Origin of the sequence: Photobacterium rosenbergii, assembly GCF_033022775.1 — a bacterium.
Taxonomy (GTDB): domain Bacteria; phylum Pseudomonadota; class Gammaproteobacteria; order Enterobacterales; family Vibrionaceae; genus Photobacterium; species Photobacterium rosenbergii_A.
On the sequence record NZ_JAWJZI010000002.1, the window covers coordinates 309,762 to 367,432 of the forward strand.

50 protein-coding genes and 3 tRNA genes are annotated in these 57,671 nt (G+C 47.4%); 26 read left to right on the forward strand and 27 right to left on the reverse strand.

Annotated features, from left to right (window positions below; genetic code table 11):
- The 7 genes from R2X38_RS05590 to R2X38_RS05620 all read right to left on the reverse strand — a co-directional run bounded on the left by R2X38_RS05590 (position 1) and on the right by R2X38_RS05620 (position 4,337).
- A tRNA-Val gene (locus R2X38_RS05590) sits at positions 1 to 74 on the reverse strand.
- A 26-nt stretch (positions 75 to 100) separates the two neighbouring features.
- A tRNA-Val gene (locus tag R2X38_RS05595) sits at positions 101 to 177 on the reverse strand.
- Between the two features lie 29 nt (positions 178 to 206).
- A tRNA-Val gene (locus R2X38_RS05600) sits at positions 207 to 283 on the reverse strand.
- 281 nt (positions 284 to 564) lie between these two features.
- On the reverse strand, positions 565 to 1,353 hold the full coding sequence (locus R2X38_RS05605) for a ParA family protein (RefSeq protein WP_317521188.1): 789 nt from the start codon (positions 1,351 to 1,353) through the stop codon (positions 565 to 567).
- An 81-nt stretch (positions 1,354 to 1,434) separates the two neighbouring features.
- Positions 1,435 to 1,695, reverse strand: coding sequence for a DUF5062 family protein (locus R2X38_RS05610; protein ID WP_317521189.1), 261 nt, complete (start codon positions 1,693 to 1,695; stop codon positions 1,435 to 1,437).
- A gap of 127 nt (positions 1,696 to 1,822) precedes the next feature.
- A complete protein-coding gene (locus tag R2X38_RS05615; protein WP_317521190.1) occupies positions 1,823 to 2,866 on the reverse strand; it encodes a DUF3080 domain-containing protein in 1,044 nt (347 codons plus the stop codon).
- A 100-nt stretch (positions 2,867 to 2,966) separates the two neighbouring features.
- On the reverse strand, positions 2,967 to 4,337 hold the full coding sequence (locus tag R2X38_RS05620; protein ID WP_317521191.1) for an MATE family efflux transporter: 1,371 nt from the start codon (positions 4,335 to 4,337) through the stop codon (positions 2,967 to 2,969).
- Between the two features lie 182 nt (positions 4,338 to 4,519).
- On the opposite strand from R2X38_RS05620, the gene R2X38_RS05625 reads away from it, so the two are divergent.
- Positions 4,520 to 5,134, forward strand: a complete 615-nt coding sequence (locus R2X38_RS05625; RefSeq protein ID WP_317521192.1) for a riboflavin synthase subunit alpha — start codon at positions 4,520 to 4,522, stop codon at positions 5,132 to 5,134.
- Positions 5,135 to 5,249: 115 nt separating this feature from the next.
- Here the strand turns inward: R2X38_RS05625 and R2X38_RS05630 are convergent, their stop codons facing one another.
- The 3 genes from R2X38_RS05630 to R2X38_RS05640 all read right to left on the reverse strand — a co-directional run bounded on the left by R2X38_RS05630 (position 5,250) and on the right by R2X38_RS05640 (position 7,902).
- Complete coding sequence (locus R2X38_RS05630) at positions 5,250 to 5,453, reverse strand: CPXCG motif-containing cysteine-rich protein (RefSeq protein ID WP_317521193.1); 204 nt, start codon at positions 5,451 to 5,453, stop codon at positions 5,250 to 5,252.
- 458 nt (positions 5,454 to 5,911) lie between these two features.
- Positions 5,912 to 6,775: a fructosamine kinase family protein gene (locus R2X38_RS05635; protein ID WP_317521194.1), complete on the reverse strand. Its 864-nt coding sequence runs from the start codon at positions 6,773 to 6,775 to the stop codon at positions 5,912 to 5,914.
- A gap of 230 nt (positions 6,776 to 7,005) precedes the next feature.
- Positions 7,006 to 7,902 carry a LysR family transcriptional regulator gene (locus R2X38_RS05640; protein ID WP_317521195.1) on the reverse strand — a complete coding sequence of 299 codons (897 nt, stop codon included), beginning with the start codon at positions 7,900 to 7,902 and terminating at the stop codon, positions 7,006 to 7,008.
- 156 nt (positions 7,903 to 8,058) lie between these two features.
- Between R2X38_RS05640 and R2X38_RS05645 the strand changes: the two genes are divergently transcribed.
- From R2X38_RS05645 to R2X38_RS05670, 6 genes are all read left to right on the forward strand, one after another.
- The gene (locus tag R2X38_RS05645) at positions 8,059 to 8,451 is read left to right on the forward strand and encodes a RidA family protein (RefSeq protein WP_411184682.1); all 393 of its coding nucleotides are present in this window, start codon (positions 8,059 to 8,061) and stop codon (positions 8,449 to 8,451) included.
- A gap of 4 nt (positions 8,452 to 8,455) precedes the next feature.
- Positions 8,456 to 9,916: an aldehyde dehydrogenase family protein gene (locus R2X38_RS05650; RefSeq protein WP_411184684.1), complete on the forward strand. Its 1,461-nt coding sequence runs from the start codon at positions 8,456 to 8,458 to the stop codon at positions 9,914 to 9,916.
- A gap of 10 nt (positions 9,917 to 9,926) precedes the next feature.
- A complete protein-coding gene (locus R2X38_RS05655; protein WP_317521198.1) occupies positions 9,927 to 10,919 on the forward strand; it encodes a membrane dipeptidase in 993 nt (330 codons plus the stop codon).
- 94 nt (positions 10,920 to 11,013) lie between these two features.
- Positions 11,014 to 12,606 carry a BCCT family transporter gene (locus R2X38_RS05660; RefSeq protein WP_317521199.1) on the forward strand — a complete coding sequence of 531 codons (1,593 nt, stop codon included), beginning with the start codon at positions 11,014 to 11,016 and terminating at the stop codon, positions 12,604 to 12,606.
- Between the two features lie 105 nt (positions 12,607 to 12,711).
- Positions 12,712 to 14,427, forward strand: coding sequence for a hypothetical protein (locus tag R2X38_RS05665; protein WP_317521200.1), 1,716 nt, complete (start codon positions 12,712 to 12,714; stop codon positions 14,425 to 14,427).
- Complete coding sequence (locus tag R2X38_RS05670) at positions 14,424 to 15,158, forward strand: DUF3726 domain-containing protein (protein ID WP_317521201.1); 735 nt, start codon at positions 14,424 to 14,426, stop codon at positions 15,156 to 15,158. Before R2X38_RS05665 ends, R2X38_RS05670 begins: the two co-directional genes overlap by 4 nt.
- 109 nt (positions 15,159 to 15,267) lie before the next feature.
- Here R2X38_RS05670 and hutH read toward each other — a convergent pair whose 3' ends face one another.
- The 5 genes from hutH to hutC form a co-directional block, all read right to left on the reverse strand.
- Complete coding sequence (gene hutH, locus R2X38_RS05675) at positions 15,268 to 16,800, reverse strand: histidine ammonia-lyase (RefSeq protein ID WP_317521202.1); 1,533 nt, start codon at positions 16,798 to 16,800, stop codon at positions 15,268 to 15,270.
- A 293-nt stretch (positions 16,801 to 17,093) separates the two neighbouring features.
- Complete coding sequence (hutU, locus tag R2X38_RS05680; protein ID WP_317521203.1) at positions 17,094 to 18,782, reverse strand: urocanate hydratase; 1,689 nt, start codon at positions 18,780 to 18,782, stop codon at positions 17,094 to 17,096.
- Between the two features lie 55 nt (positions 18,783 to 18,837).
- Positions 18,838 to 19,863 carry a formimidoylglutamase gene (gene hutG / locus R2X38_RS05685; RefSeq protein WP_317521204.1) on the reverse strand — a complete coding sequence of 342 codons (1,026 nt, stop codon included), beginning with the start codon at positions 19,861 to 19,863 and terminating at the stop codon, positions 18,838 to 18,840.
- 10 nt (positions 19,864 to 19,873) lie between these two features.
- Positions 19,874 to 21,106: an imidazolonepropionase gene (hutI, locus tag R2X38_RS05690; protein WP_317521205.1), complete on the reverse strand. Its 1,233-nt coding sequence runs from the start codon at positions 21,104 to 21,106 to the stop codon at positions 19,874 to 19,876.
- 412 nt (positions 21,107 to 21,518) lie between these two features.
- Complete coding sequence (gene hutC, locus R2X38_RS05695; protein ID WP_317521206.1) at positions 21,519 to 22,229, reverse strand: histidine utilization repressor; 711 nt, start codon at positions 22,227 to 22,229, stop codon at positions 21,519 to 21,521.
- Positions 22,230 to 22,535: 306 nt separating this feature from the next.
- Between hutC and thrS the strand changes: the two genes are divergently transcribed.
- The 4 genes from thrS to rplT all read left to right on the forward strand — a co-directional run bounded on the left by thrS (position 22,536) and on the right by rplT (position 25,708).
- Positions 22,536 to 24,467: a threonine--tRNA ligase gene (thrS, locus tag R2X38_RS05700; protein ID WP_317521207.1), complete on the forward strand. Its 1,932-nt coding sequence runs from the start codon at positions 22,536 to 22,538 to the stop codon at positions 24,465 to 24,467.
- Between the two features lie 3 nt (positions 24,468 to 24,470).
- On the forward strand, positions 24,471 to 25,022 hold the full coding sequence (infC, locus tag R2X38_RS05705; RefSeq protein WP_082060595.1) for a translation initiation factor IF-3: 552 nt from the start codon (positions 24,471 to 24,473) through the stop codon (positions 25,020 to 25,022).
- A gap of 96 nt (positions 25,023 to 25,118) precedes the next feature.
- Positions 25,119 to 25,313, forward strand: coding sequence for a 50S ribosomal protein L35 (gene rpmI / locus R2X38_RS05710; protein WP_007469870.1), 195 nt, complete (start codon positions 25,119 to 25,121; stop codon positions 25,311 to 25,313).
- Between the two features lie 41 nt (positions 25,314 to 25,354).
- Positions 25,355 to 25,708, forward strand: coding sequence for a 50S ribosomal protein L20 (gene rplT, locus R2X38_RS05715; RefSeq protein ID WP_007469869.1), 354 nt, complete (start codon positions 25,355 to 25,357; stop codon positions 25,706 to 25,708).
- 87 nt (positions 25,709 to 25,795) lie between these two features.
- Here rplT and R2X38_RS05720 read toward each other — a convergent pair whose 3' ends face one another.
- Positions 25,796 to 26,245 (reverse strand): hypothetical protein, encoded by a 450-nt coding sequence (locus R2X38_RS05720; protein ID WP_317521210.1) that lies wholly within the window; start codon positions 26,243 to 26,245, stop codon positions 25,796 to 25,798.
- Between the two features lie 2 nt (positions 26,246 to 26,247).
- Positions 26,248 to 26,505, reverse strand: a complete 258-nt coding sequence (locus tag R2X38_RS05725; RefSeq protein WP_317521211.1) for a YiaA/YiaB family inner membrane protein — start codon at positions 26,503 to 26,505, stop codon at positions 26,248 to 26,250.
- A gap of 217 nt (positions 26,506 to 26,722) precedes the next feature.
- Here R2X38_RS05725 and pcp point away from each other — a divergent pair, with 217 nt between their 5' ends.
- From pcp to R2X38_RS05765, 8 genes are all read left to right on the forward strand, one after another.
- Positions 26,723 to 27,409 (forward strand): pyroglutamyl-peptidase I, encoded by a 687-nt coding sequence (gene pcp, locus R2X38_RS05730; RefSeq protein ID WP_317521212.1) that lies wholly within the window; start codon positions 26,723 to 26,725, stop codon positions 27,407 to 27,409.
- A gap of 152 nt (positions 27,410 to 27,561) precedes the next feature.
- Positions 27,562 to 28,545 carry a phenylalanine--tRNA ligase subunit alpha gene (pheS, locus tag R2X38_RS05735; RefSeq protein WP_107297789.1) on the forward strand — a complete coding sequence of 328 codons (984 nt, stop codon included), beginning with the start codon at positions 27,562 to 27,564 and terminating at the stop codon, positions 28,543 to 28,545.
- 18 nt (positions 28,546 to 28,563) lie between these two features.
- Positions 28,564 to 30,969: a phenylalanine--tRNA ligase subunit beta gene (gene pheT, locus R2X38_RS05740; RefSeq protein WP_317521214.1), complete on the forward strand. Its 2,406-nt coding sequence runs from the start codon at positions 28,564 to 28,566 to the stop codon at positions 30,967 to 30,969.
- Positions 30,970 to 31,563: 594 nt separating this feature from the next.
- On the forward strand, positions 31,564 to 31,860 hold the full coding sequence (gene ihfA / locus R2X38_RS05745) for an integration host factor subunit alpha (RefSeq protein WP_039462335.1): 297 nt from the start codon (positions 31,564 to 31,566) through the stop codon (positions 31,858 to 31,860).
- A gap of 188 nt (positions 31,861 to 32,048) precedes the next feature.
- The gene (gene astE / locus R2X38_RS05750; protein WP_317521215.1) at positions 32,049 to 33,110 is read left to right on the forward strand and encodes a succinylglutamate desuccinylase; all 1,062 of its coding nucleotides are present in this window, start codon (positions 32,049 to 32,051) and stop codon (positions 33,108 to 33,110) included.
- Between the two features lie 81 nt (positions 33,111 to 33,191).
- Positions 33,192 to 34,184 (forward strand): vitamin B12 ABC transporter permease BtuC, encoded by a 993-nt coding sequence (gene btuC / locus R2X38_RS05755; RefSeq protein ID WP_317521216.1) that lies wholly within the window; start codon positions 33,192 to 33,194, stop codon positions 34,182 to 34,184.
- 37 nt (positions 34,185 to 34,221) lie between these two features.
- Complete coding sequence (gene btuD / locus R2X38_RS05760; RefSeq protein WP_317521684.1) at positions 34,222 to 34,983, forward strand: vitamin B12 ABC transporter ATP-binding protein BtuD; 762 nt, start codon at positions 34,222 to 34,224, stop codon at positions 34,981 to 34,983.
- Between the two features lie 42 nt (positions 34,984 to 35,025).
- Entirely contained in the window at positions 35,026 to 36,837 is a 1,812-nt protein-coding gene (locus tag R2X38_RS05765) for a M3 family oligoendopeptidase (RefSeq protein ID WP_317521217.1), read from the forward strand.
- 124 nt (positions 36,838 to 36,961) lie between these two features.
- On the opposite strand, the gene R2X38_RS05770 is transcribed toward R2X38_RS05765, so the two are convergent.
- Positions 36,962 to 37,615, reverse strand: a complete 654-nt coding sequence (locus R2X38_RS05770) for an outer membrane beta-barrel protein (RefSeq protein WP_317521219.1) — start codon at positions 37,613 to 37,615, stop codon at positions 36,962 to 36,964.
- A gap of 348 nt (positions 37,616 to 37,963) precedes the next feature.
- Between R2X38_RS05770 and R2X38_RS05775 the strand changes: the two genes are divergently transcribed.
- From R2X38_RS05775 to R2X38_RS05795, 5 genes are all read left to right on the forward strand, one after another.
- Entirely contained in the window at positions 37,964 to 39,487 is a 1,524-nt protein-coding gene (locus tag R2X38_RS05775; protein ID WP_317521220.1) for a DUF1800 domain-containing protein, read from the forward strand.
- A 3-nt stretch (positions 39,488 to 39,490) separates the two neighbouring features.
- Complete coding sequence (locus R2X38_RS05780; protein WP_317521221.1) at positions 39,491 to 40,801, forward strand: DUF1501 domain-containing protein; 1,311 nt, start codon at positions 39,491 to 39,493, stop codon at positions 40,799 to 40,801.
- A gap of 305 nt (positions 40,802 to 41,106) precedes the next feature.
- A complete protein-coding gene (locus R2X38_RS05785; RefSeq protein ID WP_317521223.1) occupies positions 41,107 to 42,654 on the forward strand; it encodes a DUF1800 domain-containing protein in 1,548 nt (515 codons plus the stop codon).
- A gap of 12 nt (positions 42,655 to 42,666) precedes the next feature.
- Positions 42,667 to 43,977, forward strand: coding sequence for a DUF1501 domain-containing protein (locus tag R2X38_RS05790; protein WP_317521224.1), 1,311 nt, complete (start codon positions 42,667 to 42,669; stop codon positions 43,975 to 43,977).
- Positions 43,978 to 44,118: 141 nt separating this feature from the next.
- On the forward strand, positions 44,119 to 45,066 hold the full coding sequence (locus R2X38_RS05795; protein ID WP_317521225.1) for a LysR family transcriptional regulator: 948 nt from the start codon (positions 44,119 to 44,121) through the stop codon (positions 45,064 to 45,066).
- Between the two features lie 105 nt (positions 45,067 to 45,171).
- Here R2X38_RS05795 and R2X38_RS05800 read toward each other — a convergent pair whose 3' ends face one another.
- The 4 genes from R2X38_RS05800 to R2X38_RS05815 form a co-directional block, all read right to left on the reverse strand.
- The gene (locus tag R2X38_RS05800) at positions 45,172 to 46,179 is read right to left on the reverse strand and encodes a zinc-binding alcohol dehydrogenase family protein (protein ID WP_317521226.1); all 1,008 of its coding nucleotides are present in this window, start codon (positions 46,177 to 46,179) and stop codon (positions 45,172 to 45,174) included.
- A gap of 143 nt (positions 46,180 to 46,322) precedes the next feature.
- Positions 46,323 to 47,729, reverse strand: a complete 1,407-nt coding sequence (locus R2X38_RS05805) for a YfcC family protein (RefSeq protein ID WP_317521227.1) — start codon at positions 47,727 to 47,729, stop codon at positions 46,323 to 46,325.
- A gap of 52 nt (positions 47,730 to 47,781) precedes the next feature.
- Positions 47,782 to 48,891, reverse strand: coding sequence for an NAD/NADP-dependent octopine/nopaline dehydrogenase family protein (locus tag R2X38_RS05810; RefSeq protein WP_317521228.1), 1,110 nt, complete (start codon positions 48,889 to 48,891; stop codon positions 47,782 to 47,784).
- 203 nt (positions 48,892 to 49,094) lie between these two features.
- Positions 49,095 to 50,018 (reverse strand): LysR family transcriptional regulator, encoded by a 924-nt coding sequence (locus R2X38_RS05815; RefSeq protein ID WP_317521229.1) that lies wholly within the window; start codon positions 50,016 to 50,018, stop codon positions 49,095 to 49,097.
- 210 nt (positions 50,019 to 50,228) lie between these two features.
- On the opposite strand from R2X38_RS05815, the gene rlmC reads away from it, so the two are divergent.
- On the forward strand, positions 50,229 to 51,368 hold the full coding sequence (gene rlmC, locus R2X38_RS05820; protein ID WP_317521230.1) for a 23S rRNA (uracil(747)-C(5))-methyltransferase RlmC: 1,140 nt from the start codon (positions 50,229 to 50,231) through the stop codon (positions 51,366 to 51,368).
- A gap of 47 nt (positions 51,369 to 51,415) precedes the next feature.
- On the forward strand, positions 51,416 to 51,805 hold the full coding sequence (locus tag R2X38_RS05825) for a DUF4345 domain-containing protein (protein ID WP_317521231.1): 390 nt from the start codon (positions 51,416 to 51,418) through the stop codon (positions 51,803 to 51,805).
- Positions 51,806 to 51,922: 117 nt separating this feature from the next.
- On the opposite strand, the gene R2X38_RS05830 is transcribed toward R2X38_RS05825, so the two are convergent.
- From R2X38_RS05830 to R2X38_RS05850, 5 genes are all read right to left on the reverse strand, one after another.
- Positions 51,923 to 52,837: a DUF2971 domain-containing protein gene (locus tag R2X38_RS05830; protein ID WP_317521232.1), complete on the reverse strand. Its 915-nt coding sequence runs from the start codon at positions 52,835 to 52,837 to the stop codon at positions 51,923 to 51,925.
- 301 nt (positions 52,838 to 53,138) lie between these two features.
- Positions 53,139 to 55,310, reverse strand: a complete 2,172-nt coding sequence (gene katG / locus R2X38_RS05835) for a catalase/peroxidase HPI (RefSeq protein ID WP_317521233.1) — start codon at positions 55,308 to 55,310, stop codon at positions 53,139 to 53,141.
- Positions 55,311 to 55,426: 116 nt separating this feature from the next.
- Positions 55,427 to 55,897 carry a Dps family protein gene (locus tag R2X38_RS05840; protein WP_317521234.1) on the reverse strand — a complete coding sequence of 157 codons (471 nt, stop codon included), beginning with the start codon at positions 55,895 to 55,897 and terminating at the stop codon, positions 55,427 to 55,429.
- A gap of 178 nt (positions 55,898 to 56,075) precedes the next feature.
- Positions 56,076 to 56,951 carry a hypothetical protein gene (locus tag R2X38_RS05845; protein WP_317521235.1) on the reverse strand — a complete coding sequence of 292 codons (876 nt, stop codon included), beginning with the start codon at positions 56,949 to 56,951 and terminating at the stop codon, positions 56,076 to 56,078.
- A 188-nt stretch (positions 56,952 to 57,139) separates the two neighbouring features.
- On the reverse strand, positions 57,140 to 57,577 hold the full coding sequence (locus R2X38_RS05850; protein WP_317521236.1) for an ATP-dependent zinc protease: 438 nt from the start codon (positions 57,575 to 57,577) through the stop codon (positions 57,140 to 57,142).
- Positions 57,578 to 57,671: the final 94 nt, after the last annotated feature.

Below are 57,671 nucleotides of genomic sequence, written 5' to 3' on the forward strand. Positions count from 1 at the left end.
TACGACCGAGTGGACTCGAACCACCGACCCCCACCATGTCAAGGTGGTGCTCTAACCAGCTGAGCTACGGTCGTACTGTCATTATCATGTTTAGTGATAATGGTGCGTCTGAGTGGACTCGAACCACCGACCCCTACCATGTCAAGGTAGTACTCTAACCAGCTGAGCTACAGACGCAAATTGTGTTCTAGTTTTAAGCTAGAAATTGGTACGACCGAGTGGACTCGAACCACCGACCCCCACCATGTCAAGGTGGTGCTCTAACCAGCTGAGCTACGGTCGTACTGCGTTCCCGTGGGAACGAGGAGCATATTAGCGAGTGATGATCCCTCGTGCAAGTGTTTGAGTTGGCTTTTTTTAGTTATGGTGACTGTTTGCTTATGCTTTGAGCGCGGCGGATTATTTCTCGCCGCCGAGGTGGGTAAAATTGTGATTTCAATCACTTTTATTCGTCGTTGTATTTACTGGCTTGGCATTTGCACACCAGATAAACCAATACCAGCAGTCATTTTTGATGACTGCTGGTATTAACTAAAGGTGAAAAAGCTATTGGGTTACTGTGCTCTAACTGACTTCTGCGCTTTCAGTTTGCTCAAGAGTTGCAAATAAATCGTTGAATGACTGGGTAAGCTTATGCGAAGGCAGTAAGTGGATCAGCGGCTGCTGGTGGTAGTGTGACTCCTTCATCTTGATAGAAAGCGGTAGATAAGGCTCAAGGATAGGTAAGCCAATATCTTTCAGATCTGCAATGATCTGCGCTGGGAACTTGGCCTGGGCGTTGAACATATTGACGATAACCCCTTCCACTTCGAGCTTGGGGTTATGATCATCACGGAGTTCAGCCACATTGTTGAGCAATGTCATCAACGCCTGCTGTGAGAAGCTGTCGCAATCAAACGGAATTAACAGTTTGTTGGCACCGATAAGTGCGGCTTTGCTGAAGAAATTTAAGTTGGGTGGGGTATCGATATAAATCCGATCATATTCCTTGTCTAATTCATCAAGGGCATCGCGTAACTTGTAGATTTTGTAGCGGCGTTCTAGCTCCGACTCGATTTTTTCAAGCTTCGGGCTGGAGGGAATAATATCGAGGTTTTCAAATGGTGTGGCCTGCGGGTAAGACTTGATTGGCGTAGACACCGAAAACCACCCGACAGTTTGGTTTAGCAGCTCAGCAATATTCTTGTTGTTGTCAGTGTTGATATCAAAGCCAAGGTAATGGCTGCTGTTACCTTGGACATCCAAGTCGATAAGAAGGGTTTTATAGCCTTTAGCGGCACTGATGGCGGCAAGGTTGGCTGTAATACTGGACTTACCGACCCCACCTTTTTGATTGAAAACAACACGACGCATAATGCTTGAACCTACCTTGGTAACTATGTGTAAATGTCTAGAAAGAATAGGCTACCATTAGCCTAATATGAGCTGCAATGCTTATTGTAATAACTCGTGGTCGGGTGGAAGAAGCCGTGAAATCCACAAGATCAGTTTGTGTTTCATGTTCGGGCCATCTTCTTTGTCTTCAGGGAGTGGGGTGATTTGCCTGAACTGAACCAATAAACGGTAAATGCACTCCACTTTGTCTTTTGATGAGACGGACTTGTCTAAATCATCAAACCCTTGTTTTTGGGCAAAAGCCATTCCCAGTTCGAGCGCTTTTTTCAGCAACTTTGCATCGTTCTTGTTTTTCTTCATGTTTGGCTCCGCCTAATGTTGTTAGTTTCATCTTAGAGCCTGTTGCCACGCATTTATAGCAACATGGCGCATTTCTTTGCGCTGAGTCTTTGAAATTGTTGGCAGTGCAGCAGTAACCGTTAGCGAGTTAGTGGATACCCACTTTGATATTGCAGCGTTTGAAGGTTCTTTGCCAAAAGCTGACGTGTTTTAGGGTCGCCTGCCTGAACTGGTCGTGTAGCTCTCCGCTTATGTACTTCTCGTAGTAAGGTGTAATGGCTTGGTTTTTGGCATGATCAGGGTTTAGCAGTTCGCTCAGAGCCGGGGAAATTTGCTGGTACTGGGAATCCAGTTCGGCAAGATATGGCTGCAGCTTGTTAACAAAGAATTTGTAGAAAACATTGCTTAGGTACTCGGCTTGTTGCTGATTTCGATTAGGACCGCAAATGAGCGCCGATTCACTCTTTTCTAGCATGTTGGTAATGCTATCCAACCATAAGGTGGAAAGTTGGATTGAAAAAATAAGCTGCCCGAAATAGTGGTGGGCATGTAGCTGCTCTTGGTGTTTGATAAGTCTATCGGCTTGTTTTTCTTCAATACTGGTTCCGGCCTGGATGTGCTGTTGGATATAGGCAAGGTGGTTAAATGCATTTAGGCTTTCATCGAAACCATAAAATAGACCTAGTTCAAAGGGTTGATGATGTATAGTCAACTGTTGCCGCCACTCTTTTTCAGTCGTGAACATATTCCACAGGTGATGGGCAAGTTGGGCTTGCTTTTGCTGTTTGAAACCAGCAAGCATAGGCAGTACTTCGGAATCATCCGGTAATGTTTCCTGGCAATGATTAAGGCCATTTAACAGAATGAGTTCGTATCGGAGTTGCCGTGTTTTGTCCTGCACCTTCCCAAGGATTGAGTTGCGCTCGGCAATTAGGTTAAACAGGCCGCACTTTCTCAGTTCATAAGCATCAAGCAAATCGATGCGGATATCTTCAACCGGAAGTAGGAGGTCTCTTGGCTCAGGGAAAGCTTCTAACTCATCGTCATTGATTGTCGCAGGAGAGGTATCAAGGACATTGGCTAGCCTATCGTTATAGGTATTGAAACTGCGTTTAGCGCTATTGGGCTCACACCCCGTAAGAGCCAGAAGGATAACAAGTGTATTTAATAAAATATGGGGCTTTGTATACATGCTTCAGAACTAGTCACTGGTAGTATGGTAAGTATACGCAGCAAAACAAAAAGGCGACCATTGGCCGCCTTTAATTATTGAACTTGCAAGGAAATCTAGCTTAGCGCAAAGACATCTGTAGTTGCGCGTCTTCGTCTTGCTTCTGTACCCAGAACAACCTAGAAGCCAACATAAGCGCTGCAGCAGTTAGGCCGATAATGTTTCCGATCCAGAAGCCATGTGGGCCCATTGGGTCTACTATCCAATCTGTCATGCCGAGTATATAGCCAATCGGCAGGCCGAGGATCCAGTAGGCAATAAAGGTACGGATGAAGATCGCCCGCATGTCCTTATAGCCTCTCAATGCACCGGCCGCCACTACCTGGATGGCATCGGTACACTGGTAGATGGCTGCCAAGAACAATAGCTGTCCTGCAATCATGATTACTTCACGGTTATTGGTGTACATCTCGGCAATTGGCTCGCGGAGTACAACAGTCATTACCGCAGTCATTGCAGCTGTCACAAAGGCCACAATCAAACCGCAACGGCTAGCAATTTTGGCTTCGTTGAAGTCCTGTCGACCAAGAAGGTGGCCAACTCGAATACTTAAGGCTGCACCTAAGCTCATCGGGATCATAAAGATCAGCGAAGAGAAGTTACTGGCGACCTGGTGGGCGGCCACTATGGTCGAGCCTAATGGTGAAATCAGCAATGCAATGGCGGCAAATAGTGAGACTTCAAAGAAGATTGAAGCGGCAACTGGAAAGCCAAGGCGGAACAGGCGGGTGACCGCTTTGATCTGCGGCTTCTGCCAGTGGTCGAAAATACCAACGCTACGCAGTTTTTTATTGTAGCGAATGTAAACCAGCATCGAGAAGAACATCAGCCAGTAGACAATCGCCGTCGCGACACCACAGCCGACTCCCCCCAGAGCGGGTGCACCAAACTTACCGTAAACAAAGATCCAGTTAAGTGGGATGTTACAGGCCAGGCCAATAAACCCGATCACCATAGCCGGCACAGTCATTGAAACGCCTTCAGTGAAGCTTTTCAGGGTTTGGAAGAACAGGAACCCTGGAACGGCAAACAATACCGCATACAGGTAGCCCGTGGTTTTCTCTGCCAAAGCCTCTTCGACATCCATCATGTCAATCAGGGCACCAGCGTTATAGAGTACCAAGATGATAGGCACAGAGATTAATGCGGCGAGCAGGAAACCGTGCTGGACTTCAAAAGGGATTTTATTGCGTTTGCCAGAGCCGTTAAGGGTAGCAACAATAGGTACAAGGGCGATAAGCAGACCAACACCAAACAGGATCGCAGGCAGCCAGATACTGGCAGCAACCGATACGGCTGCCATATCAGTGGCACTGACGCCACCGGCCATGACGGTATCGACAAATCCCATGGACGTTTGAGCAACAGAAGCAACCAGTACAGGGATAGCCAATTTTAGGAGGTGGCGTGTTTCACGCCGATAGTTGTGCACGAAAGCGCTCCTGATTGAAGAATAAATAACGCGGGAATTATAACGATTAGCTAAAGCGACACAATTGACTTTGAGCCAAAAGAGAGAAATTCATAATCTTTGCTAAGTATCATTTGGCTTGCTTTTTACCAAGCAAGTTTACTGTTAACATGCTGAAAGTTAGCTTATCCGCAGGAGTTGTTATGTTTACTGGAATTGTTCAGGGCACCGCAGAAGTTATTGCGATTGAGAAGAAAGAAGCGTTTCAAACCCATGTTGTTCGTTTGTCCGGCGAGATGCGGGAAGGGCTGGAAGTTGGTGCCTCTGTGGCGCATAACGGCTGCTGTTTAACAGTGACCAAGCTAGAAGGCGATAATGTCTCATTCGACTTAATGCAAGAAACCTTAGCAGTCACTAACCTTGGAGAGCTTAATGTTGGCGGTAAGGTGAACATTGAGCGTGCGGCCAAGTTTGGTGATGAAATAGGTGGCCATTCCATGTCGGGTCATATCAATGCTGTAACGCAGATTGTTGATATCGTAGTCTCGCCAAACAATACGACGATTTGGTTTGAAATTCCTAAGTCATACAATAAATATATATTACGGAAGGGATATATTGGCTTGGATGGTTGTTCTTTGACTATTGGTACGGTTGAAGAAGAGCGTTTTTGTGTTCACCTTATTCCAGAAACTCTGCAGAGAACATTATTTTGCGTCAAGGAAGTGGGCGCTAACGTCAATATTGAAATTGATCCGCAAACTCAAGCAATTGTCGATACCGTAGAAAGGGTATTGTCAGAAAAGGGCCTTGCATAAATCAATAAGGCTAATAACACTAATAGTAAAGTGCTTGAAATAATGAAAACCCCTACATAGCAGTAGGGGTTTTTGCTTATTGATATTAGTGATTAATTGTCACCAACATGAAAGATTAGAATATTTGCTCATCATCAGCATCCACAAACAAATTGATGGTTTTATGCTGCTCATCAACTTGCATATTTAGGTGGATAGCATGGCAACAAGCAGGACAGTCATCATAAAACTCTTGGCTACCTGCGCTGGCATCAAGGGTAATGGGGATGTTGTGGCCGCAATGTGGACATACCACTGTTTGCTCTGTGAAATTCTTCATAGTGTACTCCTTGCAAACTTATGACAAGAATTAGCATCCAAGTTGCAATAATTCTCAAGAACACGACTGGTTCAGTTCAATGATTTAACTTTAGCGTTAAGCGTTCGTTTTCGCCTCAAATTAACTATAAAGTTTGAAGTGATAGAAAAAACCGAAAAAGAAGTAAAAGTCAGGAGGTAGAACACGGAAAAAGGCTGGACGTATAAATTTTTGTTTATATATATAAAATAAAACTTAGGTCAGAATTGGAACATTTATTGTGTGAATGCATGGGAGTAAAGAAGGTGCAAAGAATATAATGGTTCTATGTGCACCTTTTAGAAATAGTAGGGTACTCAATAAATGCAATAAATTGCTTATTTACTTCGAGTAACGAGTTAAGTTTGCGATCGGCAATGGCGCAGCGGGGGGCATTGGCGTAAGCATTATTACACCAATGACGAACCGTTAAAATAGACTTATTTGAGCCCGAGTTTTTCCATCATTTGTTCAGCTTGGGTGATGTAGCTGCCGCCAAATAAGTTGCAGTGATTAAGAACATGATAGAGGTTGTAGAGATCTTTGCGTTCCTCGTAACCATCATCCAGTGGCCAGACAGACTGGTAACCTTCATAGAAACTAGGTGGGAAACCACCAAACAGTTCGGTCATGGCGATATCACACTCGCGATCGCCCCAGTAACTGGCAGGATCAAAAATGATCGGCCCGGTGACGGTAAGGGCCGTATTGCCATGCCAAAGATCACCATGAAGCAAAGATGGCTTAGGCTGGTGGTGGACCAGAAGGTCGATAACCTTACCAGTGATCGTGTCAATGTTGCCAAAGTCGATCCCTTTTTCTGAGCAGAGCTGCAATTGCCACGCAATACGCTGCTCGGCAAAGAAGCGGCACCACTTCCTACGCCACTGGTTGGGCTGCGGGGTTCGGCCTACATAGTTGTCGAGATCAAAGCCGTATTCGCCCTGTTCGCCCCAGGCATGCATTCGCGCTAACTGTTCACCAAGAGTATAAGCCGATTGGTTATCGATCACTTTGGTCGGCAGGTAATTGAGCACGATGAAAGCACGGTCTTTGGTTGTGCCAAGATGGATAAACTGAGGCACCTGAATGCAGTCAGTTTCGTTGAGCATTCTCAGGCTTTCGGCTTCAGTTTCGAACATCACAAGCCGTTCGCGGTCATTGAGTTTGACGAAGTAGCGCTCGTTTTCGTCGCCGATGCAGTAGCATTCATTAATGTCACCGCCTTCAAGCACTTCCTTTTCACTGATTTTGAACGGTCTATCCAATACCTCAGAAAGTTGGTGAGAAATTGCTTGCCACATAGCATCCTCCACGAAACATCAATATGCAGTTGGGCTCGTTGCCTCTCAACATAGTAGTCTATTTATTGAGCTAATAACTGGGTATTTATCAAGGTTTTAAAGTTTGGTTGTCAAATGAAGGGCTATGAACCTTTGATTAATTTTTCATTTAGCGTCAATTATCACTTCTTTGGCTCCATTTAGGCACCGCTTTGGCGGTGGGGAACGCAAACCGCCATATCACCTGCAATTTATTTATCCAGTGCTTCGCCGGTATACATAAGGTATTCAACGCAAAGAGAATAAAATGCATTTGCCTGTGGCGAAATGGTCCGGTCGGTGAGACGGAAAATCCCGATATCACGCTTCAATGGTGGATCAATCAATGGACGCCAGACCAACTTGGTTTCATTTGTAGGAAAAGCCAATTTAGGCAGGGTGGTAATACCTATTCCCAATTCTAAAACGGAAAATAAAGAGGTGATGTTCTCGACGGAATAGAGCGCTTTCTCACTGAGCACATGGGCAGGCGTTGATTCTAGTAAAGTACAGGTACCATTACGAATGAACGGTTGCTTGAGCAAGGTTTCCCAGCTTATCCCTTGTTCGTGCTGGGCGAGAGGGTTGTCTTGTAGGCAAACCACGCCAAGTGGATCTGACAATAAGGGAGTGAATGAGATAGCACTATCTTCAAGCTGTGAGCAGTTGCCTAAGGCTAAATCGACTTCTCCGGCTAATAACCTAGCTTCCACCCCTGCGGCGTTATCGTCTATTAAACTCACTTCTACTTTAGGGTAGCGCTCACAGAATGCTGCCAACACGCTCGGGATCAGTTTAGCGGCAACGGAAGGGACACACGCGATGCGAACTTTGCCTTGCTGACCCGAGGCAATGGCTTTTAGATCATTATCTAGATCATTGTAAATACTCAAGAACTGCGAAATTTTAGGGTATGAAACTTTGCCAAATGGGGTGAGTTGCGCCTTATGCCCGGTTTCGAACAACGCTTGGCCCAGCATCCTTTCTAATTCTTTTACAGAAGTAGACAGTGCAGCCTGTGAGCGGTTTGCCCGTTTCGCCGCAGCTCTAAAGCCACCTTCTTCGACCACCATCACAAAATGAATCATTTGCTGAAGCTTAATTCCCATTACAACCTCCTTGTTAGCCCTTTATCCATCATGCCTGATTCAAGGTGTTAAATAAAATTTATCAATTGTAAAAAAATAACCGTTAGATATATCAGTACTTTTAGTGCATGATTTAACCATCTCGAAACATGTTGATTACAAAAAATGGAGTTGAGCGTGAGCCTTCAAGATAAAAAGCAAGCTGTCAAAACCTCTCTCTTTGCATCGAAAGCCCCGCTTGAGTGGGCGATCACCCATAACGGAACGCTCTACACCGCGCAGATCCCTATTGATCAGAATGGCGTTGTGGTGGACGGCGGGATCGATGCCCAGACCCGCAAAACATTGGACAACCTAGTTCACACCTTGGAGTGTGCGGGTGAGTCAATGGATTCTGTATTGCAGGTACTGATTTATGTGACTGACAGAGAGTACCTTGCCACCGTCAACAAGGTTTATGCCGAGTACTTCAATGCCCCATACCCAAATCGTGCTGCCATGGTCGTAGCTGGTTTGGCACGAGAAGAAATGTTAGTTGAGCTAGTGGTTTACGCCGCGGTGAAGGAATAAGGAAATGGCAATGACAACGACAATTCAAGCAGAGCAATCCCTTTATATCGCAGGTGAGTGGCAGTCAGGCCAACGCACTGTAGCAAACATCAACCCATCAGACATCAGTGAAAACTTGGGTGATTTCGCCCAAGCCAGCCAAGCCCAGGTTCAACTCGCCATTGATGCGGCTAATGCGGCGCAACCAGAGTGGGAGAAAACCCCGATGGAACGCAAGCTGGCAGTGCTGCAGGCCATTGGTGACGAGCTAATTGCTCGTTGTGACGAACTGGGCCGCTTGTTATCCAGCGAGGAAGGAAAGCCGTTCGCAGAAGGTCGAGGTGAGATCTACCGCGCTGGTCAGTTCTTCCAGTATTACGCCGCTGAGGTGCTACGCCAGGTTGGTGATACTGCCGCTTCTGTTCGTCCGGGTGTCTCTGTGGAAGTGACTCGGGAAGCCGTGGGTACAGTAGCGATTATCTCGCCTTGGAACTTCCCGACAGCGACAGCAGCATGGAAGATTGCCCCAGCATTGGCTTTTGGTAACAGTGTGATTTGGAAGCCGGCCAATCTAACTCCAGCCAGCGCAGTGGCGCTAACTGAAATCATTGCCCGCCAAGGCTTGCCAGCTGGCACGTTCAACTTGGTACTGGGCAGCGGGGCGGAAGTCGGGGATACGCTGATTAACTCTACGCAGATCCAAGCGGTGAGCTTTACGGGCTCGGTAGACACTGGCCGTAAAGTGGCGGCTGCAACTGCGCCAAACTTTGTTCGCTGTCAGCTTGAAATGGGGAGCAAGAATGCTTTGATTGTTGCTGATGATGCCGATATCCAAATCGCTGTTGAAGCAACCATTGCCGGCTCGTTTTCCGGAGCAGGGCAGAAGTGTACTGCTTCATCCCGCTTGGTCGTGATGGACGGTATACACGATGCCTACGTTGAAGCGTTAATCAAGCGCATGAGTGAGCTGAAAGTAGGCCACGCATTAGAGGATGGCATTTTCATGGGGCCGGTGGTTGATGGCAAGCAGCTTGAAGCTAACTTCGGTTGGGTGGAGAAAGCCCGTCAAAGCGGCGCTGAGCTAGCCTTTGGCGGCGAGCGCTTGAACCTGAAACACGAAGGCTATTACATGTCACCAACCCTGTTCGTGAACACCCAAAATAGCTGGGAAGTGAACCAAGAAGAGGTCTTCGCCCCTATGGCCTGTGTCATCAAGGTGTCTGATTTGGATGAAGCCATTGCCACAGCCAACGATACCCGATTTGGTTTAACCGGCGGCATTATCACCCAGAGCCTGCGCACCAGCGCGCTGTTCAAAGAGCAGATCCAAACCGGTTGTGCCATGGTGAACCTGCCGACTGCGGGGACGGATTACCACGTACCATTTGGTGGCCGCAAAGAGTCGAGCTTTGGTCCTCGCGAGCAAGGCCAATACGCTAAAGAGTTCTACACCGTTGTGAAAACTGCCTACCAGCGTCCTTACTAAGGAGTGGCCTATGTACCAGCAGGAAATAGTGATTGACGGTTTGCAGTACTGCCATTGGGACCGAGAGTACTTCCAGACCTTGAAGGCCAGCGGTATCCACGCCGTGCACGCGACCTTGGTGTACCACGAGAATGCCCGTGAAACCTTGACCCGTTTTGCTGAGTGGAACCTGTTGTTCGAACGCAATGCTGATCTGATCATGCCGGTGCTTTCGATGGCAGATGTTGAGAGCGCGAAGGCGCAAGGTAAGGTCGGGATCATGTTCGGAGCGCAGAACTGCTCACCCATTGATGATGAAATTGGTTTGGTTGAGGTGATGCGTCGTCAGGGGCTGTTGATCATGCAGCTGACCTACAACAACCAAAGCCTGCTGGCGACAGGTTGCTACGAACAAAACGATAACGGTGTCACTCGCTTTGGTAAGCAGGTGATTGAGGAGATGAACCGTGTCGGCATGATTATCGATATGTCGCACAGTGCCGAGCGTTCAACCCTTGATGCAATTGATTTATCGGCACGCCCGATCTGCATTAGCCATGCCAATCCGACCTTTGCCCATGATGCGCTGCGGAATAAGTCGGACACCGTTATCAAGGCACTGACTGCCAGAGGTGGTTTGTTGGGCTTTAGCCTCTATCCGTTCCATTTGCCAAATGGCAGCCACTGTACCTTGGAAGACTTTTGCCAGATGGTTGCCCGCACCGCAGAAATGGTCGGCGTTGAGCATCTCGGTATCGGCAGTGACTTGTGCCTGAACCAACCACAATCAGTGCTTGAATGGATGCGAAACGGCCGTTGGTCGAAAGCGATGGATTACGGTGAAGGTTCAGCAAGCAATTCGGGCTGGCCTGATGCCTTGCCTTGGTTTAGCGGTAGCCGTGGGATGGAAAACATCTACAACGGATTGATCAAGACAGGTTTCAGTAAAGCCGAAGCCGGCCAAATCATTGGCGGTAACTGGTTCAACTTCCTGCAAAGCGGTATTGAGCCCGCCGAGCAGTAACACAAATACTTAAAAGGCCTGCCATTCCAATAACTCCAGCAGGCCACCTAATTATCTTTGCCCAGACAAATCCACTAACCGCTGGAGACAATTTATGTCTGACATTATGAACACGGCAAAGGCTGAAACCATTAATACTCAGCCTTCGCAGAAAAGCACACACCCTACAACAGAAACCCTAACAGAAAAGCTCGGTGTTAATAATCCGGTACTCTGGCTTAGTGGCGGCTTTATCGCTCTGTTTGTCACCTTGGCGTTATATGACAATGAGTTGCTGTCTTCTTTTGTAAATACAGGGTTTGCCTGGTCGGTTAAATATTTTGGTCCTTACTGGCAAATTCTGCTGCTACTTACCTTTTTGATTGGCCTCGCTTTGGCAGCAGGCAGAACAGGCCACGTTAAACTTGGCAACCTGGATGAGCCTGAAACCGATGCCTTCCGCTGGATTGCCGTCATGTTGTGTACGCTTTTAGCGGGTGGTGGCGTATTTTGGGCTGCGGCAGAGCCGATTGCGCACTATGTTAGCGCTCCGCCGCTGTACGGCGAGGCCGCGACACCTTGGCAGCAGGCGATTAACAGCCTCTCACAGTCATTTATGCACTGGGGCTTTCTGGCCTGGGCTATCACCGGATGTTTAACTTCTATTGTGCTGATGCACTTGCACTATGACAAAGGGCTACCGCTTAAACCCCGTACGTTGCTTTATCCTTTGCTTGGTGAACGAGCCCTCAAAGGAGCTATTGGCGCGACAATCGATGCCTGCTGCATTATTGCGGTGGCTGCAGGGACAATCGGCCCTATTGGCTTCCTCGGTTTGCAAATCAGCTATGCCCTAAATGCCTTGTTCGCCGTTCCTGATGGTTTTACCACTCAACTGATCATCATTTTGTTTGCCATTGCAATCTATACCATCTCGGCCTTGAGTGGTCTGAATCGCGGGATCCAGATCCTTAGCCGCTGGAATATTATCTTGGCGGTTGGCCTGATGCTGTACATCTTGCTGGTTGGCCCGACAAACTTTGTCATCAATGGTTATCTGCAAGGTGTTGGCACCATGTTGGATAATTTCATACCAATGTCTACTTACCGTGGCGATGAAGGCTGGCTAAGCTGGTGGACGGTGTTCTTCTGGGGCTGGTTCCTAGGTTATGGCCCTATGATGGCAATCTTCATTTCGCGTATCTCCCGTGGCCGTACAATTCGCCAGTTGGTCATGACTCACAGTGTGATGGCACCGCTCGTGACTTGCTTCTGGTTTACCATCGTTGGCGGTACCGGTGTGGCATTTGAAGTGGCCGACCCAGGCTCAGTGAGTAAGGCGTTTGAAGGATTCAATCTTCCGGGGGCACTACTGGCGATTACCCAGCAGCTACCGTTCCCGCTAATTGTATCGATTCTGTTCTTGATCCTGACCACGATTTTCATTGTGACCACGGGTGACTCGATGACTTACACCATCAGTGTGGTGATCAGTGGTGAAACCGAGCCGAATGCTTTCATCCGAACCTTCTGGGGCGTGATGATGGGTTTGACGGCACTTATATTGATTTCGCTTGGCTCCGGCGGGGTATCGGCACTGCAGTCATTCATTGTGATAACCGCTGTACCGGTATCGCTCATTCTGCTGCCGTCGCTATGGGATGCCCCCAAAATTGCGATGAAGATGGCTAAAGAGCAAGGGGTTTAAGTCTACAGATTCAAATGGATTCACACGTACTCTACAACATCATTCCCGGGCGGTAGTTGGACGCCTTAAACCAGAAACATAATTATAAAATTGGTGGTGAGCAATATGGATGCACATCGTTCCCTGAAATCTGATAACACCTTACGCCAGCCAGAAGTGGTTATGGCACCGGAAAGACTAGGTGCAATGCACCAAAACCGAATCAGCTTTGTCCGTTACTTTATTCGCCAGATGGCGCAGAAGAAATGGCAGGTGAGTCAATATGATTGGCAATTATCACCTGAAGGTTATGGTCATGCGATTTATCGCCTAGAAACCCAGCAAAACCACTATCACCTTGTGGTGTTCTGCGACGAAATCAGTGATGAAGAGCGTAATGACCGTGTCATTGCCGAAAAATGGGATGTCACTTTTGCCCTTATTCAAGGAGAGGTTGACTCATCGTTACTCGAAAGGTTACGTGCCAATGTACCGATACAGGAAGCTGGCCGTAATCCTAACAGTGCCTTGGTGTTAGCCCGTGCCAATAAAAGTGTGAGGGTATTTGAACACTTAGTGTCTAGCCTTGCCCAAGGTGAGCAGCCCGATCCACAACAGTTGGCGAATGTCGGTTATATCCTGCGAACGACTGCGGTATACGGCAACGGAAAGTTCGGTATTGCAGATTTCAAATTGCTGGAAGATAACCCAGACTTCCACCAGTCTTTCAGTGCCCAGATGTGTGCCGTGTATTTGCTGCGTGAGTTTAGTCTTGATTGGATTCATTATCTCGCGAAGCAGCAAGGAGGTGAAAAAGCCACAACCTTGCACCGTTCACTGCAACGCTACCTTGGCGTGGGTAATGCCACCGGTTTGGGAATGGCCCCCTATTTGATCAACCACCCTTGTATTGTTGATCAGTGGATGACCACTCGTGAGCAAGCATTGGGTGAGATATTAGATCAACCTTTTGACTCAGCTAAGTTGCCTCAGCTTAGCTATTTGCTACAGCAGGCGGTGATTCACCTTACACAAGTCGTCACGATTGACGATCACCAGCGTGAACTGAACAAACAGGCCACTGAAGAGTTAACCTCTTTCAGAAAGGAAATTGCCAACTTAGCTCTAGAGCGCACATCAGATTGGCATGCCTTTGTTGAGCTTTCGCAAGATCTTGGGTTGGAAGCACAAGAAATTATTCTTTCTTGCGTGATGGAGCTATATCCGGACATTGCAGATAGCTATCAAGAGAAAATGAACGGCGATGAGACGTTAGCACTGACCAGCGGTAAGAAAGTGCAAGATCTCATGCACTTATTAGAAAGTCGTTACCGTTGGGCCATTGAGACTGATTTCCAACTGCCGGAGAACAACTATTGGTTTTGGTATCGCTCGCAAGACAAAGAAGAGCCGCGCCTCGGTGTGCGGGGTGTAGAGGCGGGTGAAGAGCGTGAGCTGCCTTTGGATATTGGCCGTCAGGTATATCGACTTTATAGCGCCTTGCTACAAAGCGAGCCGCAACAAACCTTGGCCGAGTTTTTGGTATTGAATCCGCAGTTCAGGGGGATTGCCAAGAGGGCATGGACTTTGGGAAACAAAGTTATGGGTGATATCCAGATGAATGTCTTACACAAAGGCTCGCTACCTATGCACTTGTTGCGCTGTAAGCTTGCGGTATTTGGTGCAACCAAGTTCGATCCGCGCTCTGACCGTTGGGTGCAAGTGACTTTCTTCCAAGGTGCCCCCTTGCTGGATGAAATACACGATGGTGAGTGGTTATTCCCAACCCTGCCTTCGGTAGCAGAGTTAACAGAGCAAGATCCAGCAGGAGAAGCAAAATGATTGTATCTCATAATGAACTAGTGACTGCCGTATACAAAGCCTTCCTGGGTTTACGACGCTGCTGTGGTGAAGCGGATGTGATAGCAAATATGGTCGCTGACCTGCAGATGGTAGGTCTCAATGGTGTTAGCCACTTTAATACCGCCGTGCCTTTTTTGGCCAATGAAAAAGATAGCCCGGTCACCTTGGCAAAGCCTACGCCGGATCAAATTGAAGTCGACATGGCTGGAGCGAGCATCGCTTGTCATTTACCCAGCGTGATTGATTATGCGGTTGAGCAAATGATAGAGACGAAATCACTGACTATCCATGTCAGCAATTGCCATAACCGTTGGCTTGCTTATAGCGAACTGGTGAAGCTGTCAGCGAAAGGGCTGGCCTGTAAGGCGCAATGGTCAAATGGTTCTGATGCGAAAAAGACCCTCTATGTGCTCAATAAAGGGTGTGTATTCCCTGAGCTATATCAACACGATGAAGTCACTGAAGGCAATGTAAATGTGCATGATATGACCATTGAATTATCGGTTTCTAACTTCGCTCTCCCATCTCCGAGTGTGCAAGGGTATCAGCAAATCGATTCAGCCAGTTTACGAAACACCTACTTAAAAGCTTGGCGTGAGGGGATAGAGGTTGACGATGCAGAGTGGAAAAAACTCAAGCAAGCGGCAACGGTATTCTTAGTCGAGAACAGTGAAGCCTCTGCCAAAGGGGCGGGGGAGCTGGTCGCTTAATCGCAAGTAGCGCATAGCAAATAGTGGAAAACATAAAATAAGCGCCTCATATTAAATCAATATGAGGCGCTTTTATATCACTCTATACCAATCTGTTGTGTGCCTTTACTCAGAGGCTAGGCAACAGTTGTGAAGGCATTAGCGTGTTGTAATGGGCTTCCAGCAACAACTCATTGGCTTTTTCGATATCTGGTGCGAAGTAGCGGTCCTTATCGTAGAAGCTCACACGTGCACGTAGCATTTCCTTGGCTTGCTCCAAGCGCTCTGAACTGCGGTTTGGCGAGCGGAAATCCAAGCCTTGTGCAGCGGCGAGCAGCTCAACAGCCAAGATCCCCCGGGTATTCTCAGCCATATCTTTGAGCCTGCGGCCTGCAAAGGTGGCCATAGAGACATGATCTTCCTGGTTAGCCGATGTCGGTAAGCTATCAACCGAAGCTGGGTGAGCGAGGGTCTTGTTCTCGCTAGCCAGTGCTGCTGACGTCACCTGTGCAATCATAAAGCCCGAGTTCACTCCTCCGTTATCGACCAAGAAAGGTGGCAGTTTGCTCAGCCCACTATCGATTAACAGGGCCATGCGGCGCTCTGACAAGCTGCCAATTTCGGCGATGGCCAGTGCTAGATTATCGGCAGCCATGGCAACTGGCTCCGCATGGAAGTTCCCCCCTGAAATGATGTCACCGTCTTCGGCAAACACCAATGGGTTGTCAGAAACCGCATTGGCTTCGATTTCCAGAATATCCGCAGAGTGTCGGATTTGCTGCAGGCAAGCCCCCATAACCTGAGGCTGACAGCGAAGAGAGTAAGGGTCTTGGACTTTTTCACACTGCTGGTGAGATAAGCCAATTTCGCTCTCTTTGTCGAGTAGGTGGCGATAGGCCATCGCAGCATCAATCTGGCTACGGTGACCGCGCACGCGATGGATACGAGGGTCAAACGGGCGGCGGCTACCAAGCGCTGCATCGACAGACATAGCACCACAGACGGTACCTGAGGCATACAGATCTTCGGCGGCAAACAAACCTTCAAGCGCAAAAGCAGTGGAAGCCTGCGTGCCATTGAGCAGTGCCAAGCCTTCTTTTGGTGCAAGGGTGATAGGCTCTAAACCGGCAATTTTCAGTGCTGCCGCGCCGCTAATTACCTCGCCATTATGACGGGCCTGTCCTTCACCCAACAGTACCGTGCTCATATGAGCCAATGGCGCTAGATCGCCTGATGCACCTACGGATCCTTTCTGCGGGATACAAGGGTAGACCTCAGCGTTAACCAGCGTGATAAGCGCTTCAACCACTTTAGGGCGGATCCCCGAGTAACCACGGGCAAGACTGTTGATCTTCAAGGCCATCATCAGTCTGACCGTATGATCTTCCATGAACTGACCAATGCCAGCGGCATGGGACAGAACAATACTGCGTTGCAAGGTCTCTAGATCCTCGACGGCGATACGAGTGTTAGCGAGCAAACCAAAACCTGTATTGATGCCGTAAACGACTCTGTCCTCTGCGATCACCTGCTCAACGGCCTGGGTACTGGCTAACATGTCATCATAAGCTGCATTGCTGAGTGACAGTGTCACTTTGTGGCGACTAATATGTCGAAGCTGCTTGAGAGACAGTTTCCCTGGATTGATTTCAATTTGGTACATACAACGTCCTTTTGGTGTTATACCCAAGTGATTTCAAGTTGTATGATTCAGAGCTTCATCAAGGTACTCAATCCAAGGAAAATAACCGCTAGGAATAGTTATTCTATTTCAAGGTTATTTGACACTGGAGTGGGTGCCTTGATGAGCTCCCAAAGGGCGAGTTTACTTGAATATTAGGCGGTGTTAGCGATTTTTGATTTAGAGCCACTAGACCTACAAATCGCTGTCTTGCCTACCATCCAAGTAATTCTCGCTGAACCAAGCATCTTGAATTTACTTGGGTATATTTATATTTATTGGGTTGATGGGATCATCGGTAAGTCGAGGCCCTGTTCTTCGGCGCAATTAACCGCAATGTCGTAACCGGCATCGGCGTGGCGCATAACACCGGTCGCAGGGTCATTGCGCAGTACACGGCCAACGCGTTCAGCGGCTTCATCTGTTCCATCACAGACAATCACCATACCTGAGTGCTGTGAGAAGCCCATGCCTACGCCACCACCATGGTGTAGTGATACCCAAGTGGCGCCAGAAGCGGTGTTCAACAAGGCATTAAGCAGTGGCCAGTCAGATACCGCGTCAGAGCCGTCCATCATGCCTTCTGTTTCACGGTTAGGGCTGGCGACAGAGCCGGAATCGAGGTGGTCACGACCAATGACAATCGGTGCTTTCAGCTCACCGTTCTTGACCATTTCGTTGAATGCTTTGCCTAGGCGAGCGCGATCTTTAAGACCTACCCAACAGATTCGTGCAGGTAAACCTTGGAACTGGATACGGTCACGAGCCATATCGAGCCAATTGTGTAGGTGAGGGTTATCAGGGATCAACTCTTTTACTTTTTGATCTGTTTTATAGATATCTTCCGGATCGCCAGACAGCGCAGCCCAGCGGAAAGGCCCTACACCTTCGCAGAATAAAGGACGGATATAAGCAGGAACAAAGCCTGGGAAGTCGAAGGCATTCTCCACGCCAACTTCAAAAGCCATTTGGCGGATGTTATTCCCGTAATCAACGGTTGCTGAGCCTGCTTTCTGAAGAGCTAGCATCGCTTCGACTTGAACAGCCATCGACGCCTTAGCAGCTTTTACGACTTCAGCTTCGTCGCTCAGGCGCATCTCGGCAGCGTGTGCCATGGTCCAGCCTTGCGGCAGGTAACCATTCAATGGGTCATGGGCAGAGGTTTGGTCGGTGGTGCAATCTGGTACAATGCCACGTTGAACAACTTCAGAGAAAACATCTGCCGCATTGCCAAGCAGGCCAACAGATACTGGCTTACCGGTTTGTTTCGCTTCTTCGATAATCGCTAGGGCTTCGTCAAGAGAAGTAGCTTTGCAATCAACGTAACCAGTACGTAGGCGATAGTCGATACGGCTCTCATCACATTCAACCGCAATCATTGAAAAGCCGGCCATGGTAGCAGCCAAAGGTTGAGCACCACCCATACCACCAAGACCACCTGTCAGGATCCAGCGACCCGAGCTGTCACCATCGAAGTGCTGTTTTGCCATAGCAACAAAGGTTTCGTAGGTGCCTTGTACGATGCCTTGCGAGCCGATATAGATCCAGCTACCCGCGGTCATCTGGCCGTACATCATCAAGCCTTCTTTATCGAGCTCGTTGAAATGCTCCCAGTTAGCCCAGTGAGGGACCAAGTTTGAGTTGGCAATCAATACCCGTGGCGCGTTGCTGTGGGTTTTGAATACCCCAACAGGCTTACCGGATTGAACCAGCAATGTTTCATCTTCTTCAAGGCGTTTTAGCACTTCGACAATTTTGTCATAGCACTGCCAATTCCTTGCAGCACGACCAATGCCGCCATATACCACCAAAGCGTGTGGATGTTCTGCCACGTCGGGATGGAGGTTATTCATCAACATCCGAAGTGGCGCTTCGGTTAACCATGACTTGGCATTTAGCGTTGTGCCCGTTGGGGCAATAATGGTGCGGCTTTCATCCAAGCGTGGTTGGGTATCATGTGTCATGTGGCTCTCCTTGCAATGCTGTCACTGTAATAGTTTATAGAGACAGCGGCGTTAATTAACGTAGGGCACGGGCGATGGTCCAGGCCAATCGCGCAGCGAGTCGTGCTGTTTGGTTGTCGATATCAAATCTCGGGTTATATTCCGCCATATCAGCAACCAGAACTTTCTTCTCCCCCGAGGGAGTCTCGGCAGCTAATACGGTATTGATTAATGGTTCAATGATGTCATGCGGTACGCCGCGTGCTGCGGGTGCGCTGACGCCCGGTGCAGTACTGGCTGGGAACACATCGATATCTATGGTGAGATAGAGGTAATCACATTGGGCGATAAAGTGTTCCAGTGACTCTATCACCAGTGGTAGGCGCTGGTGGGTGAGTTCACAGTCATCGAAATAAAGCACACCCAGTTTGTCGGCTTTCTCATACAATGCCTGGGTATTGGCTGCTCGGCTCAAGCCGAGGCAGGCATAGTTGAACGGCCAGCCCTGTAATTCGCAAAACCGTGCGATTTGTTGGAAAGGCGTTCCTGAGCTGCCTTGCTCGGCAGAGCCACCTGATGGCGGATTTCGCAGATCAAAGTGGGCATCGAAATTAATAATGCCAATTTTGGGAACCGGCAGGATGGTGTCTAATTCTTCAGGCTCAATAACACCTTCCTGAGCGTGCTGCTTTTGCAGTAAATAACTGCCAATACCCTGAAAAGTGCCCCAAGCCACCTCATGGCCCCCACCAAAAACAATGACTTTGTGTTTCTGGCGCAGTGCCCGGCAGACATCTTCCCCTAAGCGTTTTTGAGCTAGTTCAAGGTTGCCATCGTTGCAGGAAATATCGCCGCCGTCGTATACGGGCTCGGTATGGTGCCAAGCAAGGTTTGCCAGGGCTCTTCTAATCGTGATAGGGGCATCATAGGCACCGGTACGGCCTTTGTTACGAGAAACACCTTCATCACAAGCGAAGCCTAGCAGCATAATGCCAGCATCATTCACTTCATCTGCTGGCTTAATCACCTCATGCCAACGTAACCCAAGGTTTCCGTCTTCGGGATCGCTTCGGCCTTGCCAGATACTCATATCTACCGACATGGGATTCTCCTTATTGCCCTGAACTACAAAAACTAGCTTGATTGAACAATTCGCCATTAACTATTCGCGCCTTGAGATCAGGTACTCCTAGACGGTATGACAGCTCAGCTGGATGAGATAAATTCCAAATGGCTAAATCCGCTTTCATGCCCGAACAAATCTGCCCTCGTTGCTCATCTAGTCCCAGAGCTTTAGCTGCATTGACTGTAACGCCACGCAGGCATTCCTCGGGCGTTAACCGAAATAAGGTACATGCCATGTTCATCATGGTGCGAATAGAGGCGATGGGTGATGTACCCGGGTTAAAATCAGTGGAAATTGCCATTGGCACGTCCAGTTGACGCAGCTGATCAAGCGGTGGCATTTGGCTTTCACGAAGGAAGTAAAATGCGCCGGGCAGCAAAGTTGCCACGGTGCCACAGGCGGCGAGCGCAGCAACCCCCTCGTTATCGAGGTGCTCAATATGGTCAACAGACAGGGCCCCCATCCGTGCAGCCATGGCACTGCCGCCCAAGTTTGAAAGCTGCTCAGTATGTCCCTTAATGGCAAGGCCATGCTTTTGTGCAGACCGGAAAACTTGTTGGCACTGGCTGATGCTAAAACCAATGCCTTCGCAGAACACATCGACGGCATCGGCTAAGTGCTCTTGGGCAGCGATTGGAATGATTTCATCGCAGATGAATTGGATATAGCTATCGGGATCACCCGCGTATTCTGGTGGGAGAGCATGGGCAGCGAGCAAGGTCGTCGATACATTGATATCTGGCATTTCGCCAATCCGGCGGGCTACCCTGAGCATTTTCAGCTCATCTTCAAGAGTGAGGCCATAACCTGATTTAATTTCGACTGTGGTTACCCCTTCATTTTTTAAACCTTGCAGACGCTCGCATGCCAGTTTGAAAAGGGTATCTTCTGACGCTTCGCGGGTTGCACGTACGGTTGACAGGATCCCACCGCCAGCTTTGGCAATTTGCTCATACGGCACACCATTAAGGCGTTGTTCGAACTCTTCTGCACGGTTGCCGGCAAAGACAAGGTGAGTGTGGCAGTCTATTAAACCCGGTGTCACCAATGCGCCTTGGCAGTCAATGACTTCAGGGTGACCGTGGCAGTCAAAATGATCTTTGTGACCGGCATACATAATCATGCCATCTTGAATACCAATCATGGCATCACCGATGACTTGGTAGCCAGCTTCGCCCGCTAGGGTGACCATATTGACGTTTGTCAGCACTCTATCCATTTCGTGACCCTGAAGTTATTTAGTGTTCTGCAATCGATAATGTATATACAAATAAATAGGCAATTAAAGGTTGAATTTCAAGGTGGGATGTAAATGAAATGTGATCGTAATTGTAATTAATTGCTGACAATCGTCAGTTTATGAGAGGGATCGCACGTTTGAAGGGCACTTAGGTAGAGGAAGATTTGGGCGCGAGTGGCCCAAGGAAGTGAGGGTTTATGGTCCTGTGGTTGGTATTGACGAACTTTCCAAATCCATAGCTATTAACAGATGGTTTTTCCAAACAAAAATATCAATTATTAGTTGCTTATTTATATCTAGAATTGCTGCCCCGAGCCCCGAGCCCCGAGCCCCGAGCCCCGAGCCCCGAGCCCCGAGCCCCGAGCCCCGAGCCCCGAGCCCCGAGCCCGCTTTACATTCCAACCTTCGTCCTTGAGCTCAGTTTGTATTTGTTGCCAGGATGATAGAGCAGGGCAGTACTGATTAAATTGCTGTTGCTCCAGGTACGGCGATTAAGCAGCAGACAAGGTGACTGTGGGCTGACTTTTAGCAGGTCTGCAATTCGCTGGGGAGGCAACAGCGCTTCAACGGTATGCTCGATATCACTGAGCGGGCAGGCTTTCACCAAGTATTCATTGGGTGTCTGTGAACTGAAGTCTTGCTTGATATAAGCCGGTGCATGTTGCGGGTTTACCCAACGCTCTTCGAGTTGAATCGGTGAGCTATTTTCGAAGTGGACGATTTGGGTGAAATAGACTTCTGTGCCTTGGCGTACGCCCAATCGTAATGCGATATCTTCGGTGGCATGGATAGTCGATTGGGAAATGACGTCAGAAGAATAGCGGTGACCCCGATTTTTTACTTCTTCGGCAATGTTGCGGATCTCCATCAGGGGGGATTCGGCTTTTTTGTTACAGACAAAAGTCCCCAATCGCGGCGTTCTTTCAAGAAAACCCTCTTTTACCAACTCCGTAATAGCTTTGTTGGCTGTCATGCGGCTTACCGAGAAATGTTCAGATAACGCCATTTCCGTCGGGATTTTGTGGCCCGGAGGCCATTGGCGAGTATGAATCCTTTCTAACAAGTAACTTTTGATCTGTTGATAACGAGGTGACTGAGCCATAACGCTTTTCCTAATTGCCTATACAAATCAAAGCAACATTTATTGTTGATTTCAAGTTTCTGTGTGCTTTTGCGTGAGGTGACGACAGTATTGTGAGGTTTAAGTGCGTAAGAAAATAAAATGTGGCGCGGCTTTGCAATCTGTCATAGGCGTTTGTTATAGTTGCAACCTCGCTTAGCGGTTTTGGTCTGCTCAGTATTGCAGCGCCGGACCCCTGAGCTTTCTTTTATTTAGCTCTCAAAGCTTTATATTTTTAATTCAACATGTCTTGCTTGGTGTGCAAGACCACTGTGAAAGGATATTTACATGCCTGTAATTACTCTTCCTGACGGCAGTCAGCGTCAATTTGACAACCCAGTTTCTACAATGGAAGTCGCGCAATCGATCGGTCCTGGTCTTGCGAAGGCAACTATTGCCGGTCGTGTTAATGGTAACCGCGTAGACGCGTGTGACCTTATTGAAGAAGATGCTAGCCTTGAAATCATCACGGTTAAAGATGAAGTAGACGGTCTTGAAATCGTTCGTCACTCATGTGCTCACCTTCTTGGCCACGCTATCAAGCAGCTTTACCCAGAAGCGAAAATGGCGATTGGTCCAACTATCGACAACGGCTTCTACTACGATATCGACCTAGAAGAGTCGCTTACGCAAGAAGATCTAGAAAAGATCGAAAAGCGTATGAAAGAGCTGGCGAAGACCAAGTACCAAGTTATCAAGAAAAAGGTAAGCTGGCAGGAAGCGCGTGATGCATTCGAATCACGTGGCGAACCGTACAAAATGGAAATCCTGGATGAGAACGTATCTCGCGATGACCGTCCGGGCCTATACCACCACGAAGAATACATCGATATGTGTCGTGGTCCACACGTACCGCATATGGGTTTCTGTCAGCACTTCACTCTGCTGAACGTTGCGGGTGCATACTGGCGTGGTAACAGCGACAACAAGATGCTTCAGCGTATCTACGGTACTGCTTTCCACGACAAGAAAGCACTTAAAGCACACCTTACTCGCCTAGAAGAAGCGGCTAAGCGTGACCACCGTAAAATCGGTAAGCAGCTAGACCTATTCCACATGCAGCAAGAAGCACCAGGTATGGTGTTCTGGCACCACAATGGTTGGTCTATCTTCCGTGATCTAGAAGTATTCATCCGTGAAAAACTGACTGAGTACGGTTACCAGGAAGTGAAAGGTCCTCTAATGATGGATCGCGTGCTTTGGGAACGCTCTGGTCACTGGGACAAATACGCTGAAGCGATGTTCACGACGTCTTCTGAGAACCGTGAGTACGCTATCAAGCCAATGAACTGTCCAGGCCACGTTCAGATCTTCAACCAAGGTCTGAAATCTTACCGTGACCTTCCGCTACGTATGGCTGAGTTCGGCTCATGTCACCGTAACGAGCCATCAGGTGCGCTACACGGCATTATGCGTGTGCGTGGCTTTACTCAGGATGATGCCCACATCTTCTGTACAGAAGAGCAGGTACAGGCTGAAGTAACTAGCTGTATCGAAATGGTTTACGATACCTACAAGACATTCGGCTTCGACAACATCGTTGTTAAGCTGTCTACACGCCCTGAGAAGCGTGTAGGTTCTGATGAAATGTGGGATAAAGCTGAGTCGGATCTGAAACTTGCGCTAGAATCAATGGAGATCCCTTACGAGATCCAAGAGGGTGAAGGTGCGTTCTACGGTCCTAAGATTGAATTTACTTTGCACGATTGTCTAGATAGGGCTTGGCAGTGCGGTACAGTTCAGTTAGACTTCGCACTTCCTGAGCGTCTAGGTGCAACTTACGTTGGTGAAAATAACGAGCGTCATACGCCAGTTATGATCCACCGTGCTATTCTTGGTTCACTAGAGCGTTTCATCGGTATCCTTATCGAAGAATATGCCGGCTTCTTCCCAACTTGGTTGGCGCCTCAACAGGCGGTTGTGATGAATATCACTGATGGCCAGGCAGAATATGTTCAACAAGTAGTCGAAAAACTTCAAAAATCTGGAATTCGTGTTAATGCGGACTTGAGAAATGAGAAGATTGGCTTTAAAATTCGCGAACATACTTTGAAGCGAGTGCCTTACATGCTTGTTTGCGGCGACAAAGAAGTTGAAGCAGGCGAGATTGCAGTTCGTACTCGCAAGGGTAAAGATTTGGGTAAATTTAAGATTGACGATCTTGTTGCTTACCTGCAGCAAGAGATTAGCAGTCGCAAGCTCAATATTGTGGAGGAATAAGGTATTAAAGGCGGAAGAAGAACCCAAGCACCAGTTAAGCAGAATGCACATCGTCTGAATGGTGAAATTCGTGGCGTACGCGAAGTACGTCTTACTGGTCTTGACGGTGAGTCAATTGGTGTTGTTTCTATTGAAGAAGCAATGAATACTGCTAATGAAGCTGGTGTTGATCTAGTTGAAATCAGCCCTAATGCCGAGCCACCAGTCTGTCGTGTGATGGACTACGGCAAGTACCTGTTCGAAAAGAGCAAGGCTGCTAAAGAGCAAAAGAAAAAGCAGAAACAAATCCAGGTTAAGGAAGTTAAATTCCGTCCTGGTACAGACGAAGGCGATTATCAGGTAAAACTGCGCAACCTGACTCGCTTTTTAGAAGAGGGCAACAAGGGTAAAGTCACACTGCGTTTCCGCGGTCGTGAAATGGCCCACCAGAGTCTTGGTATCGATCTTCTAAACCGTATTAAAGAAGACCTAGGCGACCTAGCGGTTGTTGAAAGCTTCCCTAATAAGGTTGAAGGTCGTCAAATGACGATGATGCTTGCCCCTAAGAAGAAGTAATTACGGCATTCAAGTAGCAAAAGCGCTGCTTAACCGCAGCGCTTTTTGTTCGCCTGATTACTATGTTATTAACTATCAACAATGCGGAGTCTCATCATGCCTAAGATGAAATCCAACAAAGGTGCTGCTAAGCGTTTCAAGAAAACTGCTGGTGGCTTTAAGTTTAAGCACGCAACTAAGCGTCACATCCTGACTAAACGTACTACTAAGAACAAACGTCAGCTTCGTCCAAACGCTATCCTTCCTGCATGTGAAGTGGCAGCTGTTGCACGTATGCTTCCGTTCGCTTAATCGTTTTTAGTTTTATATTTTAATTTAGTTAGGAGTCTCCTATGCCTCGCGTAAAACGTGGTGTACAAGCACGTGCACGTCACAAGAAAGTTCTTAAACAAGCTAAAGGTTACTACGGTGCACGTTCACGTGTTTACCGCGTAGCTTTCCAAGCAGTTACTAAAGCTGGTCAGTACGCTTACCGTGACCGTCGCAACAAGAAACGTACTTTCCGTCAACTATGGATTGCACGTATCAACGCTGCTGCTCGTCAGAACGGTATGTCTTACAGCCGCTTCATCAACGGTCTTAAGAAAGCATCTATCGAGATCGATCGTAAGATCCTTGCTGACATCGCTGTATTCGACAAAGCTACTTTCACAGTACTAGTTGAAAAAGCAAAAGCTGCACTGTAATTTCAGTCAGTTTTGATGTGGAAAGGAGAGCTTCGGCTCTCCTTTTTTCTTTTGGGTCGAAAATCAAATAGGGCTGATAAGACATCACTAGTCATATTGCCCCAGTAACAACTGGTTTTTAGTCAGCATTAAATTTATTCCACTCTGCAATTTCTGATTTCCTTCTCCTTTTTTAAGCACTTTCATCACGTCTGCTTTCATTATCAACGCAGCCTCAATCCGTTTCTCTAATCGCGAGATTTGCAGTTCAAGGCGCTGGACAGACGTATGACGTTTATCTATTGCCTGCTTTAACTGCCAGCTTCGTCGCAGCAAAGCCTTGAACGCACTGGCTTCATTTTCCTCTGTATTACATGATGAGGGAGTGATCATCGCCTCAGTATCCTGCTCGCATTTCTTGTGCTGTAACTTAAGCGTCTGTTGCTTAATGATAAGCTCAGAGAGCTGCCCCTCCTTAGCTTCACGCAATAACTTAAGCTGCTTTATTTGCTCCACAAGCTTGAGACATGCTGAGGTTAGAGACCTATCAAATGCCATGTCTAATCATCTAATTCATTGAGCAGTTGGGCTGTTTTAGCTTCTTCCAGCTTCTGGAGTAGCTTTTTGGATTCAGCTTCATCACGCACAGCTTTACTTAACGTAATAGTGGCGCTGATGAGAAAGAGGCTACAAATGCTGTAATAGCCTTTTATGAGCAGATCGCCAGGCAGCATCACGATGCTAATAATCATTGCTGCAACAGCGATAATAAAAGTGAGTTTTGCATAGTTAAGCCAGTATTTGTCTTGTGATCCCATGATTTCTTTCCTTGTTTCATCTATCAATCGAACGGTGTTTTATTAATCTAGGTCATGTTGGATGATAGCGCAATAAAAAAAGAAAAAATCTTTGATTCACGGTGAGAGGCGCAAAGGGATTGATATTAATTTGCAAGCTAGCAATAGCTATTTTGCTATACCGTTTCGTGGGGTAATCTACTTAGGTATTTTCTTTCAATGTAATTATGAGAACGAGATGACGCGGGTATTGGTGACAGGCTTTGAGGCTTTTGGTGGGCAGGCGATTAACCCAACGGCATTGATTATCGATCAGCTGCAAACAGATGTATTTCAGCAGACAATGAAGCAAGCTGGCGTCGTGCTGAAAACGGCTTTATTACCTGTTGTGAAAGGTGAGTCAGTGAATCATTGTATTGACGCGATTGAATCCTTTCAGCCTGATATCGTGTTGATGTTAGGTCAGGCGTCGGGGCGGGCAAATATCAGTTTCGAAAAAGTGGCGATTAACCTTGATGACTTCCGAATTCCCGATAACGCGGGTAATCAACCAATCGATCAGCCTGTTGTTGACGCTGGGCCTGCCGCATATTTTACGCAGCTACCGGTCAAGACGTTGATGCAGGCTTTGAAACAACAGGGAGTAGGAGCTGAAATCTCTTACAGCGCAGGTACCTTTGTCTGTAACCACCTGTTTTATGGGATAAGCCACTACCTTGCGACGCAAACACGGTTGAGCTCGATGTGCGATTTCATTCATGTTCCACTGCTACCAGAACAAATTGAAGCCGAACTGCAGATCACTGATAACCAGTCATTACCTTCTATGCCGTTAGAGACCATGGTAGAGGGCATTGCTTGCGCGATTGTTACCGCAACCAGTTTTCCATCAGAGCAGCAAATATCAGCAGGAACCATCAATTAATCCAACCTTAAGAGGAATTGGTGTTTTTTTCACGCAATCCAACGGTTTTCTTACGATTGGATTTGGATTTAGACGCATGTTTCTTTAGTATGTATCGTTACGCGAATTTATATCTCCCTAAAGGACGCCACCTGTAGGTGGATGAGGAAACGATGCAACATCTAGACGAGATTATTGCCAACGCAACGGCAGCTATCGAGCAGGCTGATTCATTAGTCGCTCTGGACGAAGTCCGTGTCCAGTATCTGGGCAAAAAGGGTGAATTGACCCTTCAACTTCAAGGTTTGGGTAAGCTTCCACCAGAAGAGCGTCGCTCTGCTGGTCAGGAAATCAACAAGGCTAAAGGTGCCGTTCAGCAAGCGATCGTCGCTCGCAAAGACGCACTACAGCGTGCTGAGCTAGAAGCTAAGCTTGCTGCTGAAACTATCGATGTGACCCTACCAGGTCGTCGCATTGAAAATGGTGGCCTACACCCAGTAACGCGTACGGTTGAGCGTATTGAACAGTTCTTTGGTGAGCTAGGCTTTAACACTGAGTCTGGTCCTGAGATCGAAGATGCATTCCACAACTTCGATGCGCTGAACATTGCTGAAGACCACCCAGCACGTACCGACCACGATACATTCTTCTTCAACCCTGATCTAATGTTGCGTACTCACACGTCTGGCGTTCAGATCCGTACGATGGAAAATGGCAAGCCTCCTTTCCGTTTCATCGCTCCGGGCCGTGTATACCGTAACGACTACGATCAGACGCATACCCCAATGTTCCACCAGGTGGAAGGTATGCTGGTTGATGAGAACGTTAACTTCGCGCAGCTTAAAGGCATCCTTCACGACTTCCTATGCAACTTCTTCGAAGAAGAAGTGGAAGTGCGTTTCCGTCCTTCTTACTTCCCGTTTACGGAGCCTTCAGCTGAAGTTGACGTTAAAGGCAAGAACGGTAAATGGCTTGAGGTACTTGGTTGCGGTATGGTTCACCCGAACGTACTTCGTTCTGTAGGTATCGACCCTGAGAAATACTCTGGTTTTGCATTTGGTATGGGCGTTGAGCGTCTAACCATGCTTCGTTACGGCGTAAACGACCTTCGTGCGTTCTTCGAGAACGACCTTCGTTTCCTAAAACAATTCAAGTAATCCAGAGGTTCATACACTATGAAATTTAGCGAATCTTGGCTTCGTGAGTGGGTAAACCCTGCGGTTACAACTGACGAGCTAACTCACCAAATCACTATGGCTGGCCTAGAGGTAGACGACGTACTACCAGTAGCCGGTATTTTCACTGGCGTTAAAGTGGGCCAGGTTGTTGAGTGCGGCCAGCACCCAGACGCTGACAAACTGCGCGTAACCAAAGTTGATGTTGGTGAAGAAGAGCTGCTAGACATCGTTTGTGGTGCATCTAACTGTCGTCAGGGCCTTAAAGTGGCTGTTGCGACTGTTGGCGCAGTACTACCAGGCGATTTCAAAATCAAGAAAGCTAAGCTACGTGGCCAGCCTTCTCACGGTATGCTTTGTTCATTCACTGAACTGGGTATCGACGTTGAGTCTGATGGCATCATGGAGCTTGCTGAAGACGCGGTAAACGGTACTGATTTCCGTGAATTCCTAGGTCTAGACGATGTTACTGTTGATGTTGACCTAACTGCAAACCGTGCTGACTGTTTCAGCATTCGCGGTCTTGCTCGTGAAGTTGGCGTATTGAACCGTGCTGACGTAACTGAGCCAGCTGTTGAAGCGGTTGCTCCGTCTATCGACGACGCAGTGTCTATCGAAGTCAAAGAACCTGCAGCGTGTCCACGTTACCTTGGCCGTGTGGTTAAGAACGTAAACGTTAAAGCAGAAACACCGTTGTGGATGCAAGAGAAGCTACGTCGCTGCGGTATCCGTTCAATCGACCCGGTTGTAGATATCACTAACTACGTTTTGCTTGAGCAAGGCCAGCCAATGCACGCATTTGATCTTGATAAGATCAATGGTGGTATTGTGGTACGTATGGCAGAGCAAGACGAGATGCTAACTCTGCTTGACGGTAGCGAAACTAAGCTAAATGCAGATACGCTAGTTGTGGCTGACCATACTAAAGCACTAGCAATTGCGGGTATCTTTGGTGGTGAGCTATCAGGCGTGATGTCTGGTACAACTGATGTACTGCTTGAGTGTGCATTCTTCGCACCGGACCACATCCGTGGCCGTGCTCGTAGCTACGGTCTACACACTGATTCTTCAATGCGTTTCGAGCGTGGTGTGGATTATGCACTGCAGGCAAGCGCAATGGAGCGTGCCACTCAGCTGCTAGTTGAAATCTGTGGTGGTGAAGTAGCACCGGTTGTTGCTGTGGAATCTGAAGCAGATCTTCCTAAGCCAAACACAGTAGCACTTCGTCGTACTAAGCTAGACAACCTTCTAGGCCACCACATTGCTGATGCAGAAGTGGTAGAAATCCTAGAGCGTCTAGGCCTGACTGTTGAAACAACAGAAGCAGGTTGGACGGCGACTGCACCAACATGGCGTTTCGATATTGCTATCGAGCAGGATCTGATCGAAGAAGTTGGCCGTATCTACGGTTACGACAACATTCCAAACCAGAACCCAGCTGCAGCACTTAAGATGCACGACCACGTTGAAGCAAACCTTCCTCTTAAGCGTGTTCGTAACCTGCTTGTTGACCGTGGTTACCAAGAAGCGATCACATACAGCTTCGTTGAGCCAGAGCAGCAGAAACTGATCGTTCCTGGTGTTGAGCCGCTAGTACTGCCGTTCCCAATCTCTGCGGAAATGTCAGCGATGCGTCTTGGCCTTATCCAAGGTCTGCTTAACACGGTTGTTCACAACCAGAAGCGCCAGCAGCCACGTGTTCGCCTGTTCGAATACGGCCTACGTTTCATCCCATGTGAAACGGCTGAAAACGGTATGCGCCAAGAGCCAATGCTGGCTGGTGTTATCGCGGGTACTCGTAGCGAAGAGCACTGGGACATCGAAACCAACACTGTTGATTTCTTTGATATGAAAGGTGATCTGGAAGCTATCCTTGAGCTTTCTGCTAACGAGAAGGCATACAGCTTCGCGGCCCTTTCTTCTGCAAATAAAGAGCAGCACCCAGCTCTGCACCCAGGTCAGTCTGCTGCGATCATCGTAGATGGCAAAGAAGTGGGTGTGATCGGTACTGTTCACCCTGAGCTAGAGCGCAAGCTTGGCCTAAACGGCCGTACTATCGTATTCGAAATTGAATGGTCTGCGATCAACTCTAAAGTTATCCCAGAAGCGGTAGCGCTTTCTAAGTTCCCAGCTAACCGTCGTGACATCGCAGTTGTTGTTGATGAAGCTGTAGCTTCTGGCGACATTGTGAGCGCATGTCTGGAAGCGGGCGGTGAGTTCCTAACCGACGCTAAGCTGTTCGACGTTTACGTAGGTAAAGGCGTAGAAGAAGGCAAGAAGAGCTTGGCTATTGCCCTAACTCTTCAGTCTGTTGAGCGTACGCTGGAAGATGCGGACATCGCTGGCTCTGTAGATGCTATCGTTGCTCACGTTTCTGAGAAGTTCGGCGCGTCACTACGTGACTAATTGAGTTTCCTATTGATATGAAAGCCCTGCCTTTTCGGCAGGGTTTTTTTTGCGCGTAATTTGTGGGTTGTTAGCTGCTCACCGCGCTGAAACTAGGTTTATAAGGCTGACTGGCTCTGTATTGTGATAGAGGCATACTTCTTAACGAGGCAAGCTGCTACAAAAACTCGGTGTTTTTAAGTCATTGTTTTATAAAATTGTCTAACACATTGTGATTTTTTTGATCTGAATCTAAATACGGTAACTTTCTGATAGATAGCGATAATTTCTATATTGAGATGGCTTGGTAGCAATTTGTGTTGAAAGTTAGGTGATTTATAGCAATTTTTACCGGAATTTATTCGATTTAAGCACAACTGGGTGCATGGAATGAGGCTATTTGTGCTAGTAAAAATCAATTATTTAAAGATAAGTTGACATAAAAAAGTTGGCGGAAATCAGCAAGTTGGCATAAACTTGTCTCTAGTTAGGATTGAGCTCAGTGAAGCTGGCTATTTTAGCGGTTTCTGGCTTCTGCCTGACTCGACTAATTCGCTGTGGGAATGGCTCATGTCTTCCTGCAATCCATTCAATATAGTCTTGAGGGAATTATCTATGGCGCTCACAAAAGCCGATTTGGCTGAGAACCTGTTTGAAAATGTTGGATTGAGCAAACGGGACGCCAAGGATACGGTGGAAGTCTTCTTTGAGGAAATCAGAAAAGCGCTTGAAAGTGGTGAACAGGTAAAGCTATCAGGTTTTGGTAACTTTGATCTTCGCGACAAGAACGAGCGTCCGGGAAGAAACCCTAAAACAGGTGAAGATATCCCAATCTCTGCTCGCCGTGTTGTGACTTTCCGTCCAGGTCAGAAACTTAAAGCTCGCGTAGAAAATATCGAAATCGAAAAGTAATCGCGAAAACATTGAAAAACAGAGCCCGGGTAAGGTGTGTAGAACTTACCCGGGCTTTTTTATGTCAGTAATAAATTGTGCGCGTGATGTTAAATTTATGTTTTTATATGGTTTCAATGTGATTTGTGCAGCGGTAAAATGACAGCATTCCATTAGCTCTGGATTAGCTAATAACATGGAGGTGGTTAATGGGAATGCTACAGCGAGTAAAGGAAGGAAAGTTTCTTGAGGCAACACTGAACATGACTTTGCCTGAAGAGCAGGGGGCTTGGAAGACTGAGTCAGGTATTTCTTGTGAGTTGCTGGGCAGGGGCATTCTGAAAATCTCACCGGCTAATGTTAACTCTGTCTCGGATAATGCATCCTCAAAAGACATTGTCCTTTCCTCGGGGGTGCACGGTGATGAAACCAGTCCTATAGAGTTGTTGCAGCAGTTAGTTGAGCAAATTCTTTCAGGGGAAGTTCAACCTATTCATAGGCTACTAATAATCATTGGTCACCCGGAAGCGATTAACCTGCACCGTCGTTTCGTCGATGAAAATATGAATCGCTTGTTCAAAGCTGAAAATCCTGCAAGCAATTCTGACTGCATTCGTGCAAATACACTTCAGGTGGCGGTAAAGGATTTCTTCCTGCAAGGTGAAAAGGATGAACAGTCTCGTTGGCATTTAGATTTGCACTGTGCCATCCGTGATTCTGAGCATTACACCTTTGCAGTCAGTCCGTTTTCTCGTCATCAAACCAGACAGCGTGATCTTTTTTCTTTTTTACAGCAGGGTGAAATAGAAGCGGCATTGTTATCGAATTCCCCATCACCGACATTCAGTTGGTATAGCGCGGAGTATTTCGGCGCACAGGCCTTAACGATGGAGTTGGGAAAGGTCGCCCCATTCGGTCAAAATGATCTGCAGCGCTTATCTTCGTTTTATCAAGCCATGGTCGAGTTGGTGACAAAGTTGGTGCCAAACTATCAGTGGCAGGAAGACAAACTCGCGGTGTACAAAGTAACCCGGACGCTGATGAAGCAGAGTGAACACTTCACGCTGAATTTCCCGGATGATCAAGCTAACTTTACTATGTACCCGCAGGGTACTCTGTTGGGGCGTGATGAGGATATTGAATACTACGTGTTGGAAGAGGGGGAAGCGGTTGTTTTCCCCAACCCGAATGTAGCAATTGGTCAGCGGGCATGCTTGATGGTCAAAAAGACGGATGTCAGCCCTGAAGGGCAGGTCCAAGCGATGACATAAGTATTTACCTAAAAGCTCGCTTTTCATTTTATGAGTGAGACGGTATGGTAAGGCGTCGATACTTATTATGCCTTTTCACTCATGCTCTTAAATGATCTTCTTGTTCGCCGGCAAGCGCGATGGCGCATCGGTTTTGTCACTGCCGTTATCGCATTAATCATTGCGTCTTTTCTAGGACTTTCCGTAGGGGAAATCTTCATTTGGCCTTGGGCTGCCCAGACTGGCCTTGAGCAGCAGCTGTTAATACAGCTTAGGTTACCTCGTTTATTGGCGGCTATGGCCGTAGGTGCCTCTTTGGCGGTCTCAGGAGCGGTACTTCAAGTACTTTTAGGGAATCCTTTGGCAGAGCCGGGCGTGCTGGGGATATCAGGCGGTGCCAGTCTTGCGTTAGTGATATTGTTATTTGTTCTGCCTTTTGCACCAACACCCATTTTAATGATGCTCGCAGCAATGGCTGGGGCACTGCTGTTTACGCTTGTTCTGGTCGGTTTATCTCGGCGGAAGCGGGTTTCGACAGCCCGTTTGCTGCTCATTGGTGTGGCTTTGGGAATTTTGTCCGGTGCCGCTGTGACCTGGGCCTTTTATTTCAGCGATGACTTAAACCTGCGCCTGTTGATGTATTGGTTGATGGGGAGTGTTGCTGGGGTTAGTTGGCAGCAACTGGTCTTGCTGCTATTTGTCCTACCTGTACTACTTTGGCTTTGTCTTCAGGGGCAAAAACTGGATTTATTAATGCTGGGTGAGCATCAGGCAAAACAACTTGGGTTAGATGTAGACGCTAGCCGTTGGCGCTTGATTCTTGTTGTCTCCCTATTGGTTGGCTCATCGGTTGCCTTGGCCGGCGTTATCGGTTTTATCGGTCTAGTCGTGCCTCATTTGATACGTCTAGCGCTGGGTACAGAAAACCGATATCTACTGCCGTTGTCGGCGATATGCGGTGCATTGCTATTAGCCTTAGCTGATACCCTCGCAAGGGTTATGTTACCGGCAGCTGAGTTACCGGTTGGGGTGGTGATCACCAGTTTGGGAGCGCCGGTGTTTATTTGGATGCTCATGCGCTCGCAGATTAATTAAGGGGTTGTGAATGGAAACGATACAAGAGTCACAACCTGTGGTGCTTTCGGCGAAGAATTTGGCGATGCCACCGCGGCTACTACCGGTTTCATTTTCGGTTCGTCGAGGCGAAATTGTTCACCTGATAGGCCCCAATGGCAGCGGCAAGAGTAGCGCGATTTCAATGCTGTCTGGATTGGTTGAGGCTAAGGGCGAGGTGAATCTGTCTGATGAATCACTCGAAAAGCTAGACCTCCCTCGACTGGCCAGAATGCGTAGCTATTTGTCGCAGCAAGACAAACCTGCCTTTGCGGTAGGGGTATATCATTATCTTTCTTTGGCCCTGTCTCCATTGGGGGAGCTATCTGCTGGTAATGTTCAAGAGGCGATAGATGAAGTCTGCGGCGCATTGAAAATAATCGATAAGCTCAATCGTAATATCCAACAGTTATCGGGTGGTGAATGGCAGAGAGTAAGGTTGGCTGCTGCCTGTCTTCAAGTGTGGCCGACACTGAACCCTGATGCCCAGTTACTGCTGTTGGATGAACCAGCCGCGTCATTGGATATCGGCCAAGAAGCGATTATGTACCAAATAATCCGTCGGCTAGCGGGCAAGGGGATCGCGGTGGTTATGGCCAATCATGATTTGAATCGAACCCTCCGTGAAGCGGATAAAGTGATTTTATTGAACAACGGTTCTTGTGTGGCGAAAGGAAAGCCACAGGAGGTCATGACAGTAGACACACTAGAAGCTGTCTTTTCTACGCAAATACAGCGGATTGAACATGAAGGGAAATCTTGCCTATTGTTTACTGATTAACGCTGTTTTCGACAAATGCGTAATGCTCATCAAGGAGAACGAATGAACACACCGAGCTGGGATCTATCCATTGCTTATCAGGGTCTGAATGATCCAAAGATCGAACAAGATCTTGCTGCTGTAGAAGCACTTTTGCCTCAGTTGGCTTCATTGGACTCAACGTCCTTGCAAGGACTGGCATCCGCGCTGGCAAAACAACAAGTCGAACGTGTGAAGGTGATGACCCTGAGTGCGTTTGTAAACTGCATATTGTCGGTAGACGCTGCCGATGAACAAGCCAAAAAACTCTTAGGCAAGGTAAATGTCTTGCAGTCCGAGCTTGACCAAGCCATGACGCCATTCATGCAAGCGATTGTAAAGCTCAGTCTTGAGGACTTTGATGCATTGCTTGAAATGACTGAGGGTGACGAGGCACTATCGTCATGGCGTTTCCTGCTTGAGCGCGAGCGTTTGCTAAAGCCACAGCAGTTATCTGTTGCTGAAGAGCAATTGCTTACTGCATTGGACGTTGATGGCAAGCTGGCATGGGGACGTCTCTACGACAATATCACCGGTAGCCTAAAGGTTACTTTGCAATTACCTGATGGTCAGCAAGAACGTATGGGGCTATCACAGGCGGCGAGTCTTCTTTATGGCGGTGATAGCCTGCGCAGAGAACCCGCTTGGCGCGCTATCTCGGAAGCGATGACAGCACATCAGGAAAGCTTTGCTGCCATCTTGAATGCACTGTCTGGTGCTCGCCTTACCGAATATGAGAAGCGTAGCCACTCCCAACGAGTGCATTTCCTTGATCCTAGCTTGCATACCAGCCGAATTGAAAAAGCCACACTGGATGCCATGATGGCTGTTGCTAAAGACAACCGTCATATTGGCCAAAAAGCAGGCTTACAAATGGCGCGTTTGTTTGGCACGGATAAGTTAAAACCTTGGGATGAGATGGCTTCTATGCCAGATTTGTCCGGTGGAGAAGGCTCTTCATATAGCTTCGAGCAAGGCATTGATATCATCCGCGAGGCGTTTGCGGATGTTGACCAGGAAATGGCTGACTTTGTCGATATGATGGTGGAGAACAAGCTTATCGATGCTGCCCCGCAGCCAAACAAGCGTTTGGGCGCCTACTGTACCAAATTTGCTGATAGCCGAACCCCGTTAGTCTTTATGACCTGGGGCGGCAGTATGTCGGATGTACTCACTTTAGCGCATGAACTTGGCCATGCTTTCCACAACTGGGTGATGAAAGACATGCCATTGGTGCAAACCCGCTACCCGATGACGTTGGCTGAAACCGCCTCAATTTTTGCAGAAAATGTGGTGCGTGATGCCTTGATGGCCAAAGCAGACAGTGAGCAGGAAAAGCTGCTGATGCTATGGGAGGAAGCGCAGTCTGCCTTGGCACTCATGGTTAACATCCCTGTACGCTACGAGTTTGAGAAAGCTTATTATGAGCAGCGTAAAGAGGGCGAGTTTACGCCTGATCAGCTTAAGGCACTGATGTCTGAAACATGGCAGGAGTGGTACGGCGAGGCCATGGACGAAACTAACGAGATGTTCTGGGCCAGCAAGCTGCACTTCAGCATCGCAGAGATCAGTTTCTATAACTACCCATATCTGTTCGGCTACTTGTTCAGTAAAGGGGTCTATGCCCAGCGTGAAGTGAAAGGCGACAGCTTCTATACCGACTATAAAGCTCTGCTGCGTGATACGGGTTCTATGACGGCAGAAGATGTGGTAGAGAAACACCTAGGCATGGATATCCGCCAGCCAGCATTCTGGCAGCAGAGCGTGGATATGGTGGCCAAGCAAATTGAGGAGTTTGAGTCGGTGATCGGCAAGTTCAATGGCTTCCGTCACTGATTAGATCTATATATTTAACTAAGAATAAAGCTAAAAAAACGGCCTGTTTATACAGGCCGTGCTTTATTGAAAGCGAATAACTCCGAAGAGGAATGTCTAGCGAGAACGTTGATGGAGTGTTCTCTTAGAAGCTGTAGCGTGCACCCAGCTGGAAGTTGGTTTCTTTGTTAGCATCGAAGTCTAAACGAGATAGGTTAGCTTCAAGGCTCACGTGATCAGTAATTTGGATGTTGTTACCTAGACGTAGTTCATACATGGTATCGTCGAAAGCTGCAAAGCGAACAGCTGGTTCAATCATCCACTTATCCATTACTTGGTAGCGAGCACCTAGCTCACCAGTAAAGCCAGAGTCAGAGTGGTTACCACCAATTGTGCCAATAGGAGTGTTTACATCTAGGTCATAACGGTAGTTTGCAAAACCGGCTAGGCCATAAACAGTCAGGTCATCTTGAATTGGCATGTAGTAACCGACACCCATAAGGCCGTTAGAGAAAACCATATCATCAGCAGCGGCTGCGTCACCACGCATCTCAAGGAAGAAATTATCAGTGAAGTTCCAGCTACCACGTAGGTAAAGACCTGCAGCGTCATCTGTAGCAGTTCCACTAACAAAACCTGAGTTGTGTACATTTACAGATGAAATAACATCGTTGCTGAATTTGCTGTACTGAAGACCACCAGAAATGTAGTCGAAGTTCTGGGTCATTGGCTCTTGAGCATTAGCAGCGAAAGAAGCACCAACAAGTGCAGCGAGAGGAAGTAGCATTAACTTTTTCATGATTGTCCTAATTATGTCTTCGAGGCGTGAAGCCTGATATCTATAGAGCGAGGTTTTCCTGCTCATTTATTGTTGGGGCGAATACTAGCGATCAATAAAACGCTGTTCAATAGTATTTTTGTGATCCATACATTTCAATACAATCGGCGTACAGTGTCCGCGGGTGAGACCCCGGGCCATGATCGACAAGAACTACCAGATCTTTACCTCCAAATGGTAATGGGTAGCTAATTGCTACTTTAGTCCCAAAAAAAGGATATTCATTTCTTCTATTGATGCTTCTGAATCATTATTAATATTGAATAATTTCTTCAAGAACAACAATGATTAAGGAGAGAGGTATGTGCCGTGGTTAGCTCAATATATGAACCGGAACAGGCGGCGAAATTCCTGTACCGAGCCACCTTCGGCCCAAAGTCCGGGGATGTTGAAGACTTTTTAAACATGGGGCAGGAGGCCTGGCTCAATGATCAGTTTACGCGTAATTGGCGTTTACACCGTCCGTTAGTTGAGCAATATGCAAAAGCCAGTGGCGACAGTATCAATGAAAATGCTCGCTTAAGCGCTTGGTGGAATCGCAGCATTACATCCGGTGATCAGCTCAGGCAGCGAGTTGCTTATGCATTAAGCCAGATCTTCGTTGTATCGAGAAGCGGAGGCCCAAATTCTGAAGCGCTAGCGGAATATTATGATGTTTTGATTAAACACGCTTTTGGCAATTTCCGAGATTTACTTGAAGCCGTTACGCTGAGCCCCGCAATGGGGAAATTTCTGACCCTTGAAGGGAGCCGCAAGGCTGATCCTGAGAAGAATACTTTTCCCGATGAGAACTATGCCAGAGAGGTCATGCAGCTATTTAGCCTTGGGTTATGGCAGTTACAGAATAATGGTATGCCAAAGCTCGATAGCCAGGGAAATAAAGAGCCGACGTATACCCAACAAGACGTCGAAGAGTTGGCAAGGGTACTGACTGGCTGGCGACGTGATACCTATCTCAAGCCTATGTATGCCGATCACCGACGTCACGACTTTGGCGAAAAGCGAGTCTTAGGCCAGACTTTTCCCGAAGGTCAGTCCCCAGAGCAAGATTTATCACAAGCGCTAGATTTGCTGTGCAATCACCGCAATACACCCATGTTTATCTCAGTTCTACTGATTAAACGGCTGACCATAAGTAACCCCCGCCGCTCTTATGTCCAGCGGGTAGCGGATGTATTCAAGAATAATGGTAAAGGTGTTCGTGGTGACATGGCAGCGGTGATCAAGGCCATATTACTGGATCAAGATGTCATTGACGGTAAAGCTATGGCTGATCATCAAAATCACGGTTCTAACGGTCGTAACTTCGGTAAAGTGAAAGAGCCTGTTATCGCGATGGCGAATCTGTGCCGAGCCTTCAACGTGAAGAGCAATGATCCTAGCCGCTGGTGGGATTTTCCCGGTACCCAGAGCAATTTTGGTCAGGCACCTTTGCGAGCCCCAAGCGTGTTCAATTTCTATGAGCCTGATTATGCCCCTAAAGGTGAAATAACAGATAAGCTATTGTCTGCACCGGAGTTTGCCATCCTTTCAATGGACAGCATGCGGCGTATCTCTAACCGAATGTGGACCATGATATTGTCTCATGACAGTACCAACATTAAACATTGGTCGTGGAACCGTACGCAGTTTGAAAAGAAGGTAAACAAGCCAGACGATTATATTGAACTGCTTAATGAACGCTTATTTGCCGGTTTAATGTCGGCTGAACTAGCCAGTTTTATTCGCCAAATGTTGGAAGAGATGAGTGCAGCAAACCGCAGTGATGATAGAAAAATCAATGATACGCTGTTTGCCATTCAATGTTCGCCAGAGTTTCGCTGCCAGGAGTAAATCATGAAATTATCACGTCGACACTTCCTGAAAGGCTCGGTAGCGCTAAGTGCGACTTCGGTTGCGCCTGCTCTGACCGGATTGAATATGGCCCATGCTTCTGAGGAAGATTATAAAGCGTTGGTCTGCGTGTTCCTGTTTGGCGGGAATGATGCTTACAACATGGTGATCCCTGCCACTGACAGTGCTTACAAGACTTATGTGCAAGCGAGGCCCAACCTTGCCATTGATCAGAAAGAGTTAGTGCCGTTAAGTATTGCTACTGAAAATGATATTCAATTGGGGTTACATCCTGCAATGGAAAGCCTGAAATCAGCTTTTGATGAAGGCGATGCCACAGTCATTGTGAATTCAGGGCAGTTAGTTGAACCTATCATTGGTGAGAACAACCCTAACCGCCGAGTGCCAGACTTTTTGATGGCCCACAACCTGCAGCAAACTATGTGGCAGTCGGGGGCAGAGAACATGAATGACAAGCTGGGGTGGGCTGGTCGCATGATTCAGGAAATGAATCTGTCCGGTAGTTTATCCCCACTGATGTCTTTGAACGGGGAGCAGAAGTGGTTGCGGAACAACGCTGTCGAGCCTTTAGTGATGACTAGCGACGGGGCTGGTAAGTATAACGGCATGAATAACAGCGACCGTGTTGGTGCCATGATGCGTCATTTCGAAGAGAAGTTTGCCAATCTGTATACGGAAAACTACTCGACGACTATGGCAAGCCGTTATTACGAGAATGACGCATTGGATGAAGCATTGGGAACCGTAGGAGATCTTGATGGTTTCCCTCAGACAAAACTAGGCAATATGCTTCATACCACCGCTAAGTTGATCAAGGTAAGAAACGCAGCGGAGCTGAAGCATAACCGTCAGATCTTCTTTGTCGGCTTAGGCGGCTTTGATACCCATAAAGATCAAGCAGAAGCTCATTCGGGTCTGTTGGGCCAAGTGTCTGATGCGCTGGCTGCGTTTTACTCAGAGATGAAACGGCAAGGGCTATCCGACAAGGTCACCGCTTTCACAATGTCTGATTTTGGTCGTCGAATTATGGCAAACGAGTCAGGCACTGATCACGGCTGGGCTGGGCATCAGTTGGTCGTTGGTGGGGCTGTTAAAGGGGGGAAAGCCTATGGTAAATGGCCTGATCTGACGCCGGGTAGTGAATATGACTACAACAATGGCCGTTTGATCCCGGAGATCGCCGCCGATCAGGTCAATGCCACATTGGCAAATTGGTTTGATTACGATGGGGATTTAGAAAAGTTATTCCCATCGTTAAAGACCTTCCCCAAAAATACCTTAGATTTTCTTTAAATCAGAGACGTCGTTATTGATGGAAAGAGCCAGCATGATGCTGGCTCTTTTTATATTTAACCATAGTGATAGAAGTAAAATATCGTCTTATCTATCATTCGCTTTTAACATTGTATCTTCAAGCTGTTGTTAATATCTTCAATGGGTAAATGTAAGAATTTTTTATTTGTTACCCTGTTCCCAACTCTTATTTCGATTTGAATGAATTGACGTAAAATCAACATTTGTTGCTTTCGGAGTTCCTATTATTCAGCCGCTTAATGTTTTAAGCGTAAAGACGCTGAATGAATCAATAAGGAAAAGCAGTGGCAATAACAATTAATGATTCGGTTCAGGCAACGAAGTTCCTGTACCGAGCGACATTTGGCCCGAAGCACGGCGATGTCGAAAAGCTTCTTGATTTCAATGGCGGGATAGATGGCTGGTTTGAAGATCAGTTTTCCCGTCAGAACATGCACTTGAACCTTGCTCGCAAAGTGGCAGAAGACACTGGTGAACCATTAAATGAAAGTGCCCGAATGAGTGCATGGTGGCAGCGCTCACTCACAGGGGGAGACCAACTCCGTCAACGAGTCGCGTTCGCTTTGAGCCAGGTATTTGTCGTCTCGAATAATGGCGGCCCAGGCGGCGAAGGTTTGGCCTCATACTACGATGTGTTGGTGAGGAATGCTTTTTCCCGCTTTGATGAACTATTAAAAGCCGTTACTTTGCATCCGGCAATGGGGCAATTTTTGACCTTGGCTGGAAGCCGGGCTCACAATGAGCAAAATAATACTTTCCCGGACGAAAATTATGCTCGTGAAGTCATGCAGCTATTTTCTATTGGCCTATGGCAATTAAATATTAATGGCCAACCAAAATTAGATAACCAAGGGAAGCCGATTCCTGCTTATTCCCAGCAAGATGTTGAAGAACTGTCCCGAGCATTAACGGGGTGGCGAAAGGACAAAGATGCAGACGGGAAAGACAGTAACACCAAATCCATGGTGAATAACCCGGACTGGCACGATGAAGGTGCTAAATCGGTATTGGGTGTCGATTTTCCTGCTGGCCAAAGTGCTAGCGATGATTTGGATATGGCAATCGAGCTGTTATATCAACACCCGAATACGCCGGTCTTTATCTCAAGGCTGTTAATTCAGCGTTTAACCATCAGTAACCCTCGTCGTGATTACATTGAACGAGTAGCACGGGTCTTTATTGATGATGGTGCGGGCGTTCGCGGCAATATGAAGGCGGTGATTAAAGCGATTCTGCTTGATGAAGATTTGCTAGAAGGCCGTGCGATGGCAGATCACCAGAACTTTGGTTCAAATCCGCGTAACTTCGGCAAGGTCAAAGAGCCAGTCATTGCGATGACTAACTTTTGTCGGGCGTTGAACGTCAAAAGTAATGATTCTCGCCGCTGGTGGGATTTCCCTGGACTTCAGAATAACTTCGGTCAAGCGCCATTACAGGCACCGAGCGTATTCAATTTTTATGAACCTGATTACGCCCCGAAAGGGGAAATAGCCAATAAAGAGCTTACCGCTCCGGAATTTAACATCCACACGATGGACTCCATGCGCCGGATCTCCAATGCAATGTGGGGCCTTATCCTGAGCCATCGATACACCCAGTTGAAGCAATGGACATGGGATAGAACGCCTTTAGAAAACAGGGTAGATGATCCTGAGCGTTACATGGAGTGGATTAATGAGCGGATCTTCTTTGGCTTGATGTCAGATGAACTGCATCACTACCTTGAAAACCTGCTTATTGAGATGACTGACAAAAATATTGGTACGGATAGAAGAACGTTTGCCACGCTGTTTGCCATCCAATGTTCCCCTGATTTCCGTTGCCAAGAGTAGGAGTTATCCAAAATGAAAATGTCACGTCGCCACTTTTTAAAAAGCTCTACTGCACTTGGCGCATTATCAGCAGTACCCGGTTTATCACTGAGCAAACAAGCGGTTGCTGGTGATGACGGATTTAAAGCCCTCGTTTGTATTTTCCTATTTGGCGGTAATGATGCCTACAATATGGTGGTGCCTGTTGATGCTCATTATGATGAGTACGAAAGAGCTCGGCCAACATTAGCGATTGAAAAACATGAGCTGGTAAATATCGGTATTCAATCCGAAGCTGGCAATAATCGCCCGGCAGTTAGCCTTGGCTTACACCCGGCTATGGCGCGGTTGGAGTCTGTGTTCAGGGACAACAATGCGACAGTTATTGTTAACTCAGGCCAGCTGGTTGGCCCAATTATCGGGGAAGATATCCCGCATCCTGTTCCAGACTTTTTGATGGCGCATAACCTACAGCAAACCATGTGGCAGTCGGGTGCGCTCAACATGGAAGATAAGCTAGGTTGGGCGGGTCGTATGGTTGAAAGTGTATATATGTCCAACGACTTATCACCGATGATGTCATTGAACGGCGAGCAAAAATGGCTCCGCAATGATGTGTATGAGCAAATGGTGATGACGGGAGGAGGAGCCGGTAAATATAACGGGCTAGATCAGGACGAGCGTCGAGAGGCGTTGGAAGATCATTTTGACCGTCAGTTCAATAACCTCTTTAAAGACAACTACACGGACGTTATGTCGAGCCGTTATTATCAGAATCAGAGACTGGCTGAATTGCTGGGTGAAGAGGATGATGATATCGTCCGCTCTTCATTGGGCGAGCAGCTTCACACCACGGCCAAGTTAATCAAAAAGCATGCGGAAATGGGGCATCATAGACAAATATACTTTGTTGGTTTGGGCGGCTTTGATACCCATCATAACCAGAAGAATGCTCATCATGCGCTATTGGAACAGCTTTCAGATGCGATGGCAGACTTCTATGAGGATCTCAAAGACATCAACATGCTGGATAATGTGACGACCTTTACCATGTCTGACTTTGGCCGCCGCTTGATGGCCAATGATACAGGTACTGACCATGGCTGGGCTGGTCATCAGCTGGTAATGGGCGGAGCTGTGAATGGCGGTAAAGCCTACGGTAAATGGCCTGATCTAACGCCGGGCAGTGAGTATGACTACAACAATGGCCGTTTGATCCCTGAAATCGCAGCAGACCAAGTTAATGCAACACTGGCAACATGGTTTGATGAATATATTGATGTTGAAAAACTATTTCCATCATTAGAAGCGTTTGAGCAAAAGACGATTCCGTTCCTTCGATAGTAAGATAATCATCAGCCGGGCAGTAGTTCGGCTGATTGGTTTTTCTTATATTGCTATTTCTTTACTTACTCTTTTTCTTCTATGAAGCTTTGTTTATCCTTAGATTAAGTTACAAAACAAGTTCTTGGGTGAGGAGTATCAATGTCCATTACCAACCAACTATCGCTGTTCCTTGATGTAGTGCAGCAAGGGTCGTTCTCCAAAGCGGCAGCACTGCATGATATGGACAACTCTTCACTCTCCAAGCAAATCAAAAAACTGGAAGCCGGCCTTGGCGTGCAACTGCTCAATCGATCAACCCGCTCTTTTTCTTTGACACCAGCAGGGGAGGAGATTTTGCAGCAGGCCCAGCTGCTTATCGACACCTTAAGCAACATCCGTAATATCGCGGACTCATATCAGTCGACGCCAAAAGGCACTATTCGTATTACATCACCGGTATTTCTTGGCCAGGAGTACCTTCAGCCGGTGATTTCGCGGTTTATGCAAAAATACCCGGATGTCAAAGTGACGCTGTCGTTGGATGACAAGAAAGCCGACATCATTGCCGATCACTACGACTTGGCGTTTCGGATTGGCAAGCTGGAAGAGTCCAACCTTATCGCCAAGAAAATTGCCAATACCCATTTTGCCGTGATTGCTTCTAAATCCTTTATAGAAAAACACGGCACCCCGACTACACCAGAAGCGCTCGCCGAACTACCTGCTGTGGTATATAGCAATGCCGATACCACCTTGGATCAAATGTGGATGAGTGATAAGCCCCATGGTGATAACTTCAAAACTTATAAAATGAAAGGCAACTACAAGGTCAGTGATGTTCGTATGATGGTTGCTGGGGTCAGAGATGGCTTGGGTTACGCGGTGATTGATCTCTATAACCTCAACCAGAATATCGAAGAGCAGGGGATAGTGACCCTGCTAACGGATCACGTGATTTCCAGCAAAGACAGGGCTGTGTATGCGGTCTATCCGCACCGTAAACAAACGCCGCTGGTACGCGAGTTTATTCAGGCCTTCCAGGATGATATTGGTGATCCGCCACGTTGGGTCAGCCATGTCCCTAATTATGCGTTACTTTATCGCTAGCAAATAGAAAAACTCTCTAGCTGATAAAAATACGGGCGCTCACTGTAAAAATGAGCGCCCGTCGATTGCTTGTCGTTATTTGGGTAAAAGCTTAAAACCTTGAGCTTAGAATCCTTCTAGTACAATCTTGCCTTTCGCTTTGCCTGTTTCCAAAAACTCATGGGCTTTTCGCAAGTTCTCAGCATTAATCTTGCCGAAGTGGTCACCGACGGTGGTCTTGATATCACCATTGTCGATCATCTCCGAGACTTCGTTGAGTAATTCGTGTTGCTCTTGCATATCCGGTGTTTGGAACAAAGAACGGGTAAACATCAATTCCCAATGGATAGACACGCACTTGGTCTTGAAAGGGACAATATCCAACGACGCAGGATCATCAATCAAGGCAAACTGACCTTGGGGTTTGATCACTTTTACGATTTCACCAATATGCTGCTCGGTGTTATTCAGACTCACCACGTAGTCAACTTCAGCTAAGCCATGCTTCTCAAACTCTTCACTAAGAGGGTTGCGGTGGTTGATGATATGGTCTGCGCCCAGGTCTTTGAGCCAATCAATGGTCTCGGGACGAGAGGCCGTTGCAATCAACTCTAGATTGGTGAGTTGTTTGATTAACTGCACCATAATTGAACCAACACCGCCGGCAGCACCAATGACCAAAATACGCTTGTCAGGATCCGTTCTTACGACATTGAGGCGATCGAATAACAGTTCCCACGCTGTAATGGAAGTCAGCGGCAGGGCTGCAGCATCGGCAAAAGAGAGTGATTGAGGCATTTTGCCGACAATACGCTCATCAACCAGCTGCATTTCTGCATAGCTGCCCTGACGTGAGATATCACCGGCATACCAAACTTTGTCACCTGGCTTGAACAGGGTGACGTTCTCACCGACCGCTTTGACGATACCTGTCGCGTCCCATCCAATCACTTTCCAACTGCCTTCTTCAGCAGGTACCCCTTGGCGTACCTTGTAGTCAGCAGGGTTAACTGAGATGGCTTGAACCTCTACCAACAAGTCGTGGCCTGTGGCTATTGGTGCATCTAACGTAATGTCTTGTAGAGATGCTTCGTCTTGAATGGGAAGATTGCGCTGATAACCGACTGCTTTCATGATGACCTCGAACCGTTTGTTTGTTGGAAAGTATAATGAATGTTTGGCGGGCGGTGAGAAAGAGTCAGAACATCCAATGATTATGGATTAAATTATCCATAATCATTTTCGATATTTCCTGTGGCAGATATGGCTGACGACAGCTAGGCGATCACTACACCAATACTGAGTAAGGCCATGATCATAAGGGTCAGGATACCAATAAGCGGACCAATGAAACGTAGCCATGAGGAGTAGGCAACCCGTCCGATTGCTAGGCCACCCATTACCACGCCAGAGGTTGGTGTGACGAGGTTAGGAAGTCCTGAAGCAGACTGGAACGCCGTCACAACGAGCTCCCGGCTCACACCGGCAAAGTCTGCAAGAGGGGCAAGCACAGGCATTGATAATACGGCCAGGCCGGAAGATGATGGCACGACCAGGCAAAGGACAGCCTCAACCCAATAAATCGCATTGATGAAGGCGATTTCGTTCAACCCGCCCAGTAGCCCTTCAGCATAATTGAGGATGGTGTGGGTGATATTACCGTTGTCCATGACCACAACAAGACCTCGGGCGATGGCGATAATCAGAGCGACGCCAAGTAAATCCCTGGCTCCATTAACAAAGCTATCGGTGATTTCGATCTCAGACAACCGACCGACGAAACCAACAACAATACTAGAACCGATGAATAGCGCGGACAGTTCAGCCATCCACCAACCAGCAGCGGATACGCCCCACATCATAACGGCAAATGTTAGGGCGAAAATGGCAAGTACGGCTTTGCGGGTATTCGTTAGCTCAGGGGTTTCCTGCTGCTTGCCGTGAAGGAAGTGGTTGAGGTTTTCGTCACGCTGGTGGGCGACAATGGAGCGGGATGGGTCTTGTTTAACACGTTCGGCATAGCGCATGACATAAAACACGCACAGTATCCAACCAAGGATGAGGATCACCGCGCGAAGGGCAAAGCCTTCCATGAAATTGATTTCCGCTGCATTGGACGCGATCACTGTTGCAAAGGGGTTAATGGTTGAGCCCAAGCAACCAATTCCGGCCCCAACCATGATAATTGCAACACCAACAATACTGTCGTAACCCGCTGCAATCATGACGGGGATAAGCAAGGCGTAGAAGGGAATGGTTTCTTCTGCCATGCCATATACGGTGCCACCTAGGGCAAAAAGGCCCATAAGGATAGGGATCATCCATTTCTCACGTCCGGCTAAACGTTTCATTGTGCCTGCGATACCCGCATCAATTGCACCCGTTTCGGTGACCACAGCCAAAAAGCCACCAATGACCAGTACAAATAAGGCAACGTCGACCGCTCTGGCAACATAGTCAGACGGATCGTAAAAGCCTTGAATTGGTGCCATCAAAATATCAATGATGCCTTGCGGGTTTGATTCAACGGTTTGGTATGACCCAACAACCGGTACCAATTTACCTAGAGTTTCATTGAGTTGCATTTGGTATTGACCCGCAGGGATCAGCCAGGTCAGCAGCGCCATTAGCACCGTAAGGAGCATTAAGATGGTGTAGGCAGAAGGGAATTTTAATTTGCTCATTGTTCAGTCCTTTATGGGGCCAATGGCCCCATATTTGTCAATTGCGCTTGGCTTACGCTACAAAGTCCATGATTTCTTGGGCTGACAGGTTATCCAGCCCCATTTTTTTCAATGTTCGGCCAGTGGTGAAGTAGTCTGTATCGTTATAGGCGTTATCAATATGCAGACAAGCGGTGATCATTGGGGCCTCTACACCGGTTAGTTGGGCTAACTCATAGCAAGGCACCAAGAGGTAGGCGGCATCTTCGGTGATGTATCGATTACTGGCCGAGTTTGGCGCACTGTTTAGCTTGCCATGGGTCTCTGAAGTACGGTTGACTTCATAGACGGTTTTGCAATCCATTCCGTACAAGGCGTTCATAGCGTCTAATTCAGGCTTTAGCGTAAGGCCAAGAAGCTCACCGATAGCAAGGCGCTCTTTTTCCATTACAGCTGCGGCTTTAGCGGTAGAGACAGAGCAGCAATCCTTGTAGTAATTGAATTGGCCATCAAAGTTTTCCAGTAATCCCATATTCAGGGTGGTAAGCAATGGGTGACCACCGAAGTTAATATTCTCCAGGCCCGCCTCAATCACGTTCTTGAGCGGGGTAAGGGGAAGTGGCATCACTTCCTTAAGGGCGTTGATTGCCTCCTGTGTACGTGTTGCCGGGAAAGCGGCGACTGGCAGAAATTCCTTCATACCCAAGATGGCCAGCTGGGCGGGCCCAACTATGCGTGTCGCCCAAGGGATTGAAATCGCGTCAACAAAAGTGATATCGAGTTGGCCATACCCTTGCTCGTGCTTAATCCTATTCAGAACCAAGGAGCCGTAGTTTCCTGGCATCAGCATGATGACTTGTCCATCACGCAGATGCGGTAGCATGTCGATAAACAGCGGCTCTTGGGCGAAAGACGGCACCGGAAGAACAAGGATGTCGGCATAGGCCAATGTTTCACCCAGATCCCGGCTTATCTTGTCAATAGGCTCAAACCCGGCGAAAGTAAGTTCTACTTCGTTGAAATCGCCGAGGGCCTCAATACCACCGCGTTGTTCAATATCTTGAAGGGGCTGGTCAAAGCCCGGGCTGCCATACAGGCAGACATCTGCCCCATGTTTTGTAAAGTGATAGGCTGCTGTCAAACCAGCATTGCCTGAGCCAATGATCGAGACACGGTGAGTCATAATTATTCCTTTTTGGTGTGCATCGTTATGGACCCACAGTAAGGAATTATCACTCTTTCCCGCCAATACCAAAGAATTAAACTGCTATGCAAAAAAGTAATGCTACATAATTGGTACTTATTTAAGTATCTGATAAATATGATTTTCAATTGATTTTAAAAGAGGCGTCTATTCTATTTCTAAGTGTGATGTCATGCCAAAAGCTATTTATCCAAGTCTCGCATTGGGCCGATTTTCAACTGAACATCCAATGAGTCGGCAAGCAGCATGAATTGCTCGATGAAGTGCTCGGCATGACGGTGGATAGGCTTGAGTGCCGGATACAGGATGTCAAACTCAAAAGGGAGGTTGAATACAAGCGGTCGCATGACAACGTTGGGGTGCTCGCTATCAATAACAGCAGTAAATGGGTCGGTTATAGCGATACCGACGCCTTCCTTCACCAAGGCGGCTGCGGTGCTGGCCAATGATACTTCGATATGTTCAATGGTCGATAAGTTGTATCGTCTCAACAATGCATCGATCCGGCGCTGTGTCGCATCTTTCTCATGGCGTATTAACACCTGATCCGCTAAGTCATAAATATCGATAACCTTTCTTCTGGCGAGAGGTGAGCTTGCCGGCACCAAGCAGACAGATTCGCATTCGACCCGTTGGGCTTTTACCCCTGAGATAATCTCATCAACAAAGGCAAAGCCAATATCAACGGTTTGGCTTTGTACTCGTCGAATGACATCTTCCGAACGGTAGGTTTTAAAGCCGAGTTTTAGCTTAGGTGTCTGAGATAAGAAGGTGGCGACAACACGGGGTAAAAAGGCATTGGAAAGCAGGGGCATAGCGGCAATGTTCAGGCTGCCAAAATGTGCAGAGCGAATAGAGTGGGCTGCCTGATCCAACCCAGCAACAGCATCGAAGACTTTGGCGACTTCAAGGTAAAAGGCCTGTCCTTCATCGCTAAGTTCTAAGCGGTTACCTTTGCGAATGAATAATTTAAAGCCTAAGCGTTGTTCTAATGCTGACAACAATCGACTGACAGCGGGTTGGCTAAGATGAAGGCGCTCGGCAGCAGCAGTAACGGTTTGGCATTCAATAATGGCTTTAAAAGCATTCAGTTGGCTGAGTTTCATGATAGTGCGGGATAGTTGGAGTTTGCGCTAAGCTAGCAAAATCAGGGGTTGGTTTCTTTGAACTGGCATTGAAATTCAAGAGCTCAATAACTGCTTGCTGATAATACCAACACTTCCATAAAGACTGTTTATCAGTTGCATCTATAACCCAAATGGTGCTTTTTGGCGAAAGGAATAGACTAGCGGCTTTTGTCCAATAGCCTTAATTCCATGCAATGTTCTCACTTTGATCAGCAGCGCTGCCAGTCCTGTTCCTTATCGGGTATGCCTTACCCGCAGCAAATCCAGCAAAAAGATGAAAAGCTTAAACAACTGCTTTCAACAGTCATGCCACAGCAATGGCTATCAGTTGTTCCAAGCGAGGAAACGGGGTGTCGCAACAAGGCTAAAATGGTTGTGCTTGGTGCTGCGCATCAGCCAGTACTGGGGATTGAAGGCGCCGATAACCAGCCAGTTAGCTTATGTGATTGTCCACTGTACCCAGAGGAGATGCAGGCATTATTGGCTTACCTACAAGCATGGATTCGTATTGCCGGGATTCCCCCTTACAACAAGGTGAAAAAGAAAGGCGAGCTGAAATACATCCTGCTGACCCGTAGTGAATGTGAGGGTGAGTACATGCTGAGGTTCGTGCTGCGAAGCCGAGATGCACTTTCCCGGATTGAAGCGAACCTTGCCAAGTTGCAGGCGGATTGGCCTCAAGTGAAGGTAGTGTCGGTAAACCTGCAGCCGATTCATATGGCGCGGTTGGAAGGGGAAGAAGAGATATTCCTAACCGATGCCCAGCACTTGGTCGAGCAGTTCAATGGCGTGCCATTGGTGATTCGGCCAAAGAGTTTTTTCCAGACTAACCCGAAGGTTGCAGAGCAGCTATATGCGACAGCGCGTGAATGGGTTAGGGAGCTTGCACCGAGTTCGATGTGGGATTTGTTTTGTGGTGTAGGCGGTTTTGCCTTGCACTGTGCCAATGATGTCGAGCGTGTGGTGGGCATTGAGATTGAACCTGAAGCGATAGCCAGTGCCAAGTTTTCAGCAGTAAAATTGGGGATCAATAATCTGGAGTTTGATGCGCTGGATTCTGCCCAATTCTCCCAGCGGCAAGGCCGAGCACCTGAATTGGTGTTGGTTAATCCGCCTCGTCGTGGGTTGGGGCAAGCATTAACTGAGCAACTTACCATATTGGCGCCAAAATATATTATCTACTCTAGTTGCAATCCTGAGTCCCTGAAGCAGGACTTGCAGGCTTTGCAGATGTATGAGGTTCAGCGGCTGCAGTGGTTTGATATGTTTCCCCACACGGAGCATGCGGAAGTGATGGTGTTGTTGGGTCACCAAGTGACAGTTGATTAAAACTCCGACTATGCTTTTTGACATTGTTAAATTAACTCAAAAACACTATGAAACCACAAAGTATCTTTTTACTGGTTGCGGCATGCGGACTAACGCCGATTGCACTCTCATATGGTGTTTCTCCAGCGGTATCAATCCGTTACCTGTTTGATGTCGATGCGACCCCAACCAACGTTGCTCATATATTCCGAGCCATTATGGGGCTGTATATGGCTTTGGCTTTGTTCTGGCTGCTGGGTGCTTTTACCAAAAAGTACAAGCTTCACGCGTTATACAGCCTAGTTATATTTATGCTGGGATTGGCAGTAGGCCGAGTAGGCAGTTTGATTATCGATGGAATACCGCATTGGTTATTGGTTGTCTATCTCTTCTTGGAGCTTGGATTTGGTATTGTCGGAATAAAAATGATTAAACAAGAGAGCCGAGAAATAAGATAGTAAGTCATGCTTAATTCGGTCCGTATTCCGCTCGATAAGTCCTTTATGGTTCAGTTGTAATAAGTGTAAAGCCTCTCATCGTGAGAGGCGTTTTTGATAGGTTCTGGAGGGCTGCTTTCAATTATATTGGGTCTTGTGCCTTGCACATTGCCCGACATCTTCATAGGTTTCAGGCCTTATTTCAGATAACTCTCTGGCGTTGGCACCCCATAGCAAGGCTTGCTCGCCGTATTGCGAGGTCAAGCTAGAGATAGCCAGTGAGTTCCTTTTGTCGGATTTCGCCCCGAGAATGATGACTTTGATCGACTCCATGGAAAAGACATCTTCCAAGGTACGCTTGTAATAGGGCGTGATAAGGTTTCGGTTAACGCGATAGCTCAGTTCACTCAGCGGCACCAGTGCAATGGCGCGTGATTCATCTTCGTTTATGAAGTCATGATGCTTCCAGGCAAACAGGGTTTTGAGCAAGGAAAATAGCGAGGATTTGTAATGTGGCGCCAAGGCTTCTAGCGTATTTCGTTGCTCATGTTCATTGGGTATATCCTTAGTGTTCAAGAAATCGAACAGTTCTTTGAACAGGCTAATGGTCTCCTCAATATAGTGATGGAGTGGGTCATAGCTGCACTTGAAGGTCTCACTTAGCATCAGCGTTCCGCTAAAATAGTGAGCAGAACAAGTTAGTGAAGGACTATCACTGGTATTGTTTTTCAGTACATCAGACCTAAAGCCAATACAGCTCCCGCGGCAGTCATCACCGTAAAAGCGCCACTGGGTTAGGGAATCACTGGTACCGGAAAAAGAGCAGACACACATGGAGTGCTGGGTTTCGATTTGATGTAGGAGTACTTCCAGGTTTTTACTGCATTGACTGTACTCTGAGTCTTTAAGCCGCCCTGTCAGGGCATGCAGCGCTTTTTTGAATTCCCCTTTGTCGTTCAAGAACTGGTAATCGGTAAACCATATCTCTTTGTTGAGCATAACGCCCAGTAGCCCGTCCGTTGAGGTGTAATGAAATAGCGTATTCCCATCCACAATTAGCGCCTACTTTATTGTTATGTGTTAATTAAACATTACTCGTACCCGCAAAATTTGGTCAAATTAAATCATTGGAAAATGTTAACGGCAGCTAAAATTTCAAACCTTCTTATGACAAATAACTAGAGCTATATTTACCTCATTGGGAAGTATCTAGTGAAAGGTGCTTTTCTTTGGTTTCGATGAAGAGAAATGATTGGATTGTAAGGTATCATTTTCAAGTTAAAGCCTCTGGAATCCCAGAGGCTTTACGTTGTGGGGATACTTACATCTTTCCACTTTAAGTCGAATCGCTGGCTTATTTCAGATCAAACCTATCAGCATTCATGACCTTGGCCCAGGCTGCAACAAAGTCGTTTACAAACTTCTCTTTGTTATCATCTTGGGCATAGAGTTCTGAATAAGCTCTCAAGATTGAGTTTGAACCAAACACTAAGTCGACTCTGGTTGCGGTCCAAGCCACTTGGCCTGATTGGCGGTTACGAATCTCATAGAGATTACTGCCAGCAGGTTCCCAGGTGTAATTCATATCAGTCAGATTCACGAAAAAGTCGTTAGTCAACTGACCCACGTTGTCAGTAAAGACACCATGCTGCGTGCCGCCATGGTTTGTACCAAGCACACGCATCCCACCGACTAGGACTGTCATTTCTGCAGCGGTTAACCCCATTAACTGGGTACGATCCAACAGCATTTCTTCAGGGGTAACGAGATACTCTTGTTTCAACCAGTTACGGTAACCATCATGCAGGGGCTCCAATACTTCAAAGGACTCCTCATCTGTGTTGTCTGCGCTGGCGTCGCCCCTACCTGGAGAGAATGGAACAGCAACATTGAAGCCTGCTGCCTTAGCAGCCTGTTCAACGCCGACATTACCTGCCAATACGATCACATCAGCAATACTCGCTCCAGACTCCTGAGCGATGCCACTTAGAACTGATAGCACCCGCGATAAGCGTTCAGGCTCATTACCTTCCCAGTCCTTCTGTGGGGCTAAACGGATCCGCGCGCCATTTGCCCCGCCACGGTTATCAGAGCCGCGGAATGTACGGGCGCTGTCCCACGCGGTGGAAACCATGTCGCTGACCGACAGGCCACTTGATGTGATTTTCGCTTTTACTGCATCCACATCATAGCTAGTGCTCCCTGTTGGTACAGGGTCTTGCCAAATGAGATCTTCTGACGGAACATCGGGCCCAATGTAACGTGCTCTTGGCCCCATATCCCGGTGGGTAAGCTTAAACCATGCACGAGCAAAGACTTCTGAGAAGTAGGCAGGATCGTTATAAAACCGTTCTGATATCTTGCGGTATTCAGGATCAACCTTCATTGCCATATCAGCGTCTGTCATTATCGGGTTATGACGCACTGAGGGGTTTTCGGCATCAACCGGTTTATCTTCCTCTTTAATGTCAACAGGCTCCCATTGCCACGCACCTGCTGGGCTCTTTTTCAACTCCCACTCATGGTTTAGCAGCAATTCAAAATAGCCGTTGTCCCATTGCGTTGGGTTAGTTGTCCATGCTCCCTCTAGGCCACTGGTTACAGTATCGGCGCCGACACCGCGCTTGTCTTTATTCAACCAGCCCAGGGCTTGATCGTGAATTTCGCCGCCTTCAGGCTCAGGGCCGAGCAGTGAAGCGTCGCCATTACCGTGAGCTTTACCCACCGTATGCCCACCGGCAGTCAGCGCCACGGTTTCTTCGTCGTTCATTGCCATACGAGCAAACGTGACGCGAACATCATGGGCTGTTTTTTGAGGGTCCGGGTTACCGTCAACACCTTCCGGGTTAACATAAATTAACCCCATCATGACGGCGGCAAGCGGGTTTTCCAAATCCCTTTCACCTGACCAGCGGCTTTCTGGGTTATTCGTTGGCGCCAGCCATTCTTTTTCCGAGCCCCAATAGATGTCTTTCTCAGGGTGCCAGATGTCTTCACGCCCAAATCCAAAGCCAAAGGTTTTGAGCCCCATAGACTCGTAGGCAATGGTACCAGCATACGCCAGCAGATCTGCCCAGCTGAGGCGATTGCCGTATTTCTTTTTAATCGGCCATAATATCCGTCTTGCTTTGTCCAAGTTGGTATTGTCTGGCCAGGAGTTGAGAGGGGCAAATCTAAGGTTACCGGTACCGGCACCGCCTCGGCCATCGGCAATACGATACGTACCCGCAGCGTGCCATGACATGCGTATCATCAATCCACCGTAATGCCCCCAGTCCGCAGGCCACCACTCTTGACTGTCAGTCATCAGAGCGATAAGGTCTTGTTTGAGAGCTGCAAAATCAAGTTTCTGGACTTCTTCCCGGTAATTAAAGTCACCTAAAGGGTTTGTTTTTGTATCGTGCTGATGAAGAATATCTAGGTTGAGTGACTTGGGCCACCAGTCAATTTCCGTACGATCATTGGTGGTCATAGAACCATGCACAAAAGGACATTTTCCCGCGGTATTCGATTTATCCTGCGGCATATTTATTCTCCTATTCCAGTGAATTCCACGTGCAATTTAATGAGACAAATGCGGTGTAATGTTACAAATGGTGTATTTTCATTTTTTGTCTAAAACTTGAACTGGGTTTCAACACATCACTTCTGAAGCGTTCTCAGCATCCAAGCAGTTTTTTCATGAATACGCATGCGATCTGAAATTAGCGCGGCACTCGACTCATCATCTGCCGCTTGAGCCAATTTAAGTACCTCGCGAGCGGTTTTGACAACTTGCTCATGGCCTTTTGTGAGGATGTCCACCATTTCGGAAGAGCAGGGGACGCCATCGACTTCTTTTACTGCGCTAAGACGTGCAAACTCTTGAAACGTCCCCGGGGCTGCTACGTCTAGAGTACGAATACGCTCAGCAATTTCATCTACAGCGGTTGCCAGCTCGGTGTAATGTTCTTCAAACATCAGGTGTAGATCTCTGAAATGCTGTCCTTGCACATTCCAATGGAAATTGTGAGATTGCAAATATAGCGTATAAGAATCAGCCAGTAATTTCTTAAGGCCTTCAGCTGTTTTGAGTCTGCTTTCGCTATCTATGCCAATGTCAATTTGGGTCACAGTCGCTCCTTAAGTAGAGTATAAAATTGACTACTATCTGAAATTGGTCATGGGAATTACAGCTAAAGTATTGGTGACAATTGCATGTTTGTAAAAACGAAAAGAACTATCATCATATTCGCTTTTTTAGATTGCTCGGGTGGAGCATTTTGGTTTGAACAACCATTCGAAATACTAATTACCAACCCAAGGCGTGGATCTCGTTTTCAATTTTTGCTGCTAACTCTTGTACCTTAGATTCCAGGTATCGAACATCACCAATCATGTGTTGCATATCTTCAACAAAATGGGCAGGGCGTATCAGTCTCAGAGCATGTTGGTTTTTGCACACAAAATCGACACAAGGAAGCCCTTTAGCATTCTCATATTCAATGACGTATGTCGCTGGAGTTTGATGGTTAAGGTGATGGTTTAACTCGACTGTTAACTCGAAGAAGTGGGCATTTATCCAGTCAGAGTAGTGGCTGAGAAAGTATGATTTCACTAATTCATCGCTAAAATGATTCTCTTTATGATAGGCTCGGTTTTCGTCAGCGTTGTGAGGGAGTTGTTGGCTATCTCTTTGTAACTGGAAAGGAAACCTTCTATCTAACCATGTTTTGACCGCAACCAGAGCCCTATTAATGATGTAATGGAGGGCACTGTAGAGGTTGCCGTAAACAAAATGGTCATGGTAGTAAAGCCTTATCCATTCACCTCTAAACTCATTGATATAGGCATCAGGGGGAGTGGGGATATAACTTGGGGTGTTTTGTTGAGCTGTAAATTGACCCTGGTTCCGACCTAGTTGCATGATCGGTGCTTGCTGATCGTTCCAATAAGCAATATCAAACGACAATAAATCTGGCCAGTGAACGAAAGAGCTGGCAGTTCGTCGAGGGTCAGTGAGAGAAATTAAATCATCGCCTTCACCTCTCTCTAGCTGTTGGGCGGCATGCGATAGATACAATGCGTATGGATCTTTGAGGTAAAGTTGACGCTGTCTTCCCTGTTTAGCATCCTTACTCAAGTAAGCCGAGTGATGGCCTTTTTCCCATGAAGATGAATCAAACATAGCTTCTCCCGGGGTGCTTGAAGACACTACAAGTATAAACGCCACGCTCCTAAACAGGGATCAGATAACTCCTTTTAAAAACACCTGAACATTTATCCATGCAAACCCACCCCAGTGGCATTTAATCCCAAGCGTTTGCGCCTCCTACTGCTGTTTGCCTTTCTGAACGAGTCATTGTCACAAACGGGTTAGTCCTTACCTAGCAAGTATGATTTTGCCGGATCGACCACCATGCGAGAATATAATGAGGTGCGGCCAAGCAACATGCGAAATTTCATATTATCCCTTGGGGTGAGGGTCATCTCTATGGGGAAAGAGAGGTCGCCAGCAACTAGCTCAGTGCTGATCACATAACGTTGGGTTTGATGACCACCTGAGTCCTTGACCAAGCGTTGATCCAGCACTGGCGCTTCACATTGAATAACAATGTCATCATTTGATTGAATTGGGTGGACCCAGAAGCGCAACCAAAGTTGGTTGTTTTTCCTGAACTCTTCTATGGAAAAAGTGTGCAAACAGGAAGTTCGAGCACCTGTATCAACTTTTGCCTTGATTCTTTCAATACCAAGTTGAGGTAGGCTAACCCATTCTCGCCATCCAACAATGATCTTACCTTTATTATTCAAAGCCAACTACCTTTTAAATGTTGAAAAAATAAGCTTAGACGTTCAAAAAAGTATAGCTGATGTGAATATGTGCTTTTGTTTGTTAACTGCGAGG

What these genes read in the sequence shown, in the direction of transcription:
- R2X38_RS05795 (WP_317521225.1), top strand. Translation starts at nt 44,119, where the DNA reads ATGTCCATTACCAACCAACTATCGCTGTTCCTTGATGTAGTGCAGCAA.
- astE (WP_317521215.1), top strand. Translation starts at nt 32,049, where the DNA reads ATGGGAATGCTACAGCGAGTAAAGGAAGGAAAGTTTCTTGAGGCAACA.
- thrS (WP_317521207.1), top strand. Translation starts at nt 22,536, where the DNA reads ATGCCTGTAATTACTCTTCCTGACGGCAGTCAGCGTCAATTTGACAAC.
- R2X38_RS05640 (WP_317521195.1), bottom strand. Translation starts at nt 7,902, where the DNA reads ATGGGAATTAAGCTTCAGCAAATGATTCATTTTGTGATGGTGGTCGAA.
- R2X38_RS05765 (WP_317521217.1), top strand. Translation starts at nt 35,026, where the DNA reads ATGAACACACCGAGCTGGGATCTATCCATTGCTTATCAGGGTCTGAAT.
- R2X38_RS05815 (WP_317521229.1), bottom strand. Translation starts at nt 50,018, where the DNA reads ATGAAACTCAGCCAACTGAATGCTTTTAAAGCCATTATTGAATGCCAA.
- hutH (WP_317521202.1), bottom strand. Translation starts at nt 16,800, where the DNA reads ATGTACCAAATTGAAATCAATCCAGGGAAACTGTCTCTCAAGCAGCTT.
- pheS (WP_107297789.1), top strand. Translation starts at nt 27,562, where the DNA reads ATGCAACATCTAGACGAGATTATTGCCAACGCAACGGCAGCTATCGAG.
- R2X38_RS05725 (WP_317521211.1), bottom strand. Translation starts at nt 26,505, where the DNA reads ATGGGATCACAAGACAAATACTGGCTTAACTATGCAAAACTCACTTTT.
- R2X38_RS05800 (WP_317521226.1), bottom strand. Translation starts at nt 46,179, where the DNA reads ATGAAAGCAGTCGGTTATCAGCGCAATCTTCCCATTCAAGACGAAGCA.
- rpmI (WP_007469870.1), top strand. Translation starts at nt 25,119, where the DNA reads ATGCCTAAGATGAAATCCAACAAAGGTGCTGCTAAGCGTTTCAAGAAA.
- R2X38_RS05630 (WP_317521193.1), bottom strand. Translation starts at nt 5,453, where the DNA reads ATGAAGAATTTCACAGAGCAAACAGTGGTATGTCCACATTGCGGCCAC.
- R2X38_RS05650 (WP_411184684.1), top strand. Translation starts at nt 8,456, where the DNA reads ATGGCAATGACAACGACAATTCAAGCAGAGCAATCCCTTTATATCGCA.
- pcp (WP_317521212.1), top strand. Translation starts at nt 26,723, where the DNA reads ATGACGCGGGTATTGGTGACAGGCTTTGAGGCTTTTGGTGGGCAGGCG.
- rplT (WP_007469869.1), top strand. Translation starts at nt 25,355, where the DNA reads ATGCCTCGCGTAAAACGTGGTGTACAAGCACGTGCACGTCACAAGAAA.
- R2X38_RS05720 (WP_317521210.1), bottom strand. Translation starts at nt 26,245, where the DNA reads ATGGCATTTGATAGGTCTCTAACCTCAGCATGTCTCAAGCTTGTGGAG.
- R2X38_RS05670 (WP_317521201.1), top strand. Translation starts at nt 14,424, where the DNA reads ATGATTGTATCTCATAATGAACTAGTGACTGCCGTATACAAAGCCTTC.
- R2X38_RS05655 (WP_317521198.1), top strand. Translation starts at nt 9,927, where the DNA reads ATGTACCAGCAGGAAATAGTGATTGACGGTTTGCAGTACTGCCATTGG.
- R2X38_RS05780 (WP_317521221.1), top strand. Translation starts at nt 39,491, where the DNA reads ATGAAATTATCACGTCGACACTTCCTGAAAGGCTCGGTAGCGCTAAGT.
- hutI (WP_317521205.1), bottom strand. Translation starts at nt 21,106, where the DNA reads ATGGATAGAGTGCTGACAAACGTCAATATGGTCACCCTAGCGGGCGAA.
- R2X38_RS05635 (WP_317521194.1), bottom strand. Translation starts at nt 6,775, where the DNA reads ATGTGGCAAGCAATTTCTCACCAACTTTCTGAGGTATTGGATAGACCG.
- katG (WP_317521233.1), bottom strand. Translation starts at nt 55,310, where the DNA reads ATGCCGCAGGATAAATCGAATACCGCGGGAAAATGTCCTTTTGTGCAT.
- hutG (WP_317521204.1), bottom strand. Translation starts at nt 19,863, where the DNA reads ATGTCGGTAGATATGAGTATCTGGCAAGGCCGAAGCGATCCCGAAGAC.
- R2X38_RS05845 (WP_317521235.1), bottom strand. Translation starts at nt 56,951, where the DNA reads ATGTTTGATTCATCTTCATGGGAAAAAGGCCATCACTCGGCTTACTTG.
- ihfA (WP_039462335.1), top strand. Translation starts at nt 31,564, where the DNA reads ATGGCGCTCACAAAAGCCGATTTGGCTGAGAACCTGTTTGAAAATGTT.
- pheT (WP_317521214.1), top strand. Translation starts at nt 28,564, where the DNA reads ATGAAATTTAGCGAATCTTGGCTTCGTGAGTGGGTAAACCCTGCGGTT.
- rlmC (WP_317521230.1), top strand. Translation starts at nt 50,229, where the DNA reads ATGCAATGTTCTCACTTTGATCAGCAGCGCTGCCAGTCCTGTTCCTTA.
- hutU (WP_317521203.1), bottom strand. Translation starts at nt 18,782, where the DNA reads ATGACACATGATACCCAACCACGCTTGGATGAAAGCCGCACCATTATT.
- R2X38_RS05810 (WP_317521228.1), bottom strand. Translation starts at nt 48,891, where the DNA reads ATGACTCACCGTGTCTCGATCATTGGCTCAGGCAATGCTGGTTTGACA.
- R2X38_RS05665 (WP_317521200.1), top strand. Translation starts at nt 12,712, where the DNA reads ATGGATGCACATCGTTCCCTGAAATCTGATAACACCTTACGCCAGCCA.
- hutC (WP_317521206.1), bottom strand. Translation starts at nt 22,229, where the DNA reads ATGGCTCAGTCACCTCGTTATCAACAGATCAAAAGTTACTTGTTAGAA.
- R2X38_RS05790 (WP_317521224.1), top strand. Translation starts at nt 42,667, where the DNA reads ATGAAAATGTCACGTCGCCACTTTTTAAAAAGCTCTACTGCACTTGGC.
- btuC (WP_317521216.1), top strand. Translation starts at nt 33,192, where the DNA reads ATGCTCTTAAATGATCTTCTTGTTCGCCGGCAAGCGCGATGGCGCATC.
- R2X38_RS05660 (WP_317521199.1), top strand. Translation starts at nt 11,014, where the DNA reads ATGTCTGACATTATGAACACGGCAAAGGCTGAAACCATTAATACTCAG.
- R2X38_RS05605 (WP_317521188.1), bottom strand. Translation starts at nt 1,353, where the DNA reads ATGCGTCGTGTTGTTTTCAATCAAAAAGGTGGGGTCGGTAAGTCCAGT.
- R2X38_RS05770 (WP_317521219.1), bottom strand. Translation starts at nt 37,615, where the DNA reads ATGAAAAAGTTAATGCTACTTCCTCTCGCTGCACTTGTTGGTGCTTCT.
- R2X38_RS05825 (WP_317521231.1), top strand. Translation starts at nt 51,416, where the DNA reads ATGAAACCACAAAGTATCTTTTTACTGGTTGCGGCATGCGGACTAACG.
- R2X38_RS05610 (WP_317521189.1), bottom strand. Translation starts at nt 1,695, where the DNA reads ATGAAGAAAAACAAGAACGATGCAAAGTTGCTGAAAAAAGCGCTCGAA.
- R2X38_RS05805 (WP_317521227.1), bottom strand. Translation starts at nt 47,729, where the DNA reads ATGAGCAAATTAAAATTCCCTTCTGCCTACACCATCTTAATGCTCCTT.
- R2X38_RS05615 (WP_317521190.1), bottom strand. Translation starts at nt 2,866, where the DNA reads ATGTATACAAAGCCCCATATTTTATTAAATACACTTGTTATCCTTCTG.
- R2X38_RS05625 (WP_317521192.1), top strand. Translation starts at nt 4,520, where the DNA reads ATGTTTACTGGAATTGTTCAGGGCACCGCAGAAGTTATTGCGATTGAG.